This is a genomic window from Sinomonas sp. RB5 (assembly GCF_054063535.1).
Window position 1 is genome coordinate 55,669 of record NZ_JBSSGJ010000013.1, and the last position, 55,080, is coordinate 110,748.

General features: G+C 71.8%; 53 protein-coding genes, 1 other RNA gene and 3 riboswitches (1 of these 57 only partly in view). Of the genes, 25 read left to right on the plus strand and 29 right to left on the minus strand.

The genetic code is table 11. From position 1 onward, the window contains the following. Positions 1-74 precede the first annotated feature (74 nt). Together ACVWWH_RS14760 and ACVWWH_RS14765 are read right to left on the minus strand one after the other, a co-directional pair. A complete protein-coding gene (locus tag ACVWWH_RS14760) occupies positions 75-275 on the minus strand; it encodes a hypothetical protein (protein ID WP_457317075.1) in 201 nt (66 codons plus the stop codon). 135 nt (positions 276-410) lie between these two features. After that, positions 411-860 carry a hypothetical protein gene (locus ACVWWH_RS14765; RefSeq protein WP_457317076.1) on the minus strand — a complete coding sequence of 150 codons (450 nt, stop codon included), beginning with the start codon at positions 858-860 and terminating at the stop codon, positions 411-413. Between the two features lie 147 nt (positions 861-1,007). On the opposite strand from ACVWWH_RS14765, the gene ffs reads away from it, so the two are divergent. The 6 genes from ffs (at position 1,008) to ACVWWH_RS14795 (ending at position 7,614) form a co-directional block, all read left to right on the plus strand. Next, an RNA gene (gene ffs, locus ACVWWH_RS14770) (signal recognition particle sRNA small type) lies at positions 1,008-1,104 on the plus strand. Positions 1,105-1,157: 53 nt separating this feature from the next. Next, entirely contained in the window at positions 1,158-4,136 is a 2,979-nt protein-coding gene (locus ACVWWH_RS14775) for a DNA polymerase III subunit gamma and tau (protein ID WP_457317077.1), read from the plus strand. A gap of 9 nt (positions 4,137-4,145) precedes the next feature. Further along, positions 4,146-4,745 carry a recombination mediator RecR gene (gene recR, locus ACVWWH_RS14780; RefSeq protein ID WP_066494943.1) on the plus strand — a complete coding sequence of 200 codons (600 nt, stop codon included), beginning with the start codon at positions 4,146-4,148 and terminating at the stop codon, positions 4,743-4,745. 76 nt (positions 4,746-4,821) lie between these two features. After that, positions 4,822-5,847, plus strand: coding sequence for an isopenicillin N synthase family dioxygenase (locus ACVWWH_RS14785; protein ID WP_457317078.1), 1,026 nt, complete (start codon positions 4,822-4,824; stop codon positions 5,845-5,847). A gap of 53 nt (positions 5,848-5,900) precedes the next feature. Next, a complete protein-coding gene (locus tag ACVWWH_RS14790; RefSeq protein ID WP_066494937.1) occupies positions 5,901-6,158 on the plus strand; it encodes a hypothetical protein in 258 nt (85 codons plus the stop codon). A gap of 142 nt (positions 6,159-6,300) precedes the next feature. Beyond that, positions 6,301-7,614: an aspartate kinase gene (locus ACVWWH_RS14795; protein ID WP_457317079.1), complete on the plus strand. Its 1,314-nt coding sequence runs from the start codon at positions 6,301-6,303 to the stop codon at positions 7,612-7,614. Between the two features lie 106 nt (positions 7,615-7,720). Here the strand turns inward: ACVWWH_RS14795 and ACVWWH_RS14800 are convergent, their stop codons facing one another. After that, on the minus strand, positions 7,721-7,951 hold the full coding sequence (locus tag ACVWWH_RS14800) for a hypothetical protein (RefSeq protein ID WP_066494931.1): 231 nt from the start codon (positions 7,949-7,951) through the stop codon (positions 7,721-7,723). Between the two features lie 59 nt (positions 7,952-8,010). Further along, complete coding sequence (locus ACVWWH_RS14805) at positions 8,011-8,235, minus strand: hypothetical protein (protein ID WP_066494928.1); 225 nt, start codon at positions 8,233-8,235, stop codon at positions 8,011-8,013. Between the two features lie 78 nt (positions 8,236-8,313). On the opposite strand from ACVWWH_RS14805, the gene ACVWWH_RS14810 reads away from it, so the two are divergent. From ACVWWH_RS14810 to ACVWWH_RS14820, 3 genes are all read left to right on the plus strand, one after another. Next, positions 8,314-8,775 carry a MarR family winged helix-turn-helix transcriptional regulator gene (locus ACVWWH_RS14810; protein WP_066494926.1) on the plus strand — a complete coding sequence of 154 codons (462 nt, stop codon included), beginning with the start codon at positions 8,314-8,316 and terminating at the stop codon, positions 8,773-8,775. A 136-nt stretch (positions 8,776-8,911) separates the two neighbouring features. Next, positions 8,912-9,442, plus strand: coding sequence for a serine protease inhibitor (locus tag ACVWWH_RS14815; RefSeq protein WP_457317080.1), 531 nt, complete (start codon positions 8,912-8,914; stop codon positions 9,440-9,442). A gap of 158 nt (positions 9,443-9,600) precedes the next feature. Beyond that, positions 9,601-10,548 carry a 3-methyladenine DNA glycosylase gene (locus ACVWWH_RS14820; protein ID WP_457317081.1) on the plus strand — a complete coding sequence of 316 codons (948 nt, stop codon included), beginning with the start codon at positions 9,601-9,603 and terminating at the stop codon, positions 10,546-10,548. Between the two features lie 179 nt (positions 10,549-10,727). Here ACVWWH_RS14820 and ACVWWH_RS14825 read toward each other — a convergent pair whose 3' ends face one another. Both ACVWWH_RS14825 and ACVWWH_RS14830 read right to left on the minus strand, forming a co-directional pair. Beyond that, on the minus strand, positions 10,728-13,868 hold the full coding sequence (locus ACVWWH_RS14825; protein ID WP_457317082.1) for a S8 family serine peptidase: 3,141 nt from the start codon (positions 13,866-13,868) through the stop codon (positions 10,728-10,730). A gap of 484 nt (positions 13,869-14,352) precedes the next feature. Continuing rightward, positions 14,353-14,769, minus strand: coding sequence for a YchJ family protein (locus ACVWWH_RS14830; RefSeq protein ID WP_457317083.1), 417 nt, complete (start codon positions 14,767-14,769; stop codon positions 14,353-14,355). A 229-nt stretch (positions 14,770-14,998) separates the two neighbouring features. Here ACVWWH_RS14830 and purS point away from each other — a divergent pair, with 229 nt between their 5' ends. The 4 genes from purS to ACVWWH_RS14850 are packed head-to-tail and all read left to right on the plus strand — an operon-like array spanning position 14,999 to position 20,866. Next, the gene (gene purS, locus ACVWWH_RS14835) at positions 14,999-15,295 is read left to right on the plus strand and encodes a phosphoribosylformylglycinamidine synthase subunit PurS (RefSeq protein ID WP_066494918.1); all 297 of its coding nucleotides are present in this window, start codon (positions 14,999-15,001) and stop codon (positions 15,293-15,295) included. 4 nt (positions 15,296-15,299) lie between these two features. Next, on the plus strand, positions 15,300-16,079 hold the full coding sequence (gene purQ / locus ACVWWH_RS14840; RefSeq protein ID WP_066494916.1) for a phosphoribosylformylglycinamidine synthase subunit PurQ: 780 nt from the start codon (positions 15,300-15,302) through the stop codon (positions 16,077-16,079). Next, positions 16,076-18,406 carry a phosphoribosylformylglycinamidine synthase subunit PurL gene (gene purL / locus ACVWWH_RS14845; protein ID WP_229710874.1) on the plus strand — a complete coding sequence of 777 codons (2,331 nt, stop codon included), beginning with the start codon at positions 16,076-16,078 and terminating at the stop codon, positions 18,404-18,406. The genes purQ and purL overlap by 4 nt, the downstream gene beginning before the upstream one ends. A 24-nt stretch (positions 18,407-18,430) precedes the next feature. Further along, positions 18,431-20,866, plus strand: a complete 2,436-nt coding sequence (locus ACVWWH_RS14850; protein ID WP_084249243.1) for an HAD-IC family P-type ATPase — start codon at positions 18,431-18,433, stop codon at positions 20,864-20,866. Here the strand turns inward: ACVWWH_RS14850 and ACVWWH_RS14855 are convergent. After that, complete coding sequence (locus tag ACVWWH_RS14855) at positions 20,844-21,866, minus strand: zinc-dependent alcohol dehydrogenase family protein (protein WP_457317084.1); 1,023 nt, start codon at positions 21,864-21,866, stop codon at positions 20,844-20,846. The two genes, ACVWWH_RS14850 and ACVWWH_RS14855, sit on opposite strands and share 23 nt — an antisense overlap. Before the next feature lie 77 nt (positions 21,867-21,943). Beyond that, positions 21,944-25,093: an alpha-amylase family glycosyl hydrolase gene (locus ACVWWH_RS14860; protein WP_457317085.1), complete on the minus strand. Its 3,150-nt coding sequence runs from the start codon at positions 25,091-25,093 to the stop codon at positions 21,944-21,946. 115 nt (positions 25,094-25,208) lie between these two features. Here ACVWWH_RS14860 and ACVWWH_RS14865 point away from each other — a divergent pair, with 115 nt between their 5' ends. From ACVWWH_RS14865 to ACVWWH_RS14880, 4 genes are all read left to right on the plus strand, one after another. Beyond that, positions 25,209-25,658 (plus strand): helix-turn-helix transcriptional regulator, encoded by a 450-nt coding sequence (locus tag ACVWWH_RS14865; protein WP_066494909.1) that lies wholly within the window; start codon positions 25,209-25,211, stop codon positions 25,656-25,658. A 4-nt stretch (positions 25,659-25,662) separates the two neighbouring features. Next, positions 25,663-26,073: a VOC family protein gene (locus ACVWWH_RS14870; RefSeq protein ID WP_066494907.1), complete on the plus strand. Its 411-nt coding sequence runs from the start codon at positions 25,663-25,665 to the stop codon at positions 26,071-26,073. Next, the gene (locus ACVWWH_RS14875) at positions 26,073-26,438 is read left to right on the plus strand and encodes a hypothetical protein (RefSeq protein WP_457317086.1); all 366 of its coding nucleotides are present in this window, start codon (positions 26,073-26,075) and stop codon (positions 26,436-26,438) included. The genes ACVWWH_RS14870 and ACVWWH_RS14875 overlap by 1 nt, the downstream gene beginning before the upstream one ends. Positions 26,439-26,534: 96 nt before the next feature. Continuing rightward, complete coding sequence (locus tag ACVWWH_RS14880) at positions 26,535-26,996, plus strand: hypothetical protein (protein WP_066494901.1); 462 nt, start codon at positions 26,535-26,537, stop codon at positions 26,994-26,996. A 17-nt stretch (positions 26,997-27,013) separates the two neighbouring features. Here ACVWWH_RS14880 and ACVWWH_RS14885 read toward each other — a convergent pair whose 3' ends face one another. The 3 genes from ACVWWH_RS14885 to ACVWWH_RS14895 form a co-directional block, all read right to left on the minus strand. Then, positions 27,014-27,307 carry a DUF503 domain-containing protein gene (locus ACVWWH_RS14885; protein WP_066494899.1) on the minus strand — a complete coding sequence of 98 codons (294 nt, stop codon included), beginning with the start codon at positions 27,305-27,307 and terminating at the stop codon, positions 27,014-27,016. Positions 27,308-27,474: 167 nt separating this feature from the next. Continuing rightward, entirely contained in the window at positions 27,475-28,374 is a 900-nt protein-coding gene (locus ACVWWH_RS14890) for an oxygenase MpaB family protein (RefSeq protein ID WP_457317119.1), read from the minus strand. Between the two features lie 123 nt (positions 28,375-28,497). After that, positions 28,498-28,980 carry a flavin reductase family protein gene (locus tag ACVWWH_RS14895; RefSeq protein ID WP_457317087.1) on the minus strand — a complete coding sequence of 161 codons (483 nt, stop codon included), beginning with the start codon at positions 28,978-28,980 and terminating at the stop codon, positions 28,498-28,500. 39 nt (positions 28,981-29,019) lie between these two features. Then, positions 29,020-29,131, minus strand: a riboswitch (SAM riboswitch). 141 nt (positions 29,132-29,272) lie between these two features. Further along, positions 29,273-29,388, plus strand: a riboswitch (SAM riboswitch). 7 nt (positions 29,389-29,395) lie between these two features. On the opposite strand from ACVWWH_RS14895, the gene acs reads away from it, so the two are divergent. Continuing rightward, the gene (gene acs, locus ACVWWH_RS14900) at positions 29,396-31,351 is read left to right on the plus strand and encodes an acetate--CoA ligase (protein WP_066494892.1); all 1,956 of its coding nucleotides are present in this window, start codon (positions 29,396-29,398) and stop codon (positions 31,349-31,351) included. A 117-nt stretch (positions 31,352-31,468) separates the two neighbouring features. Here acs and ACVWWH_RS14905 read toward each other — a convergent pair whose 3' ends face one another. Then, positions 31,469-32,185, minus strand: coding sequence for an NADPH-dependent FMN reductase (locus ACVWWH_RS14905; protein ID WP_457317088.1), 717 nt, complete (start codon positions 32,183-32,185; stop codon positions 31,469-31,471). A gap of 72 nt (positions 32,186-32,257) precedes the next feature. After that, positions 32,258-32,755, minus strand: coding sequence for a hypothetical protein (locus tag ACVWWH_RS14910; protein WP_457317089.1), 498 nt, complete (start codon positions 32,753-32,755; stop codon positions 32,258-32,260). Positions 32,756-32,848: 93 nt separating this feature from the next. Here ACVWWH_RS14910 and ACVWWH_RS14915 point away from each other — a divergent pair, with 93 nt between their 5' ends. Beyond that, on the plus strand, positions 32,849-33,838 hold the full coding sequence (locus tag ACVWWH_RS14915) for an ArsR/SmtB family transcription factor (RefSeq protein WP_066494888.1): 990 nt from the start codon (positions 32,849-32,851) through the stop codon (positions 33,836-33,838). Between the two features lie 152 nt (positions 33,839-33,990). Here the strand turns inward: ACVWWH_RS14915 and ACVWWH_RS14920 are convergent, their stop codons facing one another. Next, a complete protein-coding gene (locus ACVWWH_RS14920; protein WP_457317090.1) occupies positions 33,991-35,217 on the minus strand; it encodes an acyl-CoA dehydrogenase family protein in 1,227 nt (408 codons plus the stop codon). A 127-nt stretch (positions 35,218-35,344) separates the two neighbouring features. Then, positions 35,345-35,453, plus strand: a riboswitch (SAM riboswitch). A gap of 56 nt (positions 35,454-35,509) precedes the next feature. On the opposite strand from ACVWWH_RS14920, the gene sfnG reads away from it, so the two are divergent. The 4 genes from sfnG (at position 35,510) to ACVWWH_RS14940 (ending at position 40,269) form a co-directional block, all read left to right on the plus strand. Further along, a complete protein-coding gene (gene sfnG, locus ACVWWH_RS14925; protein ID WP_457317091.1) occupies positions 35,510-36,733 on the plus strand; it encodes a dimethylsulfone monooxygenase SfnG in 1,224 nt (407 codons plus the stop codon). After that, positions 36,733-38,112, plus strand: coding sequence for an O-acetylhomoserine aminocarboxypropyltransferase/cysteine synthase family protein (locus tag ACVWWH_RS14930; RefSeq protein WP_457317092.1), 1,380 nt, complete (start codon positions 36,733-36,735; stop codon positions 38,110-38,112). The genes sfnG and ACVWWH_RS14930 overlap by 1 nt, the downstream gene beginning before the upstream one ends. After that, a complete protein-coding gene (locus tag ACVWWH_RS14935; protein WP_066494880.1) occupies positions 38,109-38,618 on the plus strand; it encodes a CoA-binding protein in 510 nt (169 codons plus the stop codon). Before ACVWWH_RS14930 ends, ACVWWH_RS14935 begins: the two co-directional genes overlap by 4 nt. 262 nt (positions 38,619-38,880) lie before the next feature. Then, positions 38,881-40,269, plus strand: coding sequence for an NAD-dependent succinate-semialdehyde dehydrogenase (locus ACVWWH_RS14940; protein ID WP_457317093.1), 1,389 nt, complete (start codon positions 38,881-38,883; stop codon positions 40,267-40,269). A 183-nt stretch (positions 40,270-40,452) separates the two neighbouring features. Here ACVWWH_RS14940 and ACVWWH_RS14945 read toward each other — a convergent pair whose 3' ends face one another. The 7 genes from ACVWWH_RS14945 to ACVWWH_RS14975 all read right to left on the minus strand — a co-directional run bounded on the left by ACVWWH_RS14945 (position 40,453) and on the right by ACVWWH_RS14975 (position 45,140). Further along, positions 40,453-40,773, minus strand: a complete 321-nt coding sequence (locus ACVWWH_RS14945; protein ID WP_066494875.1) for a putative quinol monooxygenase — start codon at positions 40,771-40,773, stop codon at positions 40,453-40,455. Between the two features lie 21 nt (positions 40,774-40,794). Next, positions 40,795-41,415, minus strand: coding sequence for a hypothetical protein (locus ACVWWH_RS14950; RefSeq protein ID WP_447420890.1), 621 nt, complete (start codon positions 41,413-41,415; stop codon positions 40,795-40,797). Positions 41,416-41,434: 19 nt separating this feature from the next. Next, positions 41,435-41,830 (minus strand): MmcQ/YjbR family DNA-binding protein, encoded by a 396-nt coding sequence (locus tag ACVWWH_RS14955; protein ID WP_457317094.1) that lies wholly within the window; start codon positions 41,828-41,830, stop codon positions 41,435-41,437. Continuing rightward, positions 41,830-42,264, minus strand: coding sequence for a CoA-binding protein (locus tag ACVWWH_RS14960; protein WP_066494874.1), 435 nt, complete (start codon positions 42,262-42,264; stop codon positions 41,830-41,832). The genes ACVWWH_RS14955 and ACVWWH_RS14960 overlap by 1 nt, the downstream gene beginning before the upstream one ends. Before the next feature lie 22 nt (positions 42,265-42,286). Beyond that, positions 42,287-43,099 (minus strand): hypothetical protein, encoded by an 813-nt coding sequence (locus tag ACVWWH_RS14965; RefSeq protein ID WP_457317120.1) that lies wholly within the window; start codon positions 43,097-43,099, stop codon positions 42,287-42,289. Further along, positions 43,081-43,638: an RNA polymerase sigma factor gene (locus ACVWWH_RS14970; protein ID WP_066494872.1), complete on the minus strand. Its 558-nt coding sequence runs from the start codon at positions 43,636-43,638 to the stop codon at positions 43,081-43,083. Before ACVWWH_RS14970 ends, ACVWWH_RS14965 begins: the two co-directional genes overlap by 19 nt. Before the next feature lie 215 nt (positions 43,639-43,853). Beyond that, positions 43,854-45,140 (minus strand): adenylosuccinate synthase, encoded by a 1,287-nt coding sequence (locus ACVWWH_RS14975; RefSeq protein WP_066494870.1) that lies wholly within the window; start codon positions 45,138-45,140, stop codon positions 43,854-43,856. Between the two features lie 171 nt (positions 45,141-45,311). Between ACVWWH_RS14975 and ACVWWH_RS14980 the strand changes: the two genes are divergently transcribed. Next, positions 45,312-46,166: a DUF1206 domain-containing protein gene (locus ACVWWH_RS14980; RefSeq protein WP_457317095.1), complete on the plus strand. Its 855-nt coding sequence runs from the start codon at positions 45,312-45,314 to the stop codon at positions 46,164-46,166. A 28-nt stretch (positions 46,167-46,194) separates the two neighbouring features. Here ACVWWH_RS14980 and menE read toward each other — a convergent pair whose 3' ends face one another. From menE to ACVWWH_RS15010, 6 genes are all read right to left on the minus strand, one after another. Continuing rightward, positions 46,195-47,751, minus strand: a complete 1,557-nt coding sequence (gene menE, locus ACVWWH_RS14985; protein ID WP_457317096.1) for an o-succinylbenzoate--CoA ligase — start codon at positions 47,749-47,751, stop codon at positions 46,195-46,197. A gap of 31 nt (positions 47,752-47,782) precedes the next feature. After that, the gene (locus ACVWWH_RS14990) at positions 47,783-49,120 is read right to left on the minus strand and encodes an MFS transporter (protein ID WP_457317097.1); all 1,338 of its coding nucleotides are present in this window, start codon (positions 49,118-49,120) and stop codon (positions 47,783-47,785) included. 82 nt (positions 49,121-49,202) lie between these two features. After that, positions 49,203-49,688 (minus strand): MaoC family dehydratase, encoded by a 486-nt coding sequence (locus ACVWWH_RS14995; protein WP_457317098.1) that lies wholly within the window; start codon positions 49,686-49,688, stop codon positions 49,203-49,205. A gap of 11 nt (positions 49,689-49,699) precedes the next feature. Then, the gene (locus ACVWWH_RS15000) at positions 49,700-50,881 is read right to left on the minus strand and encodes an acyl-CoA dehydrogenase family protein (RefSeq protein WP_457317099.1); all 1,182 of its coding nucleotides are present in this window, start codon (positions 50,879-50,881) and stop codon (positions 49,700-49,702) included. Position 50,882: 1 nt separating this feature from the next. Next, a complete protein-coding gene (locus ACVWWH_RS15005) occupies positions 50,883-51,785 on the minus strand; it encodes an amidohydrolase family protein (protein ID WP_457317100.1) in 903 nt (300 codons plus the stop codon). Positions 51,786-51,787: 2 nt separating this feature from the next. After that, positions 51,788-52,717 carry an SDR family NAD(P)-dependent oxidoreductase gene (locus ACVWWH_RS15010; RefSeq protein ID WP_457317101.1) on the minus strand — a complete coding sequence of 310 codons (930 nt, stop codon included), beginning with the start codon at positions 52,715-52,717 and terminating at the stop codon, positions 51,788-51,790. 119 nt (positions 52,718-52,836) lie between these two features. On the opposite strand from ACVWWH_RS15010, the gene ACVWWH_RS15015 reads away from it, so the two are divergent. Continuing rightward, positions 52,837-53,298 carry a MarR family winged helix-turn-helix transcriptional regulator gene (locus tag ACVWWH_RS15015; protein WP_457317102.1) on the plus strand — a complete coding sequence of 154 codons (462 nt, stop codon included), beginning with the start codon at positions 52,837-52,839 and terminating at the stop codon, positions 53,296-53,298. Between the two features lie 25 nt (positions 53,299-53,323). Here the strand turns inward: ACVWWH_RS15015 and ACVWWH_RS15020 are convergent, their stop codons facing one another. Then, positions 53,324-54,592 (minus strand): D-arabinono-1,4-lactone oxidase, encoded by a 1,269-nt coding sequence (locus tag ACVWWH_RS15020; RefSeq protein ID WP_457317103.1) that lies wholly within the window; start codon positions 54,590-54,592, stop codon positions 53,324-53,326. A gap of 24 nt (positions 54,593-54,616) precedes the next feature. Continuing rightward, positions 54,617-55,080 carry the 3' portion of an SDR family oxidoreductase gene (locus ACVWWH_RS15025; RefSeq protein ID WP_457317104.1) on the minus strand. The gene runs 538 nt beyond the window's last position, so the window shows 464 of its 1,002 coding nt (coding positions 539-1,002); its start codon lies beyond the right edge, outside the window; it ends in the stop codon at positions 54,617-54,619.

Consider the following 55,080-nt stretch of genomic DNA (forward strand, 5'->3'; position numbering starts at 1 on the left):
GGTCCCGAGGCCGGCGCACGACGCCGGTGCCGCGTCCCCGCGGGAGCCGCCGCCCGCCGTCGTGCGCGCCGCGATCAGGCGTAGGCGAGGCTCAGGAAGAGCGCCCGCAGCTGCTCCCCCTCGGCAGAGGCGTACCACGCCTTCGCCGCCGCGACGCTGCCGAATGGCGCGTCGGCGAACACCACGTGGGCCAGCAGGAACCCGTTCGGCAGCTCCACCGCTCCGCCCGTCGTGGACTTGTCCGAGGCGCTCAGCGGCCCCGATTCGATGCCCATGCTGTACCACGTGCGGCCATCCGGGGTGGTGTCCGCGTAGAAGGCATAGACGGCCTGTCCCCGCTGGTCGGGAAGGGGTACCCTGGCCTGCTCGATGATCGTCCTGCTGCTGACCGGCCCGGCCGCCCCGCCCGCCTACATGCCCGAGTGGACGGTCGCGAGCTCGTTGCCTGTCGCGTCGCGGACGGTGGCGATCTTCGAGTCCAGGCCCCCGTCGGGGAGCACGGGCCCCTGGGCCACGCTCACCGACCAGCCGGCCGGGTACTCGAAGGAGAGGTGCCCGTCGGGGAACGTGAACTTCTTCAGCGCCGGGGCCGCCGGGGGCGCGGCAGACGGCGCGGCAGACGCCGGCGCGGCGCTGCTCGGAGCGGCCGATGCGGTCGCGAGGCCGGTGGCCGACGCCGGAGCCGAGGCCGATGCGGAGCCGCCGGCAGATGCGGACGCCGCCGAGCTGGTCCCGGCAGGCGGCGGAGCCTGGCCGGCCCCGCACCCGGCCAGCGCGAGCGCCGCGATGGCCCCCATCGTCCCGACACCGAGCCTGCGGGCCCCCGCCCGCATGGCCCCCACAGATGCGGTATTCCCCACGGCTTCCCCCTGTCCATGCTCTTGAGGAACCCCGGGTGCGGGGCCCGATCACTGCATATCACGCGCGTGGGCAGCGCCCTGCGTGTCGCGCCCGCACACCCCGCGGGACCCGATTCGGGACTCGCCCGGAACTGGGCTACGATGGATTCCAGCCCCTCATGTGGCGTCATCCTGCTGAACTCCCCCAGGACCGGAAGGTAGCAAGGGTAAGTGGGCTCTGGCGGGTGCATGAGGGGCCTTTTCCGTACCTGTGGATAACCGGGCCGGGCACCGGCCCCGATTGGTAGGGTTTCTGACGTGAATGCTCCAGCCGCCCTCTACCGCCGGTATCGGCCGGACACGTTCCAGGACGTGATCGGGCAGGAGCACGTCACCGAGCCGCTCATGACGGCGCTGCGGAAGAACCGCGTCAACCACGCCTACCTGTTCTCCGGGCCGCGCGGCTGCGGCAAGACCACCTCGGCGCGCATCCTGGCGCGCTGCCTCAACTGCGAGCAGGGCCCCACCCCCGAGCCCTGCGGCGTGTGCCCCAGCTGCGTCGAGCTCGCCCGCGGCGGCGCCGGCTCGCTGGACGTCATCGAGATCGACGCGGCCAGCCACGGCGGCGTCGACGATGCCCGCGACCTCCGCGAGCGCGCCACGTTCGCCCCGGTCCGCGACCGCTACAAGATCTTCATCATCGACGAGGCCCACATGGTGACCTCAGCCGGCTTCAACGCGCTCCTGAAGATCGTCGAGGAGCCGCCGGAGCACATCAAGTTCATCTTCGCCACGACGGAGCCGGACAAGGTCATCGGCACCATCCGCTCGCGCACGCACCACTACCCGTTCCGGCTCGTGCCGCCCGAGCCCCTCATGGCCTACCTCGAGCAGCTGTGCACGGCGGAGCACGTTCCGGTGGCGCCGGGGGTACTCTCCCTCGTGGTCCGCGCCGGCGGCGGCTCCGTGCGCGACTCCCTGTCCGTGCTGGACCAGCTCATGGCGGGCGCCGGGACCGACGGGATCGACTACGAGCTCGCCGTCGCGCTGCTCGGCTACACGCACGCGGCCCTGCTCGACGATGTCGTCGACGCCATGGCCGCCGGGGACTCGGGGACCGTGTTCCGCGCCGTCGACCGGGTGATCCAGACCGGCCACGATCCGCGGCGCTTCGTCGAAGACCTGCTCGAGAGGTTCCGCGACCTCATCATCGTCCAGGCGCTGCCGGACGCGGCCGAGTCGATCCTGCGCGGCATCCCCGCAGACCAGCTCGCGCGCATGCGCGTCCAGGCGCAGAACCTCGGCGCGGCGGAGCTCTCGCGCGCCGCCGACGTCACCAACGGCGCCTTCAACGAGATGACCGGGGCGACCTCACCCCGCCTCCACCTCGAGCTCCTGTGCGCGCGCCTCATGCTCCCCGCGGCCGATGCCACCGAGAGGGGCTGGGCCGCACGCGTGGACCGCCTCGAGCGGCGCCTCTCCTTCGCGCACGACGGCGACCGGCCGGCCGCCGCTGTCCCGGCGGCAGAGCGCCACGAACCCCCGGTGGTCGAGCGTGCGCTGGCTCCGCGCCGCGGCGCGGAGCCGAAGCCCGTCACCGCCCCGGAGCCCGCCACCGCCCCAGAGCCGGTCGCCCCGCCCACGGAAGCGGAGCCGAAACCCGCCGCGCCCACCCCGGCGCCGGTGGCCCCGTCCAGGGAAGCGGAGCCGAAACCCGTCCCAGCCCCGGAGCCGGTGGCCGAGCGGAGCGATGCCGAACCAGCGGCTGCTCCCGAGCCGGCGGCCCCGCGCAGCGAGCCCCCGGCGGCGGCGCACAGCGAAGCCGAGCCGGAGTCCCGCCAGACTCCCGAGGCGCAGCACGGCGGCGCGGGCAGCGTCGAGATGTTCCGCCGGGCCTGGCCCGACATCCTCGACGCCCTCGCCAAGGTCAAGCGGAGCACGTGGGCGCTCGTGGGGCCGAACGCGTCGGTCGCCGGATTCGACGGCCGCACGCTCGCGCTCGCCTTCGGGACCTCGGGCCTGGCGTCCGCCTTCACCCGCGGCGACCACTCCGCCAACCTGCACACGGCGATCAAGACCGTGCTGGGCGTCGACTGCCAGATCGATGCGGTCACGGGCGGCAACGGCCCGGGCACCCCGGCCACGGCAGGGGGCGGGCAGCGCCCAAAAGCGCCGGCTGAGCCGCAGCAGGGCACCCCTGCGCCCGAAACCGCCCCGCGCAGGGATCCGGCTGCTCCCAGCGGCCCCTCCGCCGCGGCGCCTTCCCCTGCGTCCGCCGAGCCGCCGGCCGCACCGGCCGGCAGCGCACCCTCCGCCGCCGACATCGCCTGGGGCCTTGCCCCGGGGCCGCAGCCGGCCGCGCCCGTGCAGCCGGCACCCTCCCCGGCTCCGCCGGCAGCGGCGGCGGCCCCTCCGGCCCCCCGCAACTCCGCCGCCCCGCAGGTGGGCGCCCCGCAAGCGAGGGCGCCGCAGGCGCAGAGCCCGTTGAGGGATGCCGCGCCGAAGGAGCCCGTGCCGGAACAGCCCGCACCGGAAGAGCCTGCAGGGCGCCGCCCGACGGTGCCCGGCCCGCGGGCCGCCGCCGCGACGCCCACTCCCTACGACGACATCCCCTTCTCGGATGAGGAGCCGCCCGGGGACTGGGACGAGCCGTACCCCGAGGACGAGGGCCGTCCAGCACCCCGACGGGCCGCCCAGCCCCCGGCGCCCGCGCCCCGGCCCCAGGCAGCCGCCGCGCCCGGCGGCACGGCGCCCGGTGCGACGGCGCCCGGCCAGGGACCGCGGCGGCCGCAGCCCGCGGCTCCTGCCGAGGCCCCCAAGGATCCGTGGGCCTACGCCCGCGAGAGCACCCCCGGCGTGTGGACCATCGGCAGCGAACCGAACACCCGCTCCGGTGACGGTGCGGCGGCAGCCGGGCCGACGTCGTCGTCCGTACCGGGTGAGGCCGCGGCACCCGGCCCGGCGGGCGGCCCCCAGCAGGCCCCGGCCGCCACGGCGGTCGCCGCCCGGAGCACGTACGAGCCCGCCGCAGCCCAGCCGCCGCAGCGCGGCCCGTCCGGCCAGGAGCCGGGCCGGAAGCTGAGCATGTACGAGCGGCTCAGCCGCAAGGCCGCCGCGGAACAGGTGCCCGCGCAGCCGCAGCAGGCACCGCGGGAGTACGTCGAGGACGTCGCGAGCGCCGATGACGAGACGATCGAGCAGTCCACCCTGTTCGGCCGGGCCGCGGTCGAGCGGATCCTCGGCGGGAAGCTCATCGAGGAGCGGGGCCTGGACGGCACTGTCATTCCCCCGCGGTAGCGTAGTGGGGTGTATGAAGGCGCAGTCCAAGACCTGATCGACGAGCTCGGCAGGCTCCCCGGCATCGGCCCCAAGTCGGCCCAGCGGCTCGCCTTCCACATCCTGGAGGCCGACGCCGAGGACATGAAGCGGCTCGCCGCCGCGATCGTGGGCGTCAAGGAGCGCGTGAAGTTCTGCCAGATCTGCGGGAACGTCTCGGAGCAGGACACGTGTGCGATCTGCCGCGACCCCCGCCGGGACCCGAGCGTGATCTGCGTGGTGGAGGAGTCCAAGGACGTGCTCGCGGTGGAGCGCACCCGGGCCTACCGCGGCCGGTACCACGTGCTCGGCGGCGCCATCAATCCGATCGCGGGAATCGGCCCCGACCAGCTGCGCATCCGGGAGCTGCTCACCCGGCTCAACGACGAGCAGGTCACCGAGATCATCCTGGCCACGAACCCGAACCTCGAGGGCGAGGCCACCTCGACCTACTTGGCGCGCATGCTCAAGTCCATCGGGGTCAAGGTCACACGCCTCGCGTCCGGGCTCCCCGTGGGCGGCGACCTCGAGTACGCGGACGAGGTCACGCTGGGCCGGGCGTTCGAGGGCCGGCGCAGCGCCATCGGCTGAGCGAGGGCATGGTAGCGCACCGGAACTTTATGACAGATTGTTAAGTGCCGGCCGAGGGCGGGCGCATGCTGGATCCATGAGCACTGCACGCACGTCCATCCCGGTCCTCGACCTCTCGACCGCGAGGGGCGCGGACGGCGGCTTCAGACCCGAGTTCCTCGACGCGCTGCGCGACGCGACCCACAGCGTCGGCTTCTTCCAGATCGTCGGCTACGGGGGGCGCCCGGGACAGGACCAGGAGCTCCTCGACACCGTTGCCGAGTTCTTCCGCCTGCCGCTGGACGAGCGCCTCGCCCTCGACAACCGCACCTCCGCCCAGTTCCGCGGGTACACGCGCCTGGGCACCGAAGTGACGCGGGGCCGCGCGGACGCCCGCGAGCAGATCGACTACGGCCCCGAGCGTGCGCCGCTCGAGCAGGTCCCCGCCGACCAGCCCTACCTGCGCCTCCAGGGGCCGAACCAGTGGCCCGCAGGGTTCCCCGCGCTCGAGAAGGCCGCGATGGAATGGGCAGAGCTCATGTCCGCGGTCGGGGCGGAGCTCCTCTCCGCCATCTCCGCCTCGCTCAGCCTGCCCGAGGACCACTTCGCCGAGCCCTTCGCCGGGACGCCGGCGTGGATGGGCAAGCTCGTGCACTACGTCGGGACCGGGGTGGTGCCCGAGGCCGGCCAGCAGGGCGTGGGCCTGCACGCGGACTACGGCTTCGTCACCCTGCTGCTTCAGGACGGGGTCGGGGGCCTCGAGGTCCAGCCCTACGGGCAGGAGGAATGGATCGACGTCCCACCGACGCCGGGCGCCCTCGTCGTGAACCTGGGCGAGATGCTCGAGGTCGCCACCGACGGCTACCTCATGGCCACGATCCACCGCGTCATCGCCCCGGCCGCGGGCGTGGACCGCTACTCCGTGCCGTTCTTCTGGTCCCCGCGCCTGGACGCCGTCATCGACAAGGTCGAGCTCCCCGCCGACCTCGCCGCGCAGGCCCGCGGCGTCTCCGACGATCCCGACAACCCGATGCTCTCCTCCTACGGTGAGAACGTCCTCAAGGGGTGGCTGCGCGCCCATCCGCAGACGGCGCGGCTCCACTACCCCGACCTCGTCGGCTGAACGGCACACACGCGCAGGTGCCCACAGGGCACTGCCGGACCTACAGTGGACGCATGGGACAAGACCAGCCCGAACCCCGCGGTCACTACTACGACAGCGGCAGAGATGCCCACGCCGACAAGGCACGCGGCCACTACTACAAGGGCGGCGACGCCACCGTGTCGCCGGATGAGCACGTGGGCCAATACACCGACGAAGAGCTTCCCGACGGGACCATGCACTCGGGCACCGATCACACACCCGGGCACTACACCGACCGCGAGGCCCCGGACGAGAACGAGGACGACGAGGTCGAGGGCAAAGACACCTGACTGGCCGGCGACGCGCAGGGCGCGCCGCTCCGCAGCGGAACGGGACGCATAGCACGACCGTCATGATTCAGCGGCCCCACCCTCGCCCGATAGAATGTGTGGGTCCCTTCCCGCCGCCCTCGACCCCTGTGAGTGTGCCCGCATGTCGTTGCCCCTCGAAGTGCCTGCCCGGCAGCTGATCGTCCAGAAGTTCGGCGGCTCCTCCGTCGCGGACGCGGCCGGCATCAAGCGGGTGGCCCAGCGCGTGGTGGACACCCAGCGGGCCGGCAACGAGGTCGTGGTCGTGGTCTCGGCCATGGGCGACACGACCGACGAACTCCTCGACCTCTCGAGCCAGATCACGGACCAGGCACCCGCACGTGAAATGGACATGCTCCTCTCCGCCGGGGAGCGCATCTCCATGGCCCTGCTCGCCATGGCCATCAACAAGCTCGGTGCGAAGGCCCGCTCCTTCACGGGCTCGCAGGCCGGCATGATCACGGACGGCATCCACGGCAAGGCGCGCATCATCGACGTCGACCCGCACCGGGTGCGCACTGCCCTCGACAAGGGCGCGGTGGCGATCGTCGCCGGATTCCAAGGCGTGAGCCGCGAGAGCCACGACATCACCACCCTCGGCCGGGGCGGCTCGGACACCACCGCCGTGGCGCTCGCCGCCGCCCTCGACGCCGACGTCTGCGAGATCTACACGGACGTGGACGGGGTCTACACCGCGGATCCCCGCGTGGTCCCCACCGCGAAGAAGATCGACCGCATCTCGAGCGAGGAGATGCTCGAGCTCGCCGCCTCGGGCGCCAAGATCCTCCACCTGCGCTGCGTCGAGTACGCGCGCCGCTTCGGGGTACCCCTGCACGTGAGGTCCTCGTTCAGCCAGCACGAGGGGACTTGGGTGCTGCCCAGCCCCGACGACAAGATCACCATCAGCGAGGGAGTCGCCTTGGAACAGCCCATCATCTCCGGCGTCGCGCACGACCGCTCCGAGGCCAAGGTCACCGTGGTGGGCGTCCCGGACATCCCCGGCAAGGCGGCCGCGATCTTCCAGGTCATCGCCAAGGCGCACGCCAATGTCGACATGATCGTGCAGAACATCTCCACGTTCGGGCGCGGCAAAACGGACATCTCGTTCACGCTGCCCATCGTGGAGGGCGCGGACGCCCTCGAGGCCCTCAAGGCCGCCCAGGGCGAGATCGGCTTCGAGGACATCGAGTACAACGCCGAGATCGGCAAGCTCTCCCTCATCGGCGCCGGCATGCGCTCCAACCCGGGCGTCTCCGCCACGTTCTTCCAGGCGCTCTCCGATGCCGGGATCAACATCAACATGATCTCGACCTCGGAGATCCGCATCTCCGTGGTCACCCGCGCCGACCTCCTCGACGCCGCCGTCCGCGCGATCCACTCGGCCTTCAACCTGGACGCCGAGTCCGAGGCGACGGTCTACGGCGGCACCGGCCGCTGACCGGCCCGACGCTCTTCGCCGATAGCCCCAAGCACGACGACGGCCGGCACCTTCCGCGCGGAAGGTGCCGGCCGTCGTCGTGCGTGCCCCGGTCTGCAGGCAGGATTCAGTGGTGGGTCATCGGGGGCTTCTCGTCCTTGCGGACGGCGTAGTGGTGTCCTTCGGAGTCGGTCTCGACGTCGAACGTGAGCAGCTCGGACTCGGAGGCCCGCTCGAAGTCGTCGTGCTTGTGGACCACCGGCGCGCCGAGATCGCTGTGCGAGGCGGGACCCCAGACCGCCGCGGCGCGGTCGGCGACGTGCGTGAACGCGTTCAGGACCCTGTGCGAGTGGGGCATCTCTCATCACCCCCTTCCGGTACGGGCATTGTACGTCCGGGGGTGCCGCAGGGAGAGGGTCAGCGCAGGGACTGGTCCGCGGGGTCCTTGGGGACCACGTAGGTGCTGCCGTCGGGCCGCGTGACGGTCTCGAACTGCTGCGCCTCGGCCTGGCGCCGGACGAGGAGGTCCTTATTCGCCTCGGTCATCTCGTGCGTGGCCGAGCTGCGGTTGGCCGGCCCGAAGAAGAACCGCAGCTTCCCGGTGGTGCGCATGAACCTCTGCGCGAAGTTCTCCCCCGACATTGGCCGTCCTCCCTTTCCACGGATCCTTCCCCTGCATAGTACCGTGATCATTAGTGCACTAACCAATAGGAGACTGCGATGCCCGACACCGACGACGACCTCCTCCTGGAGCGCCAGCTCTGCTTCGCGCTGAGCGTGGCGAGCCGCAGCGTCGTCGCGTCCTACCGCCCCGTCCTCGACCGGCTCGGCATCACCCACCCCCAGTACCTCGTGATGCTGGCCCTGTGGGAGCGTTCCCCGCGCACCGCGAAGGAGATCAGCGAGGCGCTCCTCCTCGAGCCCGCCACGGTCACGCCGCTGCTGAAGAGGCTCGAGGACGCGGGGCTGCTCACGCGGGCTCGGCAGCAGGGCAACGAGCGCGCGCTCGATGTCGCGCTGACCCCGAAGGGCACGGCCCTGCGGGAGCAGGCGCTCTCGGTGCCCACCACGATGATGGCGCGGCTCGGGATCAGCCGCGAGGAGGCCGCCGAGCTCCACGGGTCGATGACCCGCCTCATCGCCGCCGCCCAGGCCAGCCGGGCGGCAGACGCCTCCGCCTGACCCGCCCCCGCCCTCCCTCCCGCGCCTCCCGTTGAGGAGTCACTTCCGCACCGTTGAGGAGTCACTTCCGCACCGCTGAGGAGTCGGCGGGGTGCCCTTCGTGGCACAGTGGAGACAGCCCGGACGGAGGGAAGCCATGCGGTTCACCGGTCATCTCGTGGTCCCGGCGCTGCTGGGGCTCGCCACCGCCACCGTGCTCCTCGCCGCGTGCTCCCCGGGGCCGGAGCGGCCGCCGGGCACGGGCCCTTCGGAGCCGTCGGCGACCACGGGCCCCTCGGCTGGCGCGTCGAGCCCAGCGCCGACCACCGGGGCCGGCAGCACGCCGGGCGCGGCGACGGCGGAGCTGCAGGTCGTCGTCGTGCGCTCTCCGGGCGGGCCGGAGCAGCGGTGGACGCTGCGCTGTTCCGGCGCGGACGTGCTCCCGGGGAGCACTCATCCCACCGCCGCCGCGGCCTGCGCCCTCATCGCGGCCCGCCCGGAGGTGCTCGCGCCCCCGCCCAGGGACCAGCTGTGCACCCAGCAGTACGGCGGGCCAGAGGTGGCCACGGTGACCGGGACCGTCAACGGGGCCCGGGTGGACCGGCGCTTCACCCGCACCGACGGTTGCGGCATCTCTGCCTGGGCGATCGCGACCCCGCTCCTCGGGGCGCCCGGCGGGGCCGTCTAGCGGAAGCCTGTGCCTTCCTGCCCACTTTTGAGGGGCGCGCACGGCGAGTCGGGACCGGACACGCCGGGAGGATGCCGAACCGGCCGGCCACAGTGGGCAGGAACGCACGCTGCCCGGCCGAGATGCGGGGCGCGGTCCCCCAGGGGGATAATTGACCGATGCCCTCCCCAGCCTCTCGACCCCCGGCGTCCTTGGGCGCCGTGCTCGCGCAGGACGAGTGGCTCCCGCGCGCCGAGGCCCACGGCGCCCGGGTGGCCCGCTTCGCCGAGCCGTTCGTCGCCCGGCGCAACGCACGCAGGAAGCACCCGATCGAGGACTTCCTGTTCACGTACTACACCCACAAGCCGGGCCAGCTTGGCCGCTGGCACCCGGGCGCGGGCGTCGCGCTCGTCGGCGACGCGGCGCACGAGCGCCTCGGCTGGAAGCACTACCGCCCCCTCGCTCCGGAGGAGCGCCGCGCCGCCGGGCTCACGGACGAGGGACCCGCCGTGGTGCTCGATCTGCCCGCCTACGCCGCCGAGCGCGAAGAGACCATCCGCTTCTGCGGGATCATCCTGCGCGGGACCGCCGCGAGGCCCGCGCAGTTCGGATGCTTCGGGCTGCACGAGTGGGCCATGGCGTACCGGAGCGAGAAGTTCGGGATCCGGCACGAGTACCTCCCGCTGCGGCTCGGTGCGGACGGCACGGACCGCGTTGTCGAGGAGCACCGCATCCGCTGTACGCACTTCGACGCGTTCCGCTTCTACTCCCCGGACGCCGCACCGCTCAACGAGCTCCAGCCCACCCGCGCCGCCCAGCGCGACCTCGAGCAGCCGGGGTGCCTGCATGCCAACATGGACCTCTACAAGTGGGCCTACAAGCTCGGGCCCGCCATCCCGGGCGAGCTGCTCATGGACTGCTTCGAGCTCGCCTGGCGCGTGCGGACCATGGACATGCAGGCCTCGCCGTACGACCTCTCGGACTGGGGCTTCGAGCCGATCGCGATCGAGACGCCCGCGGGGAAGGCCGCGTACGTCGAGGCCCAGCGGGGCTTCGCCTCCGAGGCGGCGGTGCTGCGGGAGCGGCTCACAGCAGCGCTCGCTCCGCTCGAGGCCGCCCTCGGCTGAGCCGTCCGCCGCAGCGCCCGTCGGCACGGACGTGACTCCTCAACCCAGCGGACGTGACCCCTCAACGCAGCGGACGTGACCCCTCAACGCAGATTGCCCCGCAGCCTCCGTCTCACGACGGCTGCTGCGGGGCAGTCTCAGGGTGCGGCGAGGCGGGCCGGAGCCCCGTGGTCAGCAGGTCACCGGCCCGGGATCCCGTCCGCGGTCGCCATCGTCGGGGCGCCGGCCGAAGCCGAGGCCGCCGCGCCGGAACCGACCGTGAGGTCGACCCAGCTCGTGACGCCGCTCGCGCCGAACGTGAGCCGGCCCATGTAGGCGCCGGCGGCGAGCCCGTTCCAGGCCAGGGTCTCCGTGGCCTGGGTGCCGTTGGCGGCCACGATCGGGTTCGGGGTCACCGTGGCGTTGCCGGCATCGCCGGCCCACGCGGCCGCCTGGATCACCGCGTCCGTCGCGCCGTTGCCCGGTGACGCGAAGAGGTTGGCGATGACGTAGTACGTGCCGGCGATCGGGTTCGGGATCTCGAGTGACTCGCTCGCGGACCCGGTGGCCGCGGTGAACTGCTTGAGGCCGCCGGAGCCGTTGGGGGCAAGGACGTACATGTCCCAGTCGGTTCTGGCGTCGGCGGCCTTGAGCACGAACCGCGCGGTCTTCTGGCCCGCGGGGACCGTCACGGAAACGAGCCCGTTGGACGCATCATTGGCCGCGGCAACCGGCCCGGGGACCTTCGTGACGGCCTTCTGCGCGACCGGGGCGAGGCCCTCGAGGCCCACCGGGATCGGGCTGTCGGAGCCGGACGTCACGGTGAACGTGCCGGAGCCGGCGCCCGTGGCCGAGGAGAAGCTGTAGGCCGGGTCGGCCTTGGCCTCGACCGGCCGGATCGCGATAGGCGACGTCACGGTGCGCGGGCCGACCCACGAGAGCGAGCCGGTGGTGAACCTGCCGTCGGGCGCGGAGACGTTCTTGATCGTGATCGTGACCTCGCGGGTCTGGCCCGCCTTGGCGAAATTGAGGGCCTGCGGCTCGACGTGGAAGTCGATGCCCGGCAGGTTGACCCTGGGCCGGTACAGGCCCGGCACGAGCGCGGTGATCTGCCGCGTGACCTGGACCTCGCCCACGAGGGAGCCGAGGGCGAACGACGGCAGGTTGACGTCCTTCGCCTCGATGGAGCCTGCCTGCGGGGCACCGGTCGGATAGCCCTGGCCGTTGAGGAACGCGAGCCAGTCCTTGGTCCCCGCGTTGTACACGAGGCCGGGATCGGTGACCTTGGTGGTGTCCACGTGCCCGGCGCCGCCGTCGAACGGGTTGGTGTTCGGGCTGCCGTCCGCGTTGACCAGCGGGTACGCCGTGGTCATCATCGCGGACTTGACCATGGCCGGCGTCCACGTCGGGTTCTTGCCGAGCACGAGGGCTCCCACACCGGCGATGTGCGGGGAGGCCATCGAGGTGCCGGACATGAAGCCGAACTGCTCGCCGTTGTTCGCGATCGGGGAGACGCCGGCGAGGACGTTCACGCCGGGGGCGGCGACATCCGGCTTGAGCAGGTCGCCACCGGAGGCGAGCGAGGGCCCGCGCGAGGAGAATCCGGCGATCTGCGGCGCAGGGCTGGCCGGCTTGCCGGTGAGGTCGCCCTTGACGAGGCTCACGGTCAGCGCCGCGTCGGCGGCGATCTTGGCCTTGAGCGCGGGCCCGTCGGGGGCGTTGACGTGGATGGTCGGCACCGAGTGGAGGTCGGAGTCCTCCGAGCTCGGGGTCAGGTTGACCAGGACCATGCCCACGCCGCCGGCCCGCTTGACCTCGGCGCTCTTGTCCACACGGGCGTTGACGCCGCGGTCGCAGACCACGACCTTCCCGGTCACCTTGGCCGGGTCGAGGGTGCCCGCCATGCAGAGGTTGGCGTCCTGCGCGCCGGCCAGGGCGGCGTTCTGGGCCAGGACGGGCTGCTTGTCCTTGACCTCGCCGCTCATCACGGTCGCGCCGCGGTACTTCGAGCCGTCGGACACCACGACGGTGCCGACGAGGTCGCCCGGGAAGGTGCTGGCGGCCACGGAGGTCACCCACGGCGAGGCGTGGTTGACGGTCGAGGGGGTGGGCCCGGAGTTGCCGGCCGAGTTGGCGACGAAGATCCCGGCAGAGGCGGCGTTGAGGAACGCGAGTGCCACCGGGTCGGTGGTCGAGTCCGTGTTGCCGGAGATCGAGTAGTTGAGGACGTCGACCCCGTCCGTGATCGCCGCGTCGATGGCCGCGACCGAGGAGGAGGAGTAGCAGCCGCCCGTGTTCGGGTCGTCGTCCTCCCAGCAGACCTTGTAGACGGCCACCTTGGCGGCGGGGGCGACGCCGGAGCTGACGCCGAAGTCGGTCCCCGCGATGCTCATGTGCACGTCCGCGTTGCCCGCGGCGGTCGACGCCGTGTGCGTGCCGTGGGAGCCGACGTCCACCGGGGAGATGAGCTCCTCGGGGGCCCGGTGCTCGGGGGTGACGGTGGCCAGGAAGGGATCGGCGAAGTACCGCGCCGAGAGGACCTTCGAGTTGCAGGCGGACCCGTCGAACGCTGCGCCGGTCCCCTGGCCGGGCTGGCATTCGCCCTTGAACGTCTGCCCGTCGCCCTTGAGCATCGCGATCATGCCGTCGGTGTCGAGGTACGGGACACCGACCTGCGGCGCCGTGCCGGCGGCGAGGGGCTTGACGGGGTCCCCCGTGAGGAACGGGTTGCTGGGGGTGTAGCCGGTGTCGATGACGCCGACCACCGTGGCCTTGCCGGCGTTCGCCTTGCCCCCGAACTGCGTGGCCCAGGACCCCTGAGGGCCCGTGAGCTTCATGAAGTCGTTCGAGGTGTAGTCCGGTGCGGCCTGCTCGTCCTTGGCCACAGTCAGGACCCGGGAGTCCTTGGCGAGGGAGGCTGCCTGCGCCGCGGTGAGCGTGGCGGTGAAGCCGTTGAGCGCCGTCGTGAACTGCTGCCCGACCTGCACGGCGTGCCTGCCGGCGACGTCGCGCTGCGCCTTGCGCAGGTGGGCGTCGTACGCCTTGACGTTGGGGGCTCCGGCGTCGACCTTGCGGCCCTTGCCGGGCTTGGTGGGGGCGTAGCCGGGGGTGCCGCCGTCGTAGGAGGCCACGGCCTGCTCGGCGAGCACCACGATGTAGCGGCCGTCCTCGTAGACCTTGCCGGTGTCGGCGGACGGCGATGACGACGGTGCGGCCGGCATGATGTCCGGCGCGGCGTGCGCGGGGGCGGCCGCGACGCTGAGGGCGAGCGGAATGCCGACGGCGAGCGCAGCCAGTCGCTGCCGCCGCGGCACGGCGCCGCGAAGGGGTTGTCTCTTCACGCGATGAGACCTTTCACTGGGGCGATGTGACCTCCGCCACGGGCGGAGTGACACCCAAGCTACCCGAAGCGACTGCTTCACACCAGTAATTCTTCAGCTTCGTCGCGGGTTATTCACAGGACTGTCACAGCCACGTGATGATAATGCCGCGGCGGGGGGGGCCCAGGGCGGATCGGACAATAACGAAAGATATATTCGCCCTATTTATCGGGCGCTTTTGCCCTAGCCGCGGAGTATATTTCTGGGTACTTCTTCAGGTCCTCATCAGTACGACGACGACATGGGAGGCACAGGCAGCGAGGGATACAGACGCCGGAACACCGCAGCTGGGCTAAGGCCTCGAGCCCCGAGCGGTCCGGATCCGAAGAGGCCGGATTTCACGTCAATCACTCAACAGAAAACCAGATGCCAACGAGGGGCGCGCCAGTGACGGCGCGCCCCTCTTCTGTGCTCATGCCCCGTGTGGCGTGGCCCGGGCCCGGCGTCAGGCCGCCTCGGCGTCGCCGTCGAGGTAGAACCACCGGCCGCCCTCGCGCACGAACCGGGAGTGCTCGCGCTGGGCCCCGCGCGCCGCGCCGTCGCGCCAGTGCGCCGCGAAGTCGATCGTCCCCTCGGTGTCGAACGGGCCGCCGGCGCTGACACGGACGACGTCGAGGCGTCGCCACTGCGTCGACCCGTCGAGTTCCAGCGTGGCCGGGCGGGTGGACGGGTGCCACGTGGCGAGCAGGTAGTCGGCCATCTCCGGCCCTCCGACGGCGAAGGCGCTGTAGCGCGAGCGCATGAGCGCCTCCGCCGTCGGAGCTGCCGTCCCGCGGGCCAGGCCGAGGTGGAACCGGCCGCAGCAGGAGCCGTAGGTGTCGCCGCTGCCGCACGGGCAGCGGGAGTCAGCGTCGAGGGGCATGCCGACCAGCGTAGCGAGGTGCTCCTCCTCGCCGCGGGCGTGACGCCTCTCCCGCCTGCCCCCTCGGCTCCGCGGCCGCCGCGGATCCGAGGCCGGACGGCGTGCCACGCGTGGCCTGGGTCACTTCGCGGAGCGGCGGCTGTTCGATGACGCCTGCGCGTCGCGGCCCCCCGTGGCCCCTCCGGTAGAATTGGGGTGCCCCCTCCCCTATCCACAGGAGCCTGTCCCGATGCCGCGGATCGTTGTCGACGTCATGCCCAAGCCCGAGATCCTCGACCCGCAGGGGAAGGCCATCGTCGGGGCCCTGCCGCGCCTGGGCTTCACCGCCTTCAGCGGCGTGCGCCAGGGGAAGCGCTTCGAGCTGACCGTGGAGGGCCCCGTGACCGAGGAGATCCTCGAGCAGGCCCGCAACGCGGCCGCGACGATGCTCTCCAACCCCGTCATCGAGGACGTCGTCAACGTCGAGGTCCTGCCCGAGGACGGCGCCGAGGTGCGTGCGGACGCCGACGCCGCCGAGGTGGACTGAACACATGAGCGAGACTCCCCTCATCGCAGACCTGCGCGGGCCGGAGCCGGCCCCGCTCTCCGGCGCCAAGATCGGCGTCGTGACCTTCCCGGGAACGCTCGACGACCGCGACGCCGCGCGCGCCGTCCGCCTCGCGGGCGCGACCCCGGTCCCGCTCTGGCACGCCGACGACTCGCCCACCGCGCTCGGTGACGTCGACGCCGTCGTGCTCCCCGGCGGGTTCTCCTACGGCGACTACCTCCGCGCCGGCGCGATCGCCCGGTTCGCCCCGCTCATGGGCCGCATCGTCGACGCCGCCAACTCCGACGCCAAGCTTCCCGTGCTCGGCATCTGCAACGGCTTCCAGGTGCTCACCGAGAGCCACCTCCTGCCCGGCTCGATGATCAAGAACGACCACCTCAAGTTCATCTGCCGCGACCAGGTGCTGCGCGTCGAGAACGCCTCGACCGCGTGGACCAACCAGTACGAGGTCGGCCAGGAGATCACGATCGTCCTGAAGAACCAGGACGGCCAGTACGTCGCGGACGAGAAGACGCTCGACGAGCTCGAGGGCGAGGGCCGGGTCGCGTTCCGGTACGTCGGCTGGAACCCGAACGGATCGCGCCGCAACATCGCCGGCATCACCAACGCCGCCGGCAACGTCGTGGGCCTCATGCCGCACCCCGAGCACGCCGTCGAGCCCGGCTTCGGCCCGCTCAGCACCGACTCCGGCGAATACTCCACCGACGGGCTCGGGTTCTTCACGTCCGTCCTGACCACGCTCGTCGCAGGGGGCACCAAGTGACCGCAGGGAACACCAACGCCGTGACCGCCCGCAAGTTCAACATCGACACGGTCGAGCACGCCGCGCAGACGCCGGAGACCGAGCTGCCCTGGGCCGAGCTCGGTCTGAAGGAGAACGAGTTCGAGGAGATCGTCAAGCTCCTCGGCCGCCGCCCCACCGCCGCCGAGCTCGCCATGTATTCGGTGATGTGGAGCGAGCACTGCTCCTACAAGTCCTCCAAGGTGCACCTGCGCCAGTTCGGCGAGAAGCTCACCGACGAGATGAAGAAGGACATGATGGTGGGCATCGGCGAGAACGCCGGTGTGACCGACCTCGGCGACGGCTGGGCCGTCACGTTCAAGGTCGAGTCCCACAACCACCCCTCCTTCGTCGAGCCCTACCAGGGCGCCGCGACCGGGATCGGCGGGATCGTCCGCGACATCATCTCGATGGGCGCGCGCCCCGTGGCGGTCATGGACCCGCTGCGCTTCGGCGCGATCGACCACCCCGACACGGCCCGCCTCGTGCACGGGATCGTCTCGGGGATCGGCGGCTACGGCAACTCGCTGGGCCTGCCGAACATCGGCGGCGAGGTCGTGTTCGACTCGGTCTACCAGGCCAACCCGCTCGTGAACGCGCTCGCCGTCGGCGTGCTCCGCCACGAGGACCTGCGCCTCGCCAACGCCTCCGGTGTGGGCAACAAGGTGGTGCTCTTCGGCGCCCGCACGGGCGGCGACGGGATCGGCGGCGCCTCGGTGCTGGCCTCGGAGTCCTTCGACGACTCCAAGCCCTCCAAGCGGCCCGCCGTCCAGGTCGGCGACCCGTTCGCCGAGAAGGTCCTCATCGAGTGCTGCCTCGAGCTGTTCAAGCATTCCCTCGTCGAGGGCATCCAGGACCTCGGCGCCGCCGGCATCTCCTGCGCCACGAGCGAGCTGGCGTCCAACGGCGACGGCGGCATGCAGGTCGAGCTGACCGACGTGCTCCTGCGCGACCCCACCCTGACCCCGGGCGAGATCCTCATGTCCGAGTCGCAGGAGCGCATGATGGCGGTCGTGACGCCCGAGAACGTGGCCGCGTTCGAGAAGGTCATGGACAAGTGGGACGTCGAGTACTCGTGGCTCGGCGAGGTCACGGACACCGGCCGCCTCGTCATCACGTGGGACGGCGAGACGATCGTGGACGTCGACCCCCGCACCGTGGCCCACGAGGGGCCCGTCTACCACCGCCCGTTCCACCGCCCCGAGTGGCTCGACGGCGTCCAGGCGGACACGTTCCGCGCCTCCGAGGCCGGCAAGGGCCTGCCCGCCACCGGCGAGGAGCTCAAGGCCGCCGTGCTCGAGCTCATGGCCAGCCCGAACATGTGCGACAAGTCCTGGGTGACCAGGCAGTACGACCACTACGTGGGCGGCAACACCGCCCTCGCCTCCCCCGACGACGCGGGCGTGGTCCGCGTCGACGAGGAGACCGGCATGGGCGTGGGCCTCTCCACGGATGCCAACGGCCGCTACGCCTACCTGGACCCGTACACGGGCGCCCAGCTCGCCCTCGCCGAGTCCTACCGCAACGTCGCCACCTCGGGCGCCGTGCCGATGGCGGTCACCGACTGCCTCAACTTCGGCTCCCCCGAGGACCCCGAGGTCATGTGGCAGTTCGCCGAGGCCGTCCGCGGCCTCGCCGACGCCTGCCAGGTGCTCGGCATCCCGGTCACCGGCGGCAACGTCTCCCTGTACAACCAGACGGGGACCACCCCGATCCACCCCACCCCGGTGGTCGGCGTCCTCGGCAGGTTCGACGACGTGGCGCGGCGCACGCCCTCGGGCTGGCAGAGGAACGCGGACGGGCAGGCGATCTACCTGCTCGGCACGACGCGCGACGAGCTCGACGGCTCCGAGTTCGCCAACCTCCGCGGCCACCTCGGCGGCCTTCCGCCCAAGCTCGACCTCGAGGCGGAGAAGACGCTCGGCGCGATCCTCATCAACGCCTCGCGCGACGGCATGGTCGACTCGGCGCACGACCTCTCCGAGGGCGGCCTCGCCGCCGCGCTGTCCGAGATGGTGCTGCGCTTCGGCGTCGGCGCCCGGGTGGCGCTGGGCGACCTGTGCGAGCGGGACGGCGTGGACGCGTTCACTGCGCTCTTCTCGGAGTCGCAGGGCCGCGCGATCGTGGCGGTGCCGCGCTCCGAGGAGGTCCGGTTCAACGACATGGCCTCCGCGCGGAACTACCCCGTGATCCGCCTCGGCATCGTCGACGTGCTCGCGACGAGCCTCGAGGTGCAGGGCCTGTTCGACCTGCCCATCGACGAGCTCCGCGAGGTCCACGAGGGAACCCTTCCGAAGCACTTCGGCTGATCCCGCCCGACGAGGCAGACCACGGTGGCCCCGCCAGAGGACAGGCCGCGCTCCGACGCGCCGTCCCCGGCGGGGCCACTGCCGTCCCCCGCGGGTGAGCTGACGGGGCTCGACGCCGCGGCGGTCGCCGCACGGCAGGCCGCAGGGCTCGTCAACACCCTCGACCGGCGCACCTCCCGGCCGGTCTGGCAGATCGCCCGGAGCCACCTCTTCACCGTCTTCAACCTCATCCTCGGGCTGTGCGGGGCCACCCTCGTGGTGCTGGGGCGCTGGCTCGACCTCATGTTCCTCGCCGCCGCGGCGGCCAACATCGCCATCGGCTTCGCCCAGGAGCTCCAGGCGAAGCGCCGCCTGGACCGCCTCGCGGTGCTCGACCGCAGTCCCGTCCGGGTGCTCCGCGCCGGTGCCCCGGCGGAGGTGCCCCCCGATCAGGTGGTGATGGACGACGTCGTGCTCCTCCGCCGCGGCGACCAGATCCCCGTGGACGGCACGGTGCTGCGCGCAGAGGAGCTCGACGTGGACGAGTCGATGCTGACCGGCGAGTCCGCCCCCGTATCCAAGGCCGCCGGCGCGGAGGTCTCCTCCGGCTCGTCCGTGGTCGCGGGCCACGGCAGCATCCGCGTGACCGCCCTCGGGGCCGGCTCCCGCGCCGAACGGCTCACGGCGCAGGCCCGGCGCTTCACCCAGGTCACCTCGGAACTCCGGGAGGCGCTGGCGCGCGTGGTGCGGTGGATCAGCGTGGCGATCGTGCCCATGATCGCCGTGGTGCTCAACGGCCAGCTGCAGGCCGCGGGCGGCTGGGGCGCGGCGTTCGCCTCCGGGGCCTGGCGCGACGCCCTCGTGGCCGCGGTCGCCTCCGTGACGATCATGGTCCCGCAGGGCCTTGCCCTGCTGACCACGGTCTCCTTCGCCGTCGCCGCCCTGCGCCTCGCCCGCGGGCAGGTCCTCGTCGAGGAGCTCGCCGCCGTCGAGGTGCTCGCCCGCGTGGACGTGCTGTGCTTCGACAAGACCGGCACCCTCACCGAGGGCGGGATCCACCTCGAGGACGCCGTCCCGGTGCACGGCCCGGCCGTCGCCACCCCGGGCTGGGAGCGCGCGCTCGCGTGGATCGGCGCGGACCCGGACGCCAACCCGACCGCGGCGGCCCTCGCCGAGCGGTTCTCCACACCGCCGGACCGCGCGCCCTCCCGGGTGGTGCCGTTCTCCTCGGCCCGGCGCTGGAGCGCGGTCCAGTTCGACGGCGGCACGGCCGACGGCGCGTGGCTGCTCGGCGCGCCCGAGGCCCTGCTCGGCCAGGACCCGGAGGCCGCCCCCGCGCGGCAGGCCGCCGCCGAGCGCGCGGCGCGGGGGCTGCGCACCGTGGTCCTGTGCCACGCCGACCGGCTCCCCCCGGACGGCGCGCTGCCCGCCCAGGTGCGGCCCGCCGTCGTGCTTGCCTTCCGCGAGCGCCTGCGGCCGGACGCGGCCGAGACCCTCGCCTATTTCCGCGAGCAGGGCGTGGCCCTCAAGGTCGTCTCGGGCGACAGCCCGGGCACCGTCGCGGCCGCGGCGCGGGCCGCCGGGATGGACGCGGCGTCCCCGGTGGACGCCCGGTCGCTGCCCGAGGATCCCGCCGCGCTGGCGGACGCGCTCGAGCGGCACAGCGTCTTCGGGCGGGTCGGGCCGGAGCAGAAGGAGGCGATGGTGCGCGCCCTGCAGGCACGGGGGCACGTGGTGGCGATGACCGGGGACGGGGTGAACGACGCGCTCGCGCTCAAAACGGCAGACCTCGGGATCGCCATGGGCACCGCCGCGCCGGCGACCAAGGCAGTGGCCCGGCTCGTGCTCCTCGACGGCCGGTTCTCGCGGCTGCCGGCGGTCGTCGCGGAGGGACGCCGGGTCATCGCGAACATCGAACGGGTCTCGCGGCTGTTCCTGACGAAGACCGTCTACGCGTTCGTGCTGGGGATCAGCTTCGGCGCGCTGGCCTGGGCGTTCCCGTTCCTGCCGCGGCAGCTCTCTACCTCGGACTTCCTCATGCTCGGCTTCCCGGCGTCCGTGCTGGCCCTCCTGCCCAATGCCCGCCGCTACGTGCCGGGCTTCCTGCGGCGCGCGGTCACGGCCGCGGTGCCCTCCGGGCTCGCGATGGCTGCCGCGATCCTGGGCGTGTACGCGTACGGCCGGTGGGCCACGGACGCGTCCCAGGAGCAGATCGAGGCCGCCGCGTTCCTCACCCTCACCGTGAGCGGGCTCTGGGTCCTCGTGATCGCGGCGCGCCCGTTCACCCGATGGCGGCTGCTCCTCGTGGGATGCATGTACGCCGGCACTGTTGCCGTGCTGACCGTGCCGCTCTCCCTCGAGTACCACCAGCTCGCGGACCCGGACGCGCAGCTGACCCTCGCGGCCCTGGCCTTCGCGGCCGGCGCCTGCGTGGTCATCGAGGCGGCCCACCAGGTGCTCAGGCGCCGCCTGCGGGCGTGACCTCGAGGACCGCGGCGCCGGTGATCCTGTCCCCGGCGAGGTCGGCGAGCGCCCGGTCCGCGTCCTCGAACGCGTAGGGCACCGTGGTGGCGCGGACGGGGATCTCGGCGGCGAGCCGGAAGAACTCCTCGCCGTCCGCGCGGGTGTTGGCGGTGACGCTGCGCAGCTGACGCTCCTGGAAGAGGTGCTGCTGGTAGTCCAGGGGCGGGATGTCGCTGAGGTGGATGCCAGCGACGGCCAAGGTTCCGCCGCGGTCCAGTGCGGCCAGGGCCGGCGGGACGAGCGTGCCCACGGGTGCGAAGAGGATCGCGGCGTCGAGCTTCTCGGGCGGCGCCTGGTCGGCGCCGCCCGCCCATACCGCGCCCAGGTCCAGCGCGAGCTGCCGGGCCTCCGGGGCGCGGGTCATGACGTAGACGGAGGCGCCGCGGTGCATGGCGAGCTGGGCGGTGATGTGGGCGCTGCCGCCGAAGCCGTAGATCCCCAGGCGGCCGCCGTCGGGGAGCGCCGCCCGCTGCAGCGCCCGGTAGCCGATGATGCCCGAGCACAGCAGCGGCGCTGCCTCGCGGTCGCTGAACGCCTCCGGGATGGGGTAGGCGAAGTCCTCGCGCACGACGGCGAGCTCCGCATACCCGCCGTCCTCGTCCCACCCCGTGAACCGGGGTGCTGTGCAGAGGTTCTCCCGGCCCGAGCGGCAGAACCGGCAGGTCCCGCAGGTGCCGCGCAGCCAGGCGATGCCGGCGCGGTCGCCGAGCCCGAACCGCCGGGCGCCGGGGCCGAGCGCCTCCACGCGGCCCACGGCCTCGTGGCCGGGGATGACGCCGTGGCGCCGGGGAGCCAGGTCCCCTTCGGCGAGGTGCAGGTCAGTGCGGCACACCCCCCAGACCGACACCCGCACCAGGACCTCCCCCGGCCCGGGCGCCGGACCGGGCCGCTCGCCGAACGCGAGGGGTCCGGGGCTGCCGCCCGCCGGCCCCGGCCTGTCCACCCACCATGCGCGCATGGCGCCCATTCTCGCCCGCGGCCGTGCGCGGGGACAGGGCCGGTCGGCTCGTCCCCGCCCGCGCCCCGCGCAGAGGGTCAGCCAGAGACGATCGTGACGAGGTGCGTCGTGGGGTCGTAGCGGAAGGCGACCGGGCCGCCCGGGTGGTCGAAGCCGATGTTGGACCCGTTGAGCGCGCCGTTGGTCCCATAGTTCACGTCCCACGATCCGTTGAGCGCGACCTTGAACGAATACGACCCCGCCGGCAGCGAGGCGAGGCGGAGGATCCAGCCCTGCGAGCGCGGGTCCCACGTGGCCGCCGTCGCGGTGCACCCCGGGTCCCAGTCGCCCGCACAGCCGGCGAGGTGCTGGTAGGTGCCCGGGAAGTTCACCGCGGAGGGCTGGACGGCGGGCTGGCCCGCCGAGACCAGATGGGTCGAGTCGTTGTAGCTGAAGACGATGGTCCCGCCGGGATGGTCGAGCGCGATGTTCGGCCCGTTCGGCGGCCCGCCGGCACCGTAGTTGAGGTCCCAGGACTTGTTGAGGGCGGCCTTGTACGAGTAGCTGCCCTGCGGGAGGGTGTAGGTCCCGCGCCAGACGCCCTGCGCGGGATCGAACGCCAGCTGCGCCTGCGGGCACGCCGGCTGCCAGTCGCCGGGGCAGCCCATCGCCGTGTTGAGCGTCCCTGCCACCGCCACGGCGGAGGGCTGGGCCGCGTGCTCGGAGACCGTGGTCTCGTGGGTGTCCTGCCGGTAGGTGAAGGTGAGCCGGCCGCCTGGATGGGTGAGCGTGATGTTCGCCCCGTTGGGCGCCCCTCCGTCGCCGTAGTTCTGGGTCCAGGACCCGTTGAGCGCCGCCTTGAACTGGTAGGTGCCGGCCGGGAGGTCGAGGGTGAGGCGCCACTCGGAGGCGATCGGGTCGTACTGGGCCATGGTGGCCTGGCACGCGGGGGCCCAGTCGCCGGCGCAGCCGGCGAGGTGCTGGAAGTCGCCGGCCACGGTCACCGAGAGCGGCTGCGGGGCGGGGCCCTTGGGGGCGTCCGGGTCCACGGGGGTTGGCACGACGGCGGAGACGGTCGCCGAGGTGGCGGTGTGGCCGGCGTTGTCGAGCGAGACGGCCCGGTACTCGAGCGGGGTGCCCGGCGTCATGCCCTTCGTGGCGTCGAAGACCTGGTACGGGTAGGTGTCGTCGGTGCCGATGTTGTGCCACTGGCCGGCGGCTCCCTCGGCACCGGGGACCCGGGCCTGGAACGTGACCTCGTAGAACGAGTCGTGCGGGAGGTCGGCGGTGACGTTGACGCGGGTGTTGTCCCCGCCGGCCGCGGCCGGGGTCCCGATCGCCGGCACGGGGGCCGCCGCCGAGTCGGGAATGCGGCCCTCGGACTCGTAGACGACCGCGGAGAACGCGGGGACGGTGACGGTGAGCGTCCTGTCCGCTGCCGTCTTGAGCCGGTCCGCGGCGCCGGCGCCGAAGACCTTCGCGAACGGACGCTGGGCGATGTACGTGGGCACGGCCGCCGTGCGGGCCGCGGCGGTGTTGTTCAGGGCCACGACGTACTCGCGCTGGGCGGCCGCGTCGATGCGTGAGAACGCGTAGACCCCGGCCGTCGTCTCGGCGTACCGGTCCTGGTGCGCGCCCGTGCGGAGGGCCGGGTTGTCCTTGACCACCTTCGCGAGGTCCGCGATCGAGGTGTAGAGCGGATGGGTGGTGACGTAGTTGTCCGCGGCGTGCGTCGCCGTCGTGCCCAGGAGCGGATCGGCGAGGTACTCCGGCGTCCTGGACGCGAACATGTCCTGTCGGGCGAGCTGGTCCCCGCCGGTGCCGGTGAACCCCTGCTCGTCGCCGTAGTAGACGATCGGGTTGCCGCGGGAGAAGTACATGAGCTCGTTGGCGAGCCGGTCGCGGGCCACCTTCTCGGCGTCGGACGCCGTCGGGTTGTCCTGGTCGATGAAGGACCCGATCCTGCCCATGTCATGGTTCCCGAGGAACGTGGGCAGCTGGTAGACGTTCGAGGTCGCGGTCGTGTACCAGTCGTCGCCCTGGAAGAGCTTCTGCAGGGTCGTGGCGGGCGAGGAGGCCGAGGCGTAGGAGCGCGCCGCCTGCTGGAACGGGAAGTCGAGCACGGCCTGGACGTGGTCGGAGGTGGTGAACTTCGAGGTGAAGTCGCGCGAAGTGTCGTAGACCTCCCCGAACATGAAGAAGTCCTTCTTGCCCACCGAGTGCGCGTAGTCGAGGATCGCGGGCGAGAACTTCTGCCAGAACGCGTCGTTGACGTGCTTCATCGTGTCGATCCGGAAGCCGTCGATCCCGAAGTCGCCGATCCACTTCTTGTACACGTCGATGAAGCCGTTGAGGACCTTCGGGTTCTCGGTGAACAGGTCGTCCAGGCCCGAGAAGTCGCCGTAGTTGGCGCTCTCCCCCGCGAAGGTCGAGTCGCCACGGTTGTGGTACAGGGTCACGTCGTTGAGCCACGCGGGGACCTTCACGTCCTGCTCGCCGGCGGGGATGTAGGGGTGGTACGGGAAGGACGTCGCCGGGTCCATCGCGGGGAAGCCCGGCTGGTCGGCGACCGCGGCGTCGTCGAACGTCTGCCCCGAGGCGTCCTTGTACGGGGAGGCCGTCTTGCTCACGTAGGGCATGCGGGAGCCCTCTTGGTACTTGATGACGTCCGCGGTGTGGTTGGTGATGATGTCGAAGTAGACCTTCATGCCCCGCGCGTGGGCCTGGGTGATCAGGGTCCCGAGCTCGGCGTTGGTGCCCAGGTGGGGATCGATCTGGGTGAAGTCCGTGATCCAGTAGCCGTGGTACCCGGCGCTGTGGTCCTCGGGCTGGACGGCCTTGTTCTTGAAGCTCGGCGTGAGCCAGATGGCGGTGGTGCCCAGGCCCTGGATGTAGTCCAGCTTGCTCGTGAGGCCCTTGAGGTCGCCGCCGTGGTAGAAGCCCTTGTTGGTCGGGTCGAAGCCGGAGACCATCGGATCCGGGCCGAGGCCGCCCTGGTCGTTCGCCGTGGTGCCGTTCGCGAAGCGGTCCGTCATCACGAAGTAGTAGTTCTCGGTGCCCGCCGCCGTCCGGAACGAATGCGCCGCCCCCGGGCCACCGGCGTCGGACGACGGCGGCGGGGCGGCCGTCGCGGTCGTGGCACCGCCGAGCGCGAGGGCGGCAGCGAGGACGACGGCGGTGCTGGCCGCCCTCGCCCTCGGGGAGCGCGCGCGGCGCGCGGCGCGCGGGCAGACAGGGCGGAACCGCATGCAGACCTCCAGGGAAGCAGTGATCCGCCCACTATGGCGTATGTCACACGACGTGACAAGGACGTCATGCACTTCTCACTCGACAGCATGGAGGCCGCCTGCCACGATCGTGGACATGACCTCCAGTGCGCCCGCCGACCCGCGGCTGCGGGACCTGGCCCTGCTGCGGCGCGTGCGGGACCGCATCGACAGGGAGTATGCCGAGCCGCTCAACGTCGAGGCGCTCGCGCGCGGCATCCACGTCTCGGCCGGCCACCTGAGCCGCCAGTTCCGGGCGGCGTACGGCGAGTCGGTCTACCAGTACCTCATGACCCGGCGCATCGAGCGGGCCATGGCGCTGCTGCGCGTCGGGACGCTCAGCGTGACCGAGGTCTGCTTCGCCGTCGGCTTCTCTTCCCTGGGCACGTTCAGCACCCGGTTCGCCGAGCTGGTCGGCGTCCCGCCGAGCGTGTACCGCGACCAGGGCGCCGATATCGCGGCAGGGATGCTGCCGTGCATCGCCAAGCAGGTCACCAGACCGATCAGGAATCAAGAAGCACGGCTCCCGGCGCCCTCCGTACCGTGAAGCCATGGAACTCACCATTCATGCAAGCGCCCTCCCCCACACCGATCCCGAGGCGTCCCTCGCGTTCTACCGGGACGCCCTCGGCTTCGAGGTCCGCCAGGACGTGGGCCGGGGCACCATGCGCTGGATCACGGTCGGCCCCGCCGGCCAGCCCAGCACGTCGATCCTCCTCGCCCCACCGGCCACGGATCCCGGGATCACGGAGGACGAGCGGCGCACCATCTCGGAGATGATGGCCAAGGGCACCTACGGCTGGATCCTGTTGGCCACGCCCAACCTCGACGAGGTGTTCGAGAAGGTCCAGGCCACCGACGCCGAGGTGGTGCAGGAGCCCACCCTGCAGCCGTACGGCCTGCGGGACTGCGCCTTCCGCGACCCCGCGGGCAACCTCGTCCGCATCCAAGAGCTGCGCTGATGTGCCATCCCGCGTGGGGACCGGCCTGCAGCCCGGCGCCGGTCCCGGAGGGCCGGCGCGAGGGCGCCCCCGCGGTGGACCAGCAGCGCCTGTGGGACGCCGAGGCCGCGCACGACGGCGCCCGGCGGCTCCCGCTCGACGTCGCCGCCCTCGCCCTCGCGGCGTGCTCCGGCATCCCCCCTGCCCAGCTCACGCGCGAGTTCACGCACGCCTACGGAGCGTCGCCGGAGGAGTGCGCCTCTGCCGGGGGCTCTGAGGAGCCCCTCCCTCCGGATGTCCCTGGCCTCCGCGGCCTCCGCGGCCTCCGCGGCGAGGAAATGCCCTGCGCTTCGGTCATTGCCCCGGCCTTCAACGCAGGGCTGTGACCGAAGCGCAGGGCATATGGGGGTGCCCGCGGATCCGGGGTCTGCTCAGGGTGAACCCTGAGGACGTGCACGGGGCCGGCCGCCCATAATGGGACGGTGACCACCCCCGGCAATGCCCCTCGGCGGAATCCCTACCGGGACCCCAGCGCCTACTGGCCCGACGGGGTCCAGCCCGGTGCGGCCGCGTCCGGCCGCGGGCTGGATGGCCTCCTGCCGGACGGCACCCGCCGCGGCGAGATCGTCCGCGCGGGAGGGGGCCCGGCGTCGCCCGCCAGCGCCGGGCAGCCGCGAGGGGGCGAGCGCAGGCCGCCCAAACCCGTCTCGCGGCTCGCGACCGGTCTGGGCGGGGTGGCGCTCGGCTTCGGCATCCTGGCCCTGACCCTGGGCGCCGTGCCCTGGATCGGCGCCTTCCTCGCTGCAGGGCCCCTCCTCGGCTCCGCGTTCGCCGCGTGGGGCTCGTTCGCCCGGTCGAAGGTGCGGGCGGCGCGGGTCTCGGCGATGGCGGTCGCGGGCGTCGCGCTGAGTGCGCTGCACGTGATCCTGCTGTTCGTGCGCTGATCCACCGTCGCGGCGGGTCAGTCGTCGCTGCGGGCCTCGCGCCGGCGGGCGCTGAGCAGCTCGACCTCCGGGCGGCCGGCGACGAGGCGTTCGACGGCGTCGAGCACCTCCACCGCGTGAGCCCTGTCCGCGCTGACGATGCCGACGCCGATGCGCGCGCGGCGGTGCAGGTCCATGTCCCCGACCTCGGCCGCCGAGACGTCGAACCGTCGGCGCAGCTCCGCGACGATCGGCCGGACCACTGAGCGTTTCTCCTTGAGGGAGTGCACATCGCCGAGGAGCAGGTCGAACTCGATCCAGGCAATCCACATGCGCCCATTCACTCACGGAGGGATGTCAGTACCTAGGCCCCGCGTCGGCTGAGAGGTGACCCCGGGTCTGTCGAGAGGTGACCCCGGGTCTGTCGAGAGGTGACCCCGCGTCGGCTGAGAGGTGACCCCGCGTCGGGGCGGGGAAGGGCGAGGGGGCGGGCGGGGACTCAGAGCGCGCCGAGGCGGGCCAGGCGGCGCCGGGCGGCGGCCTCGCTCGGCGCCATCGGGCCCAGCGCCCGGCCGATGACGGCGAGCGTCGCCTTCGCGGCCCCCGCCAGCGGCAGCGGCACGGGCCCGAGCCGCGGACGCGAGAGCCCCAGGAGCTCCAGATGCCGTGGCGGAAGCGTGTCGAGGACCGCGCCGAAGAGCAGCGCGTAGCCGGGCTTGAGGAGCGGGTCCAGCGGCGGGCGCCGGATGAAGGCGACCACCTCGTCGACGCGGGGGCCGCCGGAGAGCTGCCCCGCGGCGTCGTACGCCCGGATGCGCTCCGCGAGGTCAGCCTCGGTGCGGGGCGGGTCCGCGACGCCCATGAGCTCGCCGGCCGTGGCCCACTCGGCCACGTAGCGGTCGGCGCCGCCGGGAACCGGGCCGTGGAAGGCCTCGTAGCTGCGCAGGAACGCGTCGGTGAACGCGATGTGCACCCACTCGGCGAGGGCCGGATCGTTCGCGGAGTACTGCTCGTGCGCGCCGCCCGGCGAGACGTAGGTGCCGGTCACCGGCACGTGCACGCCGCGCACCCACGCGCAGGCCGCGCGGGCGGCCGCGGTGTCGCCGTAGGTGACCGTGAAGATCCAGCGGATGGTCCCGGCCAGGCGGCCGAGGGGGTCCGCGCGGTAGTTGGAGTGGTCCACCACCCCCGCCAGCACGCCGGGGTGGAGCGCCTGGGTGAGGAGCGCGCGGATTCCGGCGGCGATCGTGGACATGGAGCCGTGCACCGCCCAGACGGCGGAGTCGGGCGGGAAGAAGCCCGCGTCGTCGCCGCCCTCGAGGGCCGTCTCCCACGCGGGGATGGTCTCGGACTCGCCGGCGAACGTCAGGCGGAGCCGCTTCCGCAGCGGCCCGAGCATGTCAGGGGACACCCCTCCAGAGTACGTCGGGTCCAGAGTTACGTCGGGCGCACGGAGCATGCCGGGGCCCCCTCCGTTGAGGCGGAGCCGGGGCCCCGGCAGCGTGGCTGTGCGCCAGTAGGTCTACTTTGCCCAGTACACGTGGTTGGTGAGGGGGCGGAAGTCGTCCTGGCCCGAGATGCTGACAACCTCGCCGATCAGGATGACGTGGTCCCCCGCGTCCACCCGCTGCCAGAGGCGACACTCAACACGCGGGACGTCGGGGGCCACGACGGGCGAGCCCACCACGCCGGGCTCCCAGTCCAGCCCGGCGAACTTGTCCGTCCCCTTCGCCGCGAACCGCTGCACGAGGTCCCGCCGGGACTCGGAGAGGATGTGCACGGCGTAGTTGTCGGTGTTGATCCATGTCGCAAACGAGCTCGACGACTTGTCCACCGCCCACGAGACGAGCGCCGGATCCAGGCTGATCGACGTGAACGAATTGCTCACGAGGCCCGCGAGGGTGCCGCCGTCCGAGGTGGTGATGACGGCGATCCCCGTGGCCCAGCACCCCATGGCCCGGCGCAGGTCGGCACCGGTCACGAGGTCGAGCGGGGTGGCAGTCATGAGTCCTCCAGCGAAACGGCCGGACGCCCGCGGTTCCGGGCGCCGTACTTGCCGCGGATGGCCACCGCGGCCGGATCCTCATCTGGGGCACCCCACTACGGGAGAGGGTTGCCGCCCGGCCAGCCAGAGCTTCGCACCGGGACTCTTGATCCTGCCTTCCACCCTACGAAAAGCGTCTCCGAGGCGTCCACCGTCCAGCCGTGGCCTGGGACACAGAAGGTCACATTGAACTTTGTTACGCGACCCTGCACGCCTTTTTTGGCCGGTTTGCATCCGGCGCGCAACAGTGAGGTGACCATCCCGAGCGGCCGAGAGATCTGGCTCCGTGACGCCGCAGCAACCATGGCCCTCTGCACAGGACCACCCTCTGCGCAGAACCACAGGTGCTACCGCCAGAACCGATGGAGAGAGAGCCATGACGTCTGTCCTCGAACCCCCCACGACCGCCACCAGCCAGCTCGATCCCGAGCGGATCGCCTTCTGGGAGGACGCCGCGCGGCGCCTGACGTGGGCCGAGCCGTGGGACGCCGCCCACACGTGGATCCCCGCGGACCCCTCCACCGACACACCGCCCGTGATCCGCTGGTTCGAAGGTGGGCGCCTGAACGCGGCCGTGAACTGCGCCGACCGCCACGTCGCCGCCGGGCGCGGGGACAAGGTGGCCCTGCACTTCGAGGGCGAGCCGGGCGACCGCGTCACCGTCACGTACGCCGACCTGCAGCGCCGGGTCTCCCAGGCCGCGAACGCCCTGCTCGCGCTCGGGATCGGCCAGGGCGACCGCGTGGTGATCTACCTGCCCGTGCTGGTCGAGACCGTGGTCATCACGCTCGCATGCGCCCGGATCGGCGCGGTGCACTCGCTCGTGTTCGGCGGCTTCTCGGCCGAGGCGCTGCGCTTCCGCGTCGAGGACACGGGGGCCAAGCTGCTCGTCACCACGGACGGCCAGTACCGCCGCGGCAAGGCCGTGCCGGTGAAGGAGAACGCCGACGCCGCGGTGCGCGGCGGAGCGGCCGGCGGGGACAACGCCGTCGACCACGTCCTGGTGATCCGCCGGACGGGCTCGGAGATCGCGTGGACGCCGGGCCGCGACGTGTGGTGGCACGAGCTCGTCGACGCTCAGCCCGAGGTCCACGAGGCCGAGGCGTTCGAGGCCGAGACGCCGCTGTTCATCATGTACACCTCCGGCACCACGGGGAAGCCCAAGGGCCTGGTCCACACGACCGGCGGCTACCTCACCCAGGCGTCCTGGAGCCACGAGTACCTGTTCTCCCACCCCGACCCGGCACTGCGGGACGCGGACGTGCACTGGTGCACCGCGGACCTCGCCTGGGTCACGGCGCACACGTACGAGATCTACGGGCCGCTCTCCAACGGCGTCACGCAGGTGATCTTCGAGGGCACCCCGAACACGCCGCATCCGGGCCGGCACTTCGAGATCATCCAGCGCTACGGGGTGACGAGCTACTACACCGCGCCCACGCTCGTGCGCTCGCTCATGGGCTGGTTCCCGGAGGGAGTGCCCGCGGAGTACGACTTCTCCTCGGTCCGGGTGTGCGGCACCGTCGGGGAGGCCGTGAACCCGGAGGCGTGGCGGTGGCTTCGCTCGAACATCGGGCGCGGCGAGGTGCCGATGGTGGACACGTGGTGGCAGTCGGAGACCGGCGCGACCGTGCTCTCGCCGCGGCAGGCCGACGCTGCGTTCAAGCCCGGGTGTGCCACCAGGGCGCTGCCCGGGCTCGCCACGGCGATCGTGGACGACGACGGCGCCCGGGTCGCGCCGGGCGTGCAGGGGAACATCGTGGTCACCGCGACCGGCCCCGCGATGGCGCGGACGGTCTGGGGCAACCCGCAGCGCTACCTGGACTCCTACTGGCGCAAGTACGCCGAGCAGGGCTGGTTCCTCGCCGGCGACGGCGCGAAGTACGACGCCGACGGCGACACCTGGATCCTGGGCCGCACCGACGACGTCCTCAACATCTCCGGCCACCGGCTCTCCACGATCGAGATCGAGTCGGCCCTCGTCTCGCACCCGGCCGTGGTCGAAGCCGGCGTCTGCCCGGTGGCGGATGCGGTGACGGGGCACGCGGCGGCGGCCTTCGTCGTCGTGAACCCGGAGGCCGTCGCCGCGGTGGAGCGGCGCGGGGACCTCGCGGCGGAGCTCCGCGCGCATGTTGCGCGGGAGATCGGGCCGATCGCGAAACCGCGCGAGATCGTCGTGGTGCCGGACGTGCCCAAGACCCGCTCGGGCAAGATCATGCGCAGGCTCCTGACGCAGCTGTTCGAGGGCACGGCGCTGGGGGACACGACGAGCCTGCAGAACGAGCCGTGCATCGCGGAGATCGCGCAGGTCCTGGAAGCTCGTCGGATCTGACTCCTCAACCGGACGTAGCTGACTCCTGAACCACCTGCGTTGAGGAGTCACCTCCGCGCCGTTGAGGAGTCACCTCCGCTGCGTTGAGGAGTCACCTACGGCACCTCCAGGAGCCGCTCAGACCGCGGCGGCCTCGAGCTCGCCCGCGCGGACCTGGGCGAACGCCACGGTCCAGGCCACGAGCTGATCGAGCATGGGGTCCACGGACACGGCCTGCAGGTCGGTCGGCTTGAACACCGAGAAGTCCTCGAAGTCGTTGAAGAGCGAGAACATGCCGGTCTTCTGCACGTGGGCGATCTGCAGCTCGGACAGCACTCCCCGCAGGTGCTCGACCGCCCGCGCCCCCAGCGCCGAGCCGTAGCCCACGATGCCCGCGGCCTTGTTGGCCCACTCGGCGTTGAGGAACGAGAGCGCGTTGGCGAGGGCCGGCGCCGTCGAGTGGTTGTACTCGGGGGTGACGAACACGTAGCCGTCGAATTCGGCGATCTTCGCCGCCCACGCCTTCGTGTGCTCGCCCTGGTAGTTGCCGTACGCGGCGGGGAAGGCCTCGTCCAGCAGCGGCAGATTGAAGTCGGCGATGTCCACGAGCTCGAAGGAGGCGTCGCCGCGCTGGTTCGCGCGCGCAACGACCCACTCCGCCACCTGGCGGCTGTTGCGCCCGGGGCGGGTGCTTCCGGTCACCACCCCGATCCGCGGGGCGCCCTCCCGCACGACGGCGGTGGGCGCCTCCGCGGAAGGGGGCGCCGGAGCGCGGGTCGCCTCCGCGGCCGGAGCCTCGGCGCGGTGGGCGGCGGACGAGTCGGTCGTGCCGAAGAGCTTCTTGAGCCAGGACATGCGTGCCTCCAAGATCTTAGTTGATGCTTCAATCAACTGTAGACTTGAGCGATTGACACGTCAACATTCTGCTCACATGAGGCGCCCCGGGATCGCTCCCGACCGGGCCATCGTGGCCGAATCCTCGTCGCGCCGCGCCCGCAGCCGGGCGTCGACCTCGGTGGAAGCCCGCGCCTGCCGCACGAGCCACGCCCACCCCGCGCGCAGGGCCCGCACGAGCGGGCGGAGATCGGGCAGCCCGAGCAGGTCGCCCGAGGTGTCCGGGAGGGATGTCGGCGGAACCAGGTCCCGTGGCGCCAGCTCCCGCGGTGCGCCCTCCGGCCAGCGAGGAGCCAACGGCCGGTTCGCCTCCGCCGTCGTGCGTGCCGCGGCGGGTGCGGGGACGGAGTGCGGAGCGCGTGCGGGCCTGCGCTCGGCGGCCTGGAGGGGGTGGAGGAGCCGCCCGCGGACGGGGGCCACGGCGGAGGCTGCGGCGTCGCCCCGGCGGGCGTCGAGGGCGTGGGCGTCCGGGATCCGGGCGGCCGAGCCGTGGTCGGAGGAGGAGGGTGCGGTGGTGGTCTTCGGTTCCATGCCCAGAAGTCTGCGCGGGGCCGAGGGGGGACGAAACGATTCGGCCCTCACCGAATCCTCGACCGGGGCCACGCCGAAACCTACGCTGGGCCCATGCAGATCACGCTCACGAGCGAGGACCTCACCAAGGTCCACTTCGAGGCCTCCCCGCTGTGGGAGACGGTGACCAGCCTGCGCGCGCTGCAGGCCGGGACGCCGCTGCACCGGCCCTGGATCACCGAGGCGCGCCAGCGCATCTCCGCGAGCGGCGACCCGCTCTCCCGCGAGCACCTGCGGGTCCTGACGACCCTCGTGCAGCCCAAGGGCTTCATCGCCGACTCCCTCACGCCGACCCCGACCCGCGCGGACACGTTCGCGGAGGCCCTCGACGCCGTCGCCGAGGTGCCCGCCGAGCTGTGGGCGCGCGACTTCGACTGCCTCGAGAAGTGCCAGCTCGTCGGCTACATGCGGGCCACCCTCACCGAGCTGCGCGCCGACCCGGAGGGCTCGGTGGGCCGGATCGTGGCGGCGCTGCGCTGGTACTGGACCACGGCCCTCGAGCCCTACTGGCCCAGGCTGCGCTCGGTGCTGCTCGCGGACATCGACTCGCGCCTGGACGACCTGGCGCGGTACGGCATCCAGGAGGTGTTCAAGACCCTGCACCCGAGCGTGCGCCCCACCGACACCGGCCTGGAGATCACGCGCGGGTGCGAGGCGACGGAGCGGCCCAAGCCGGGCAGCGGCCTGATCCTCGTGCCGAACGCCTTCGTGTGGCCCAACACGCTCGTGCTCAACATTGCCCCGTTCGTGCCCACCATCACGTACGCGCCCCGCGGCGTCGGGCGGCTGTGGGAGGCGACGCGGGAGACGCGCGAGTCGCCGGTCTCACGCCTGCTCGGGCGGACGCGCGCGCAGATCCTCGCGCAGCTGGACGTGCCGATGACGACGACGCAGCTCGCCTGCGCGCTCGACCTCGCCGCCGGGACGGTCAACGCGCACCTCAAGGTGCTCGCGGAGTCGGGGCTCACCGAGCCGGTGCGCGCCGGGCGCGAGGTGTTCTACCAGCGCGGGCGGGTGGGCGAGGAGCTCCTGGCCCGGGCGTGAGCCCTCGAAACGGCGTAGGTGACTCTTCAAGCTGGCGTAGGTGACTCCTCGAAACGGCGTAGGTGACTCCTCAACGAGGGATACGCGCCGTTGAGGAGTCAGGTCCGCACCGTCGAGGGGTCATCTACGCGCCGTTGAGGAGTCAGCTGCGCCTAGCGGGCCGACCCCGCCGGAGCCGTTGCCTCGCCGATGCTGTGCAGGGCCACGGGCGAGGTCCCGTTGACGAACCAGTCCCCCAGCCCGCGCGCCTTGAACGCCGCCGGGTTGTGCGTCGCGACGGTCCGGGCATTGCGCCAGTGCCGGTCGAGCGCCTTGCCCCGGGACACGGCGGAGGCGCCGGCCGTGTCGAAGAGCTGCTGCGCGGCGTCGATCACGAGCGGCGGCACGGCCACCTGGGCGAGGTCGACGGCGACAGCTCCCCGCACGTAGCGGTCCTCGGCCGGGGCGTCGGGGCCGAGGGCGAGGGCGGCGTCGAGCTCGCGGGCCGCGGCGAGCACGGAGGACTCCGCGGCGAACGACTTGGCCGCGAGCTGCCCCACCAGGTTCAGGATGAGCGGATCCTCGCGGAACAGCTGCCCGGACCCGGTCGAGAAGGTCCGCGTCCGCTTCGCCACGAGCGCCGAGGCGTCGCGCACCACGGCCTTCCCGATCCCGGCGAGGACCGTCAGGAGCATGAGCTGGAGGAAGGCCGGCTCATGCGTGGTGGACTCGGTGCGGGGCACGGCGTCCTCGTCCGGGATCGGGACATCGCGGAACACGGCCGTCCCGGTGCCGGTCATCTGCTGGCCGAAGCCGTCCCAGTCGTCGCGAATCTCGACGCCGGCATGCCCGGTCGGCGCGATCGCGTACAGCCGCGCGGCGGAGTCCTCCGGGGACGCCATGACGGCCACGTAGTCGGCGAAGATCGTGCCGGTCGTGTAGTACTTCTCGCCGGTGAGGAGCCACCCGTTGGCCGCGGGGGCGAGGCGCGTCTGGACGGTACCGAGGGCGTTGCCGGACTTCTCGGTCGCGGCGTTGCCGAAGAGGGCGCCGTCCGCGACCCGGCCGAACCACCGGGCCCGGAAGGCCTCGTCCTGCAGCGAGATGGTCTCCACGAACGCGAAGTGGGAGCGCAGCAGGTGACCCACCGAGGAGTCCGCCGCGGAGAGGTCGATGAGCAGCCGGACGAGCGTCTCGATGGAGGCGCCGAAGCCGCCGTACTCGGCTGGCACCCGCACGCGGCCGAACCCGGCGTCCTTGAGCCAGCCGACCTGCTCGAACGGCAGGGCCCTGGCCAGCTCCCGGTCGAGCGCGCCGCCCTCGATCCGCGCGAAGACCGGAGCGAAGCGCTCGGCGAGCTCCGCGTACGAGGCGGAACCGCCCGCCGTCGTGCGTCCCATCAGTGCATTCCCCTCTCCGGCGGCCGACCGGCGGGCACGCCACCGAACAGTATTCGGCGCGGCACCGACTCCCGCGAGTGTGACGAAATAATTTGCATCGTTACGCCGCCTTTCGACAGAATCGGACTGACCATCCCGAGCGGCTGAGAGATCTGGATCTGTGACGCCGCAGCAACCCTGGCCCCGGCGGGACCGCCGTCCGGAGCCAAAGGTGCTACTGCCAGAAGCGATGGTGAGTGCTATGGAGCCTCGGCCCGAGCCCCACGTCGCGCCCGCACGTAAGGAGCGCACTATGTCCTTGTCTGGGATCGACCTCGAGACCCCGCTGAAGTTCGCCTACTGGGTGCCCAACGTCTCGGGTGGCCTCGTCGTCTCGACCATCGAGCAGCGGACCAACTGGGAGTTCGAGTACAACAGGAAGCTCGCCCGCATCGCGGAGGACTCGGGCTTCGAGTACGCCCTGACGCAGACCCGCTACGCCGCGAGCTACGGCGCGGACAAGCAGCACGAGGCCACCTCGTTCAGTCTCGCGCTGCTCATGGCCACCGAGCGGCTCAAGGTCATCTCGGCCGTGCACCCGGGCATGTGGCACCCGGGGGTGCTCGCGAAGTTCATCATCACCGCGGACCACCTCTCCGGCGGACGCGCGGCCGTGAACGTGGTCTCGGGCTGGCTCAAGGACGAGTTCGTGAACTTCGGCCTGGAGTGGCTCGAGCACGACGAGCGCTACGTCCGCACCGAGGAGTTCATCAACGCCCTCCGAGGCCTGTGGACGCAGAAGGAGTACTCGCAGTCGGGCAAGTACTACACGATCTCCGACTTCACGCTGAACCCGGCGCCGCTGGACGTCCCGGGCCGCCCGCACCCGGAGATCTTCTTCGGCGGCAACTCGACGGCCGCGCAGGCCGCTGCAGGCCGCACCGCGGACTGGTACTTCTCCAACGGCCGCGACATCGAGGGCTTCAAGGAGAACATCGCCGGGGTCCTGGCCGCCGCCCAGGACGGCCGCACCGCCCCCGCCGCGCCGCGCTTCGGCCTCAACGGCTTTGTGATCGCCCGCGACACGGAGAAGGAGGCCCAGGACACGCTCCGCGAGATCATCGCCAAGGCCCACCGGCCCGCCGTCGAGGGCTTCGCCGCCGCCGTCAAGGAGGCCGGCCAGTCCACCAAGGACGGCAAGGGCATGTGGGAGGACTCCACGTTCGAGGACCTCGTCCAGTACAACGACGGCTTCCGCACCAAGCTCATCGGCACCCCCGAGCAGATCGCCGAGCGGATCGTCGAGTACAAGAAGATCGGCGTGAACCTGTTCCTCACCGGCTACCTGCACTTCCAGGAGGAGCTCGAGGCGTTCGGCGGCGACGTCCTCCCGATCGTGCGCGAGCTCGAGGCGGACCTCGCCCGCAAGAACGGCACCGAGCTGCGCACTGACCTGCTGCCGGTCACGAGGCACGACGGCGCCGCCCGCCACCGCGCGGACCTCACCGGGGCGGACCTCGCCGGGGCGAACGCCTGATGGCGGAGCGCCAGTTCGGCTTCCGCACCCGCGCCCTGCACGCCGGCGGCACGCCCGACGCCGAGCACGGCGCCCGGGCGGTCCCGATCTACCAGTCGACCTCGTTCGTGTTCAAGGACTCGGACGACGCCGCCAACCTGTTCGCGCTGCAGAAGTACGGCAACATCTACTCCCGCATCGGCAACCCGACCGTCGCCGCCTTCGAGGAGCGCATCGCCTCGCTCGAGGGCGGCATCGGAGCGGTCGCGACGTCCTCCGGCATGGCCGCGGAGTTCATCACGTTCGCCGCGCTCACCCAGGCCGGGGACCACATCGTCGCCTCCTCCAAGCTCTACGGCGGCACGATCACCCAGCTCGACGTGACGCTGCGCCGGTTCGGGGTCGAGACCACGTTCGTGGACTCGACCGATCCGGCCGCGTTCAAGGCGGCCCTGCGCGAGAACACCAAGGCCGTGTACACCGAGGTGGTGGCCAACCCCTCCGGCGACATCGCCGACCTGGCCGGCCTCGCCGCCGTCGCCCATGAGCACGGAGTCCCGCTCGTGGTCGACTCGACGCTGACCCCGCCGTACATCTTGCGGCCCATCGAGCACGGCGCGGACATCGTGATCCACTCGGCCACGAAGTTCCTCGGCGGCCACGGGACCACGCTCGGCGGCGTGGTCGTGGAGTCCGGCACCTTCGACTGGGGCAACGGCAGATTCCCGACCATGACGGAGCCGGTGCGCAGCTACGGCAACGTCTCATGGTGGGGCAACTTCGGCGAGTACGGCTTCCTCACCAAGCTGCGCTCCGAGCAGCTGCGCGACATCGGGCCGTCCCTGTCCGCGCAGTCCGCGTTCCAGCTCCTCCAGGGCGTCGAGACGCTCCCGCAGCGCATGGACAACCACCTCGCGAACGCCCAGCGCGTCGCCGAGTGGCTCGAGGCCGATCCGCGCGTCACCTACGTGAACTACGCGGGCCTGCCCTCGCACCCGCAGCACGCGTACGCGAAGGAGCTCCTGCCCCTCGGCGTGGGCTCGGTGTTCAGCTTCGGCGTCAGGGGTGGCCGCGAGGCCGGTGCCCGGTTTATCGAGGCGCTCCAGCTCGCCTCGCACCTGGCGAACATCGGGGACGCGCGCACGCTCGTGCTGCACCCCGGCTCGACGACGCACCAACAGCTCTCCGCGGAGCAGCTCGTCGCGGCCGGCGTGCCGGCGGACCTCATCCGCCTCTCGGTGGGGCTCGAGGACGTCGAGGACATCATCTGGGACCTCGACCAGGCATTGGCTGCAAGCCAGACAGAGCCGCAGGAGATCACCGGCCTCGAGGAGGAGTTCGCCGCGCCGACCTACACCGGCGAGGCCTGCTCCGTGCCCGCGAAGGGAGCGAACAAGTGAGCGTCGTCGGAACGACAGAAGCCGAGCGCACCTGGGTGGGTCCCTCCGCCCCCGAGCGGCTGAGGATCCTGCACGAGACGAAGGTCATCGCGATCGTCGGAGCCTCGGACAAGCCCAGCCGCGCGAGCTACTTCGTGGCCACGTACCTGCTCTCGTCCACGAAGTACCGCGTGTACTTCGTCAACCCGGTCGTGAAGAGCATCCTGGGGCAGCCGGTCTACGCCTCGCTCGCGGACCTGCCCGAGACCCCGGACCTCGTCGAGGTGTTCCGCAAGCACGACGACCTCCCCGGCGTGCTCGAGGAGGCCAAGGCGGTCGGCGCCAAGACCATCTGGCTCCAGCTCGGGTCCTGGCACGAGGGGGTCGCCGCGGACGCCGAGGCCGCCGGCCTGAACGTGGTGATGGACCGCTGCGTGAAGATCGAGCACGCGCGCTTCCACGGCGGCCTGCACCTCGCGGGCTTCAACACGGGCGTGATCTCGAGCAAGCGCCAGGTCCTCCCCTAACCGTTTCGGGTACGCATCTCGTCGCGAGTTCCCCCTTTCGGGTACGACGCCGGCTGGCCGCCTTCCGGGCAGAAGGCGCCCGGCCGGCGTCGTCTGGCTCCTCGACGTCGCGGAGGTGACTCCTCAACGGGACGGAGGTGACTCCTCGACGCGCGGGAAGCGAACCGAAGCGACGCGGAGGGGACGATCCGCACAGCGGCGACCCCTCGGCGTCGTCCTTAAGCACAGTGATCTGCGCCACCAAACGGGGCAAGATGGTGCCATGACTAGCAGTGAGCCCGGATACCGTGTCCTGAATCCCGCCACCGGCGAGGTCGTCGAGACGTTCCCCACCGCGACCGACGCCGACGTCGAGTCCGCCCTCGCCTCCGCCCAGAGCGCCTTCGAGTCCTGGCGCGAGACTCCGATCGAGGCGCGCGCCAAGGTGGTCTCGCGCATCGCCGAGCTGTTCACCGAGCGCGCCGACGAGCTCGCCGCGATCATCACCGAAGAGATGGGCAAGCCGCTCTCCCAGTCCAAGGGCGAGGCCGAGTTCTGCACGGACATCTTCAACTACTTCGCCACCGAGGGCCCGGCCCTCGCCGCCGATCAGGAGATCAAGACCTTCTCCGGCGGCCGGGCCGCGGTGCAGAAGCTGCCCGTGGGCCCGCTCCTGGGCATCATGCCGTGGAACTATCCGTACTACCAGGTAGCCCGGTTCGCCGCGCCGAACCTCATGCTCGGCAACACGATCATCCTCAAGCACGCCGAGAACTGCCCCCGCTCGGCCCTCGCGATCCAGCAGATCATGGACGACGCCGGCGTGCCGCGCGGCGCCTACGTCAACCTCTTCGCCTCGCACGCCCAGATCGGGGACATCATCGCGGACCCGCGCCTCCAGGGCGTTTCGCTGACCGGCTCGGAGCGGGCGGGCGCGATCATCGGCGAGCTCGCGGGCAAGAACCTCAAGAAGGCCGTGCTCGAGCTCGGCGGCTCGGACCCATTCGTGGTCCTCGACGCCGCTGACGTCGCCTCAGTCGCGGACACCGCGTGGGACACCCGCATGGAGAACACCGGCCAGGCCTGCAACTCGAACAAGCGGATGATCGTCATGGAGGACATCTTCGACGACTTCGTGGCCCAGCTGACCGCCCGCGCGCAGGCCCTCACCCCGGGCGATCCCGCCGCCGACGCCGAGAACACGTACGCGCCGCTGTCCTCCCGCGCGGCCGCCGAGGGCCTGGCCGAGCAGGTGCGGGACGCCGTGGACAAGGGTGCCACGCTCCACGCGGGCGGCGTGCTCGGCGAGGGCGACGCCGCGTACTACTCCCCCGCCGTCCTCACGGGCGTCACGCCCGAGATGCGGGCGTACCGCGAGGAGCTGTTCGGCCCGGTCGCGGTGGTCTACAAGGTCGGCAGCGACGAGGAGGCCCTCCGCCTCGCGAACGACACCCCGTACGGCCTCGGCGGCGCCGTCTTCTCCACGGACACCGCCCGCGCGGAGAAGGTCGCCTCGCGCCTCGAGAGCGGCATGTCGAACGTCAACATCCCGGCCGCCGAGGGCGCGGAGATGCCGTTCGGCGGGGTCAAGCGCTCGGGCTTCGGCCGCGAGCTCGGCCCGCTCGGGATGGACGAGTTCGTCAACAAGCGCCTCTACTACGTCGCCGAGTGACCCGCAGAAGGTGACCCGCAGTAGCTGACCTTCAGGAGGTGACCTCCAGAAGGTGACCTTCAGGAGGTGACCTTCAGACGGGGGTACGACGGCGGCCCGGTCGCCTTCCGCTCGGAAGGTGACCGGGCCGCCGTCGTGCTTCGGGCCGCCGTCGTGCTTCGGGGCGCCGCGCCGTGGTGGCCCTCAGCCGATCTGCAGCTCGCCCATTTCGCCCCAGCCCTCGCCGTCGACGAGCCGGGAGACGATACTCGGGGTCCTGACCAGGCAGGGCCGCATGGCCTCGAGGCCGTTCGCGAAGTGCTCGCTCTGCACGTGCGGGGCGGCGCCGTCGTCCGTGAAGGCCTCGACGAGGACGTACTCCGCCGGGTTCTCCAGGGAGCGCGACCACTCGAAGAACAGGTTCCCGGGCTCCCTGCGCGTGGACTCGGTGAACTCGCGCACGATCTCGGGGAACTGCTCCGTGTACTCGGGCTTGGTCTCGAACTTCACGACGATGAAGTACATGGTGTCCTTTCGGTAGGTTGGTCAGCCGCCGGTGGCGCGGCAGGCGGCGATCCCCTCGCGCGCCCACTCGACCTGGGCGGGGGTGCCCACGCGTTCGGCCCACTGCTCGGCGAGCTGGAACTCGACGAGCGCGCGGTGGGGTTCGCCGGCGTCCACGAACATCCATCCGAGGTTGCCGTGGAGCGAGGCGCACCAGCGCTGGGTGCGCGGGCTGTGGGAGCTGCTGGCGTACTCGATGCCGGCGCGTGCCCAGGATTCGGCGTGCTCGGTGTCCGCGATCGCGAGCATGTGGAACGCGTCCGCGGCGAGGAACTCCTCCCCGAGGTGCTCGCCGAGCTCGGCGGCCTGCTCGAACAGCGGCACGGCCATGGCGGCATGCCCCGAGGAGTTGAGCAGGCGGCCGCGTTCGAGGACGACCCGCACGCCGATCGTAGGGTCGGGCTCGCAGTCGATGCCGTCGAGGAGCGCATCGGCCTCCTCGAAGCGGCCCTGGAGGCCGATCGCCCGGCCCAGCTGGGTGGCGAGCTCGCACCGCTCCGCGGCGTCGAACTGCGGGTCCTCGAGGGCGCGGCGGAACGCCGCCTCCGAGGCGGCCGGGTCGGAGAAGTCCCACAGGGCATCGAGCGTGGACTGTTCGAGCACGCTCCCCACCCTAGCGCGCTCAGCGGGCGAGCCGGCTCCAGCCCAGCGCCTCGCGCTGCGCCTGGGGCAAGCCGGCCACGACGAGGTCGTACGAGTCCTCGATCAGGTCGCGGACATCCTCCTCGGCGAGGGCCCCGTCGAGGCGCACGTCGCTCCAGTGCCTCTTGTTCATGTGCCAGGCGCCGGTGATCTCGGGGTGCGCCGCCCGCAGCTGCACGGCCAGCCCGGGGTCGCACTTGAGCGCCACGGTCAGGGGGACCGCATCGAGGTTGGAGAGGGCGAACATCTTCCCCGGCCGCTCGTCGCCGCCCCGCGGGGGCCGGACCTTGAACACCGAGGCCTCGGGCCCGAACGGGAAGTCCTCGTACGCGCCGGGGAAGCCGAGGCAGAGCTCCCTGAGCAGGGAAGCGTCCATCACGCCGTCCCGCGGCCGCGCCGCCACAGCTCCCGCTCGGGGCAGGCGTCCATGACCACGTCGAGCCCCGCGGCCTCCGCGCGCTCCGCCGCGCCCTCGTCGACGACGCCGAGCTGCATCCACACGGCCTTCGCACCGACGGCGATCGCCTGGTCCACGATGTCGCCGACCCGGCCGGAGTTCACGAAGCAGTCCACGACGTCGATCGGGTGCAGCTCGGCGGGGATGTCCGCGAGCCGCGCGTAGCCCTTCTCGCCGTGCACGTCCTCGCCGCGCAGGTTCACCGGGATGATGCGGTTGCCCATGACGTCGCGGACCGTGAGGGAGACGGCGTGCGCGGCCCGCCACTCATTCCGGGTCAGCCCGACGATCGCCCACGTCCCGGGGGTGCTCATGAGGCGGTCGATGACAGCAGGATCGTTCACGTGCCGCATGGGGCCATGCTACTGCGGGCGCCTACCGGCTGGTGGGCTGGCCGTCGGAGCCGCCGCCGTTCCCGTCGTGGCCGCTCGCGCCGGACCCGTCCTGGCTTCCGGCGCTCGGACTCGGCCGCGCCGTGCTCTGGGAGGACGGGACCGAGTCCGCGGAACCACCGGAACCGTGCCCGCGGTCGCTCCCCTGCGGGGTCGGGTCCTGCGACCCCTGCTCCCGGGAGTCGTGCGACGGGGAGGAGGTGGCGGCGCCCTGCTTCTGGGCCGACCCGTCGGCGCTGCGCGCCCCGGACTGGCCGAGGGTGCGGCCCGCGCCGGTCGCGCCCGCACCCGTGTCCTGCGTCGGCGCCGCGGCGCCGGAGGGCGTGCCGGGGCCCCCGCCCGGGGCCGAGGGCTCGGCGTCGTGGGTGAGCGACGGGCCCACGGCAGGGTGCAGTGGCGCGTGCCAGTCCCAGGCCTGGCCCGTCATGGCGGCCACGCCGCTCGCGCCGAGGCCCATGCCGGCCGCGACGAGCACGCCGATCATCGCGCCGCGGTGGCGCTTGATCCACCGCGGCCTGGCCGCGACGGCCGCGGCCTCCGCCTTGCGGGCCGCGGCCCGGGTGAGCGGGAGCACGACGGCGAGCGGCGCCGTCGCGCTCTCCCCCGCCGCGGGCGTCTGCCCGGCAGAGGCCGCACTGGCGGCGAGGAGGCGTGCGAGCTCGCCGGAGGGCGCGGGCGGCTCAGCGATCCGGAGCGCCGCGATCCGCTCGAGCGCGCGCGTCAGCGCGGCGTCGTGCTCGAGCCCCTCCTCGGCGAGCACCGCCTGCACCTGCCTGTTCACGCTGATCGGACCCACTCTTCCTCGGACACGTGCTCCCTGAGGGCCAGCAGTGCCCTGCGTTGGAGCTGTTTGACCGCGCCCGGCGTCTTGCCGAGCACGGAGGCGACTTCTTCGATGCTCAGTTCCGCCACGATGCGGAGGGTGAGCACCTCCTTCTGGTCTCCCTTGAGCCTGCCGATCAGGTTCTCCGCGTCGGTCTGGCCCGTGGCGAGGAGCGCATCGTGCTCCGCGGAGGCGGTCTCGCGCGTGTCCAGCAGCGGATCGTAGTCGACGATCCGCGGCCGGCGCTCGGTGCGGCGGTAGTGGTCCACCACGCGGGCGTGGGCCACGGAGAAGACGAGCGTCTTCAACCCGGCCGCACCGCCGGTGATCGACCCGAGACGCGGCAGGACCGCGACGAACACGTCCTGCGCGAGCGCCTCGGGGTCGTCCACCCCGCGGGCGGACATGTAGGCGATCACCGCGGGTGCCAGCGAACGGTAGACGAGGGTGAACCGCTCGTGCTCCGTCAGCGCACCCGGCGCGAGATCGTCGTCAGTGATCGATTCGAACACGGCTATCCCCTGGATTCTTGACCCTGGAGTCTGAAGGCAGAACCCGCCCAGTCTAGCCGTGGGCCAGCTGCGCCAACGGCTCGGACTGGGCAGAGAGGAAGCCGGGCTGGAACATGATGGGGGACAGATTCCAGCCCGGCTTGCACTGAGGTAATCGCCCGCGGCCCCTCGAGGGTTACGCGGTTCCGGATTTTTTTCTGAGAACTTTTTTCGGCTCAGTCGATGAGGTCGCGGACCACGATGGTCTGGTCGCGGTCGGGGCCGACGCCGATGGCCGAGAACCGCGTCCCGGAGAGCTTCTCGAGCGCCAGGACGTAGTCCCGGGCGTTGGCCGGGAGCTCGTCGAGGGTCTTCGCGCCGGAGATGTCCTCGGTCCAGCCGTCGAAGTACTCGAAGATCGGCTGGGCGTGGTGGAACTCGGTCTGCGTCATCGGCATCTCGTCGTGGCGCACGCCGTCGACGTCGTACGCCACGCACACGGGGATGCGCTCGATCCCGGTGAGCACATCGAGCTTGGTGAGGAAGTAGTCGGTGAAGCCGTTGACGCGGGAGGCGTGGCGGGCCAGGACCGAGTCGTACCAGCCGCAGCGGCGCGGGCGGCCCGTGTTCACGCCGAACTCGCCGCCGGTCTTCTGCAGGTACTCGCCCATCTCGTCGAACAGCTCGGTGGGGAACGGGCCGGCGCCGACGCGCGTGGTGTAGGCCTTGACGATCCCGATGGCCCGCGAGATGCGGGTGGGGCCGATGCCCGAGCCCACCGAGGCGCCGCCGGCGGTGGGGTTCGAGGAGGTGACGAACGGGTAGGTGCCGTGGTCCACGTCGAGGAACGTGGCCTGCCCGCCCTCCATGAGCACGACCTTGCCGTCGTCGAGCGCCTTGTTCAGCTCGTAGGTCGAATCGATGACGAGCGGGCGCAGCCGGTCCGCGAAGCCGAGGAAGTAGTCCACGGTCTCGTCGATGTCCACGGCGCGGCGGTTGTAGACCTTGACGAGGAGCTCGTTCTTCTGGTGCAGCGAGCCCTCGACCTTCTGCCGCAGGATCGACTCGTCGAAGACGTCCTGGACGCGGATGCCGAGACGGGCCACCTTGTCCATGTAGGCGGGGCCGATCCCGCGGCCCGTGGTGCCGATCGCGCGCTTGCCGAGGAACCGCTCCGTGACCTTGTCCAGAGTCTGGTGGTACGGCGCCACCAGGTGGGCGTTGGCGGAGACGCGCAGGCGGGACGTGTCCGCGCCGCGGGCCTCGAGGCCGTCGATCTCCTGGAAGAGCGCCTCGAGGTTCACCACGCAGCCGTTGCCGATGACCGGGATCGTGTTGGGGCTCAGGATGCCGGCGGGCAGGAGCTTGAGCTCGTACTTCTCGCCGCCGACCACCACCGTGTGGCCCGCGTTGTTGCCCCCGTTGGGCTTGACCACGTAGTCCACGCGGCCCCCCAGCAGGTCCGTTGCCTTGCCCTTGCCCTCATCGCCCCACTGGGCTCCGACGATCACGATTGCTGGCATGGATTCCTCCCCGGACACCGCCCACGGCCCGGCTGGCCGCTGGCCTACATGCAAAGACCCCGTCTCTCGCGCGTCGTGGCAAGACTTCCGGGGCTCTTGCCACCCAAGTCTACCGAAGGAGGGCAAGAGACACCGAAGATGATGGGAAGCACTCGTATCAGGAGGTCATCAGTGGACGGTCATTCAGGCGGGGGCGGCGGGGCCGGCAATCCGGCCGAGCGGGGCGCCAAGGACGCCGCCCACCATGCGGAGCGGGCCGCGAGCTCGCCCGCCGCGCGCACGGTGGCGCGCGCAGGCTTCGCCTTCGTGGGCCTGCTGCATATCCTCATCGCGTGGCTGGCGCTCCAGGTGGCGCTCGGCGGCGGCAACAACGCCGACCAGTCGAGCGCGGTCGGGCAGATCGCCTCGGCTCCCGGCGGACCGGTGCTGCTGTGGGCCGGCGTCGTCTGCTGTGCCGCGCTCGCCGTCTGGATGGTCATCGACGCGGTCGCGAAGTGGCGGCGCGAGGGCAAGGCGACCAAGGCCCTCGGCCCCGGCGGCACCGCGGTCGCGTACTTCGGCCTCACGTGGCTGTTCATCAGCTTCGCCCTCGGCAACCAGAAGAACTCGAGCCAGCAGTCCCAGCAGACCACGGCCAATGTGCTCTCGGTCCCCTTCGGCCCCGTGGTGCTCTTCATCGCCGGGCTTGTGGTCCTCGGCATCGGCGTGTACTTCGGCTTCCGTGGGGTCACCCGCAGCTTCCTGGGCAAGGACGCCCAGCCGAACGAGTCGGCGCCGGACTGGGTGAAGGTCGTGGGAAGCATCGGCTACACGGCCAAGGGCGTCGCCGTCGCAGTCCTCGGGATCCTGATCCTCGTCGCCGCCGTGCACCACGACCCGAAGCAGCAGTCCGGCCTCGACGGCGCGCTCAAGTCGCTCGCGTCCCAGCCGTTCGGCGGCTGGATCCTCGGCGTGGTGGCCCTCGGCCTCGCCTGCTACGGGGTCTACAGCGCGGCGCGGGCCAAGTACGGCAACTTCGACCAGTAGCCCGCGCCGCGCGCTGTCCGGGACGGGCCTACTGCGCGAACTGCCTCCGCAGCTCGGCCTTGCGGATCTTGCCGCTCGCGGTACGGGGCATCTCCTCCACGAACACGACCGACTTGGGGATCTTGTACCGGGCGAGGCGCCCGTCCAAGTGCGCGCGGATGTCCTCCTGGGTGAGCGAGGTTCCCTCGCGCAGCGTCACGACGGCGCGCGGCACCTCGCCCCACTTCTCGTCGGCGACCCCGATGACGGCCACGGAGGCCACCTGGGGCAGTTCCACGATGGCGGCCTCGACCTCGGCGGGGTAGATGTTCTCGCCGCCGGAGATGATCATGTCCTTGAGCCGGTCGGAGACGAACAGGAAGCCCTCCTCGTCGCGGTAGCCCATGTCCCCGGACTTGAACCAGATCCCGTCCGCGTAGGAGTCGCGGGTCGCCTCGGTACGGTTCCAGTACTGCTTGATGACGTTGGGCCCGGAGATCTGGATCTCCCCGACCTCCCCCGGGGCGAGGACTTCGCCGAGCGGGTCCGCGATCCGGATGTCCGTGAAGAACTGCGGGAGCCCGGAGGAGCCGGCCTTCTCCCGGGACCGCCACGCCGGCAGGGTGGTCGCGCCCGGGGCCGTCTCGGTCATGCCGTACCCGTTCGAGAACCCGAGGCCGCGCTCCTCGTAGGCCTCGAGGACGCGCAGGGGCACGGCGGAGCCGCCGCACGTGAGCTTGTCGAGCGAGCTGATGTCCGTGCTCGCCCAGGCGGGGTGCTCGGCGAGGAGCTGGTACGTGGTGGGCACGCCGCTGAGGGCCGTGATGCGGTGCCGCTCGATGAGCTCGAGCGCCCGGCCGGGGTCGAACTTCTGCTCGAGCACCACGGTGGCGCCCTTGAGCAGCATCGGCAGCAGGCCCATGTCGAGCGAGGCGACGTGGAACAGCGGGGAGATCATGAGCGCCACGTCGTTGCGGTTGACGTCCATGTCCGTGATGACGTTGATGCAGTTCCACGTGATGTTCCCGTGGGTGAGCAGGGCGCCCTTGGGCCGCCCGGTGGTCCCCGACGTGTAGAGGATCATGGCCCCGTCGTCGAGGCCTACCGTCTCGTCGATCCAGTCGTCGGGCGCCGCCGCGAGGGCGTCCTCGTAGCGTTCGACGGCGGGGGTGCCGCTTCCAGCGGGAGCGGCACCCCCGGCGTCGTCCGCCCCCGTGACGACGAGGCGGACCTGCACCCCGGTGCCGGCCACGGACCCGGCGGCCAGGCCCTCGAGGGCGGCGCCGTGGACCAGGAGGCGGGCGCCGGAGTCCTGGAGCTGGAACTGCAGCTCGGGGGCGGCCAGCCGGGTGTTGAGCGGGATGAAGATCGCGCCCAGGAGGCCCGCGGCGAAGAACGTCTCGACGAACGCGGGATCGTTCTCGCCGAGGTAGGCCACGCGGTCGCCCCGGGCCACGCCCCGGCGGCGCAGGGCGTTCGCGAGGCGGTCGGCGCGCTCGCACAGCTCGGCGTAGCTGAGCTCGCGCTGGCCCGCCACGAGCGCCACCTTGGTGCCGGACTTGGGGCGGCGGCGGTGGAGCCACGAGCCAACACCGTTGTTGTACATGGGGACCTCCTGGTCGGTGGGGTGGGCGGGGCTAGCGGACGGCCGTGAGGTCGTTGTCCTTGGACTCCCGGGTCAGCAGGATGAACACCGCGGAGACGAGGGACATCGCCGCAAGGAACCCGACGACCGGGACGATGCTCTGGCCCGCGTCCTTGTACAGGGAGGCGACGATGCCGGGGGTGAAGCCGGCCCCGATGAGCGTGGCGAGCTGGTAGCCGAGGGCGGCGCCCGTGTAGCGGGAGGTGGTGCCGAACTGCTCCGAGACGAACGCCGCGAGCGGGCCGTAGAGCGTCGAGTGGAAGACGAGGGCCAGCGTGAAGGCCAGGAACACGAGCCACACGTTGCCCGAGCCGAGCAGGCCGAACATCGGGACCAGGTAGGCGACGAAGAGGACGAGCCCTGCGACCATCACGGGCCTGCGGCCGAACCGGTCGGACAGGCGGCCGCCGAAGAGGACGAACGCGATGGAGATGGCCGAGGCCGCCGCGAACGCGTACAGCACGCCGCCCTGCGGGGCGCCCTTGGCGACCGCGTAGGTGACGGAGAACGTGGGGAGGACGACCTGGAGGCCGAACCCGGCCGCGCCCGCGAGCATGATGAAGACCAGCGCCTTGGGGCGGCGGAGGACGTCGAGGAGCGGGACCCTGCGCTGCGCACCGAGGGACCCCGCGGCGCGATCCTCCGCGGCGACGGCCTCTGCGAAGATCGGGCTCTCGGCCACCCGCAGCCGCACGAACAGGCCCACGGCGAGGAGCGCGAAGGAGAGCAGGAACGGCACGCGCCAGCCCCAGGCGAGGAACTGCGGGCCGGGAAGCGCGGAGACGATTCCCATCATGACCGTGCCGAGGACCGCGCCCGTGGGGGCGCCGGCATTGACGAACGACGCCGCGAACCCCCGCCGCTTCGGGTCGGCGTGCTCGAGGGCCATGAGCGCTGCGCCGCCCCATTCCCCGCCGACGGCGATGCCCTGCAGGACGCGCAGCAGCACGAGGATGACGGCGCCCCACGGACCGATGAGGTCCGTGCCGGGGATGAGGCCGATCGCGGCCGAGGCGAGGCCCATGACCGTCATGGACACGATGAGCATGCCCTTGCGGCCCATCCGGTCGCCGAAGTGGCCGAAGATGGCGCCGCCGAGCGGGCGCGCCACGTAGCCGGCGGCGAAGGTCGCGTAGGCGGCGACGACGCCGACCCAGGGGTCGGTTCCGGCGAAGAACACCTTCGGGAAGGCGACGGCGGCCGCCGTCGCGTACAGGAGGAAGTCGTAGAACTCGATGGTGCTGCCCAGGTAGCTGGACAGGATGACCGTGCGCGCTTCCTTGCGCTGGGCGGCCGTGCTCATCTGGCGGAGCGTGGGGGTTCCGGACATGGGGTTTCCTCGGGACAGAAGGGCGGGAAGGGCGGAAAGGGTGGGAAGGGTAGGAAGGGCGGGGCTCTGGAAGGCGCGCGGTCTACTTGTAGAACCGCGCGAGGAACTCGGCGACGACGGCCGGGCGCTCCTGGCCTTCGATCTCGATCGTGGCGCTGACCTTGATCTGGGCGCCGCCCTTGACCTCGGCCACCTCGGCGATGGTGCCGGCCATGCGGACCTTCGAGCCGACCTTGACGGGCGCGGTGAAGCGGACCCTGTCGAGGCCGTAGTTGACCTTGGTGGTGACGCCCTCGACGTCGAACAGCTCGCCCCAGAACGGGATGATGAGGGAGAGCGTGAGGAAGCCGTGGGCGATCGGGGCGCCGAAGGGGCCGTGCTTGGCGCGCTCGGGGTCGGTGTGGATCCACTGGTGGTCGTCGGTCGCGTCGGCGAAGAGGTTGACGCGGTCCTGGGTGATCTCCATCCAGTCGGTCGCGCCGAGGTCGGCGCCGGCCATGGTGAGGAGCTTGTCGAAGTCGACAATGAGCCTCGGCTCAGAATGACGGTCGGCGGTGCGTGCAGTCATGGTGGGTTTCCTTACTTGGTGAAGGCGCTCTGGCCGGTGAGGGCCCGGCCGACGATGAGGGCGTTGATCTCGTGGGTGCCCTCGTAGGAGTAGACCGCCTCGGCGTCCGCGTGGAAGCGGGCCACGTCGGCGTCGAGGGTGATGCCGTTGCCGCCCACGACCTCGCGGGCGAGGGCCACCGTCTCGCGCATGAGCAGCGACGTCTGCATCTTGGCGAGGGCGGAGTCCTGGTCGCGGTAGACGCCCTTCTCCTGCTGCTCGGTGAGCCGGACGACGAGCGCGAGGCTCGAAGTGAGGTTCCCGAGCATGCGGGCGAGCTTCTCCTGGACGAGCTGGAAGCCGCCGAGCTGGCGGCCGAACTGCTCGCGCTCCGTGACGTAGCGCAGGGCCGCCTCGAAGGCGCCGGCCTGGATGCCGGTGGCGATCCAGGCGACGTCGGAGCGCATGGCGCGCAGCATCGCGGCGACGTCGCGGAACGAGTTCACGTTGTGGAGCCGGTCCGCCTCGGTGACCCGCACGCCGTCGAGCGTGATGTGGGCGTTCTGCATCATGCGCAGCGCGGTCTTGCGGTGGATCTTCGTCAGGGTGACCCCGGGAGCCCCGCGGGGGACGAGGAACGCCTTGACCTGGCCGTCCGCGACGTCGCGGGCGAACACCGCGAGCACGTCCGCCGTGGAGGCGCCCCCGATCCAGCGCTTGGCGCCGTCGATCACCCAGGCGTCGCCGTCGCGCCGGGCCGTGGTGGCGAGGCCGCCGGCGATGTCTGAGCCGTGCTCGGGCTCCGTGAGGGAGAAGACCCCCTTGAGCGTGAAGTCGATGACCTTGGGCATCCACTCCTTCTTCTGCTCTTCGGAGGCGCCGACGCGGATGGCCGTGCGGAACAGCCCGGCCTGGGCGGTGTAGAACGTGGCGATCGAGGCGTCGGTGCGGGCCAGCTCGAAGATGCGGAAGCCGTGGTAGATCCCACGGGCGGGGCGCGTCCGGTTCGCCGTGGCCTCCGCCGGCTCCATGAGGTCGAGGCCGATGAGCGGCCGGGCGATCTCGTCGGGGAACTCACCGCGCTCCCAGTACTCCCCCACGAGCGGCTTGGCGGTGGTCTCGAGGAAGTCGCGCAGCCGGCCGAGGACGAGGCGCTCGTCGTCGGTGAGGAGGGCGGCGGCGTCGTACCAGTCGCAGACGGAGTAGAGGTCCATCTCAGCGCCCTCCCTCTGCGGGGCCGAGCCCGAGGAGCTTCACGGCGTTGTCCTTGAGGATCCGGGGCCGGACCTCGTCCTTGAGCGGCAGGCCGGCGAATGCGCCGAGCCACTTCTCCGGGGTGATGAGCGGGAAGTCCGTGCCGAAGAGGACCTTGTCCGCCAGCATCGAGTTGGCGGCCCGCACGAGGGACTCCGGGAAGTACTTCGGGGACCAGCCCGAGAGGTCGATGTAGACGTTGGACTTGTGGGTGGCGATCGAGATCGCCTCCTCCTGCCAGGGCACCGAGGGGTGGGCCATGATCAGGGTCAGGCCGGGAAAGTCGGCGGCGACGTCGTCGAGCAGGAGCGGGTTCGAGTAGCGCAGCTTGATGCCGTGGCCGCCAGGGAGCCCGGCGCCCATGCCGTTCTGGCCGGTGTGGAAGATGGCCGGCAGGCCGAGCTCGGCCAGGGCCTCCCAGAGCGGGTAGAACTCCTCGCTGCTCGGGTCGAAGCCCTGCAGGGACGGGTGGAACTTGAACCCGCGGGCGCCGAGCTCGAGGGCCTGGTGCTTCGCTCGGGCGATCGCCTCCTCCCCCGTGCGCGGGTCGACGGAGCCGAACGGGATGAGGACGTCGCTGTGCTCGGCGGCGCCCGCGATGAGGTCCTCGATCGAGTTGGGCTCGTGGTGCAGCTGGGTGCGGGCGTCGACGGTGAAGACGACGGCGGCCATGTTCAGCCCGCGGTACGTGTCCGCGATCTTCTCCAGGCTCGGGTGCCGGTCCTCGGCCTTGAAGTACTTCGAGGAGGCGTCGTTGAGCACGTCGGGGAGGGAGCAGTGGCCGTGGCCGTCGATCTCGACGTGCACGTGCATGTCGATCGCGTCGAGCTTGTCGACGTCGAGGCCGAGTTCGTAGCGTGCCATCGTCAGCGGGCCTCTGAGGGCTGCAGCTCGGCCGGGAGGGGGAGGAACTCCTCGCCCACGCTCTGCAGGTGGCCGCCGATCAGCTCGGCCCCCTTCTCCTGCAGGGCCCCGTAGGTCCAGCCGCCCTCGCGGTAGTCCGTGGTGGCGGGCTCGGGGTGGGTCCAGACTTGGAGGCGGTCGCCGCCGGCGCCGATGGCCTGGCCGGTGATGCGGGCCGCCTCGTCGGAGGCGAGGTAGGCAATCAGGCCGGCGACGTCGTCGGCCGTGCCGAAGCCGAGGTCGTGGCGGAAGAAGGCGGGCATGGCCTCGCCGCGCTCGTCCGCCTCGACGGCCTTGGCGAAGTACGGGACGGTCTTGGTCATCGCGGTCGCGGCGACGGGGATGACGGCGTTGACCGTGACGCCGGCCTTCTTCATCTCCAGCGCCCAGGTGCGCACCATGCCGACGATCCCGGCCTTCGCCGCGGCGTAGTTGGTCTGGCCGAAGTTGCCGCGCTGGCCGGTAGGCGAGCCGATCGTGACGATGCGGCCGGCGATCCCGTGCTCCTTGAAGTAGGCGTACGCCTCGCGGACACAGGTGAACGTGCCCCTGAGGTGGACGTTGATGACGAGGTCGAAGTCCTCGTCGGTCATCTTCAGAAGGCTCTTGTCCCGCAGGATCCCGGCGTTGGTGACGAGGATGTCGAGCCGGCCGAAGGCCTCGACGGCCCCGGCGACGAGCGCCTTGGCGGCCTCCGTCGAGCCGACGGGGACGACGACGGCGGTCGCCGTGCCGCCGGCGGCCTCGATCTGCTCCACGGCGGCCGCCGCGGCGGCCTCGTTGACGTCGTTGACGACGACGGCCGCACCCTGCCGCGCGAGTTCGCGGGCGTACGCCAGGCCGAGGCCCTGCCCGCTGCCGGTGACGATCGCTACCTTGCCTGCCAGGCTCATGCCCATGCTCCCTTGCGGTCTGTGGGGTGGCCTCGTCCGTGAGACCCTTGTCACAGTCCATGAGATACTGGATCATTGAGAATGTCAACGATTGAATTTCACGAGGTTTGGAGGCCACGGTGAGCATTGGCCACGGTGTGGAGGCCGGCGTCCCGCGGCTCGCGGAGTCGGCGATCGCGGAGGACATCGGGCTCCTGCTCGCGAAGGTCCACGCGGTGGGCTCGGTCCTCAACAACCGGGCGCTGGGCGAGTTCGGCCTGCGCGAGCGCTCCTACTCGGTGCTGCGGCTCGCGTGCAGCGGCCTCGAGCCCACCCAGCGCGAGCTCGCCGACTTCCTGAGCCTGGACCCGAGCCAGATCGTGGCCCTCATCGACGAGCTCGAGCAGCGGGGCCTTGTGGCGCGCGAGCAGGGCCGCACCGACCGGCGGCAGAAGATCGTCCTGGCCACGCCGGCCGGCGAGCGCCTGCACGCGCAGGCGGAGGAAGCGCTCACGGCGTGCGAATCCGAGCAGTTCGCGGCCCTCACCACGGACGAGGTCGGCTCGCTGCGGGCCCTGCTCCAGCGGGCGCTCTGGGGCTAGCCCCGACCCCGGGGCGCTGCACCGCTCAGCCGAGGAGGCGGTCCAGGTACGCGTTGCGGAATACGCCGTCCGGGTCCCGCTGCGCGGCGAGCCCGCGGAAGTCCTCGAACCGGGGGTAGAGCGGCGCGATCGAGGCCGCGGGCGCGGCGAACAGCTTGCCCCAGTGCGGGCGGGCGCCGAACGGGGTGAGGGCGGCCTCGAGCTCCGGCAGGAACGCCTCCACCTCGCGCTGCAGGGGCCTCCAGGTGAAGTGCAGCGCCACGCTGTCCTGGCGGTAGGAGGGGCTGAGCCAGAACTCGTCCGCCGCGACCGTGCGGACCTCGGAGACGTAGAGGAGCGGTGCCAGCCGCGCAGCGAGCGCCCGCACCGCGCTGAGGGCCTCCGCCGCCCGGGCCCGAGGGAGGAGGTATTCCGTCTGCAGCTCGTCGCCGGCGCTCGGGGTGAACTCGTGCCGGAAGTGCGGGAGCCGCTCGAGCCAGGGGCCCGGGACGTCGAGCTGCTGCGTGCAGTTGCCCGCATCCATCTCGGGCAGGGGGTGCCGCGGCCGCTGGGCCGGCGTGGCACCGAAGAAGGACGACGGCGCGGCGCCGCCGCTCCCCTCCTCGCCGGCGCCGACGCGCACCTTGCGCCAGGCCTGGGCCACCGTGTCGCCGGCGTAGTCGGTGAAGAGCGAGACGCTGTAGCCGTCCCCGGCCACCGCGTCGAAGTCCGCGAGCACGGCCTCCCAGGGCAGGCCCTCGAACACCTGCTGCCGCACGAGGTAGCTCGGCTCGATCGCGAGCTCGAGCGCCGTCACGATCCCGAGGGCCCCCAGGCCCACCACGGAGCCGAGGAACTCCTCGCCGGCGCCCGCCTCGAGCCGGCTGAGCTCGCCGGAGGCCCGCACAAGCTCGATCGCCCGTACGGCGGAGGCCAGGGCCGGGCTCGTGATGCCGGATCCGTGGGTGCCGGTCTGGACGGCACCGCCCACCGAGATGTGCGGCAGCGAGGCCATGTTGTGCAGCGCCCAGCCCTCCCGCTCGAGGGCTGTGCCGAGGGCTCCGTACGTGGTGCCGGCCGGCACGCGGACCACCCGGCGCGCCGCGTCCACCTCAATGCCCCCGGGGATCCGGTCGAGGACGATGTGGGCCCCGCCGGTGTCCGCGACGTCGTTGAAGCAGTGGCGCGAGCCGAGCGCCTTGACCCGCTCCCCCCGTTGCGCTGCTGAGGCGAGGAACTCCGCGAGCTCCTCCACCGATCCAGGCCGCACGACCGAGGCCGCCGCGTACTCGAGATTTCCTGCCCAGTTCCTCATCGTCTCGCTTCCAGCTCCTGTGCGTCAGTGGGTGGCCGCGGCGACGCGGAAGCGTTCCGCGAGCTCGTCCATCAGCCGGTCGACGTGGGGGTCCATGACCTTGCGCGCCGGGTCCTCGTCATGCCACGCCACCATCTCCCGCGCGCCCTGCTCGTAGGGGATGCGCGGGGCGAAGTCCGGCACGAGGCTGCGCAGCTTGGAGGTGTCGAAGACCGCCGAGTGGGCCTTGTCCCCCAGGAGCGAGGCGCCCCACTCCGGGTCCACGGCGGCGATGGCATCGGAGGGCACGTGGACGATCCGGGCTTCCGCCCCCGCCGCGCGGGCCAGGACGTGGGCGATCTGGTCCCACGTCAGGACGTCGTCGGACGTGATCGTGAACGCCTCCCCGAGGGTCCTCGAGTGCCCCAGCAGCGGGACGAAGCCGCGGGCGAAGTCCTCGTGGTGGGTCAGGGTCCACAGGGAGGAGCCGTCGCCGTGGACCACGATCT

Coding starts and splice junctions, on each gene's coding strand:
- ACVWWH_RS14760 (WP_457317075.1), bottom strand. CDS start 275: ATGGGCATCGAATCGGGGCCGCTGAGCGCCTCGGACAAGTCCACGACG.
- ACVWWH_RS14785 (WP_457317078.1), top strand. CDS start 4,822: ATGAGCACTGCACGCACGTCCATCCCGGTCCTCGACCTCTCGACCGCG.
- ACVWWH_RS14790 (WP_066494937.1), top strand. CDS start 5,901: ATGGGACAAGACCAGCCCGAACCCCGCGGTCACTACTACGACAGCGGC.
- ACVWWH_RS14795 (WP_457317079.1), top strand. CDS start 6,301: ATGTCGTTGCCCCTCGAAGTGCCTGCCCGGCAGCTGATCGTCCAGAAG.
- ACVWWH_RS14800 (WP_066494931.1), bottom strand. CDS start 7,951: ATGCCCCACTCGCACAGGGTCCTGAACGCGTTCACGCACGTCGCCGAC.
- ACVWWH_RS14805 (WP_066494928.1), bottom strand. CDS start 8,235: ATGTCGGGGGAGAACTTCGCGCAGAGGTTCATGCGCACCACCGGGAAG.
- ACVWWH_RS14810 (WP_066494926.1), top strand. CDS start 8,314: ATGCCCGACACCGACGACGACCTCCTCCTGGAGCGCCAGCTCTGCTTC.
- ACVWWH_RS14815 (WP_457317080.1), top strand. CDS start 8,912: ATGCGGTTCACCGGTCATCTCGTGGTCCCGGCGCTGCTGGGGCTCGCC.
- ACVWWH_RS14820 (WP_457317081.1), top strand. CDS start 9,601: ATGCCCTCCCCAGCCTCTCGACCCCCGGCGTCCTTGGGCGCCGTGCTC.
- ACVWWH_RS14830 (WP_457317083.1), bottom strand. CDS start 14,769: ATGCCCCTCGACGCTGACTCCCGCTGCCCGTGCGGCAGCGGCGACACC.
- purS (WP_066494918.1), top strand. CDS start 14,999: ATGCCGCGGATCGTTGTCGACGTCATGCCCAAGCCCGAGATCCTCGAC.
- purQ (WP_066494916.1), top strand. CDS start 15,300: ATGAGCGAGACTCCCCTCATCGCAGACCTGCGCGGGCCGGAGCCGGCC.
- ACVWWH_RS14855 (WP_457317084.1), bottom strand. CDS start 21,866: ATGCGCGCATGGTGGGTGGACAGGCCGGGGCCGGCGGGCGGCAGCCCC.
- ACVWWH_RS14860 (WP_457317085.1), bottom strand. CDS start 25,093: ATGCGGTTCCGCCCTGTCTGCCCGCGCGCCGCGCGCCGCGCGCGCTCC.
- ACVWWH_RS14865 (WP_066494909.1), top strand. CDS start 25,209: ATGACCTCCAGTGCGCCCGCCGACCCGCGGCTGCGGGACCTGGCCCTG.
- ACVWWH_RS14870 (WP_066494907.1), top strand. CDS start 25,663: ATGGAACTCACCATTCATGCAAGCGCCCTCCCCCACACCGATCCCGAG.
- ACVWWH_RS14875 (WP_457317086.1), top strand. CDS start 26,073: ATGTGCCATCCCGCGTGGGGACCGGCCTGCAGCCCGGCGCCGGTCCCG.
- ACVWWH_RS14885 (WP_066494899.1), bottom strand. CDS start 27,307: ATGTGGATTGCCTGGATCGAGTTCGACCTGCTCCTCGGCGATGTGCAC.
- ACVWWH_RS14890 (WP_457317119.1), bottom strand. CDS start 28,374: ATGCTCGGGCCGCTGCGGAAGCGGCTCCGCCTGACGTTCGCCGGCGAG.
- ACVWWH_RS14895 (WP_457317087.1), bottom strand. CDS start 28,980: ATGACTGCCACCCCGCTCGACCTCGTGACCGGTGCCGACCTGCGCCGG.
- acs (WP_066494892.1), top strand. CDS start 29,396: ATGACGTCTGTCCTCGAACCCCCCACGACCGCCACCAGCCAGCTCGAT.
- ACVWWH_RS14905 (WP_457317088.1), bottom strand. CDS start 32,185: ATGTCCTGGCTCAAGAAGCTCTTCGGCACGACCGACTCGTCCGCCGCC.
- ACVWWH_RS14910 (WP_457317089.1), bottom strand. CDS start 32,755: ATGGAACCGAAGACCACCACCGCACCCTCCTCCTCCGACCACGGCTCG.
- ACVWWH_RS14915 (WP_066494888.1), top strand. CDS start 32,849: ATGCAGATCACGCTCACGAGCGAGGACCTCACCAAGGTCCACTTCGAG.
- ACVWWH_RS14920 (WP_457317090.1), bottom strand. CDS start 35,217: ATGGGACGCACGACGGCGGGCGGTTCCGCCTCGTACGCGGAGCTCGCC.
- sfnG (WP_457317091.1), top strand. CDS start 35,510: ATGTCCTTGTCTGGGATCGACCTCGAGACCCCGCTGAAGTTCGCCTAC.
- ACVWWH_RS14930 (WP_457317092.1), top strand. CDS start 36,733: ATGGCGGAGCGCCAGTTCGGCTTCCGCACCCGCGCCCTGCACGCCGGC.
- ACVWWH_RS14940 (WP_457317093.1), top strand. CDS start 38,881: ATGACTAGCAGTGAGCCCGGATACCGTGTCCTGAATCCCGCCACCGGC.
- ACVWWH_RS14945 (WP_066494875.1), bottom strand. CDS start 40,773: ATGTACTTCATCGTCGTGAAGTTCGAGACCAAGCCCGAGTACACGGAG.
- ACVWWH_RS14955 (WP_457317094.1), bottom strand. CDS start 41,830: ATGGACGCTTCCCTGCTCAGGGAGCTCTGCCTCGGCTTCCCCGGCGCG.
- ACVWWH_RS14960 (WP_066494874.1), bottom strand. CDS start 42,264: ATGCGGCACGTGAACGATCCTGCTGTCATCGACCGCCTCATGAGCACC.
- ACVWWH_RS14975 (WP_066494870.1), bottom strand. CDS start 45,140: ATGCCAGCAATCGTGATCGTCGGAGCCCAGTGGGGCGATGAGGGCAAG.
- menE (WP_457317096.1), bottom strand. CDS start 47,751: ATGTACAACAACGGTGTTGGCTCGTGGCTCCACCGCCGCCGCCCCAAG.
- ACVWWH_RS14990 (WP_457317097.1), bottom strand. CDS start 49,120: ATGTCCGGAACCCCCACGCTCCGCCAGATGAGCACGGCCGCCCAGCGC.
- ACVWWH_RS14995 (WP_457317098.1), bottom strand. CDS start 49,688: ATGACTGCACGCACCGCCGACCGTCATTCTGAGCCGAGGCTCATTGTC.
- ACVWWH_RS15000 (WP_457317099.1), bottom strand. CDS start 50,881: ATGGACCTCTACTCCGTCTGCGACTGGTACGACGCCGCCGCCCTCCTC.
- ACVWWH_RS15005 (WP_457317100.1), bottom strand. CDS start 51,785: ATGGCACGCTACGAACTCGGCCTCGACGTCGACAAGCTCGACGCGATC.
- ACVWWH_RS15010 (WP_457317101.1), bottom strand. CDS start 52,717: ATGAGCCTGGCAGGCAAGGTAGCGATCGTCACCGGCAGCGGGCAGGGC.
- ACVWWH_RS15020 (WP_457317103.1), bottom strand. CDS start 54,592: ATGAGGAACTGGGCAGGAAATCTCGAGTACGCGGCGGCCTCGGTCGTG.